Source organism: Bacillus sp. SM2101 (assembly GCF_018588585.1).
GTDB lineage: Bacteria > Bacillota > Bacilli > Bacillales > SM2101 > Nanhaiella > Nanhaiella sioensis.
Genome location: NZ_JAEUFG010000006.1, coordinates 175,248 through 232,918, shown reverse-complemented (window position 1 = coordinate 232,918; position 57,671 = coordinate 175,248). Strand labels below are relative to the sequence as shown.

At 34.3% G+C, this 57,671-nt stretch carries 47 protein-coding genes and 1 other annotated feature; of the genes, 35 read left to right on the top strand and 12 right to left on the bottom strand.

What is annotated here, in order from left to right; translation table 11 throughout:
* Window positions 1–230: 230 nt before the first annotated feature.
* Window positions 231–509 carry a YtzH-like family protein gene (locus JM172_RS08115; protein ID WP_214481673.1) on the bottom strand — a complete coding sequence of 93 codons (279 nt, stop codon included), beginning with the start codon at window positions 507–509 and terminating at the stop codon, window positions 231–233.
* Window positions 510–701: 192 nt separating this feature from the next.
* Here JM172_RS08115 and trmB point away from each other — a divergent pair, with 192 nt between their 5' ends.
* Together trmB and JM172_RS08105 are read left to right on the top strand one after the other, a co-directional pair.
* Complete coding sequence (gene trmB / locus JM172_RS08110) at window positions 702–1,340, top strand: tRNA (guanosine(46)-N7)-methyltransferase TrmB (RefSeq protein WP_214481672.1); 639 nt, start codon at window positions 702–704, stop codon at window positions 1,338–1,340.
* An 89-nt stretch (window positions 1,341–1,429) separates the two neighbouring features.
* Window positions 1,430–2,272, top strand: coding sequence for a YtnP family quorum-quenching lactonase (locus JM172_RS08105; protein ID WP_214481671.1), 843 nt, complete (start codon window positions 1,430–1,432; stop codon window positions 2,270–2,272).
* A gap of 287 nt (window positions 2,273–2,559) precedes the next feature.
* Here the strand turns inward: JM172_RS08105 and JM172_RS08100 are convergent, their stop codons facing one another.
* On the bottom strand, window positions 2,560–2,862 hold the full coding sequence (locus JM172_RS08100) for a PepSY domain-containing protein (RefSeq protein ID WP_214481670.1): 303 nt from the start codon (window positions 2,860–2,862) through the stop codon (window positions 2,560–2,562).
* A gap of 607 nt (window positions 2,863–3,469) precedes the next feature.
* Here JM172_RS08100 and JM172_RS08095 point away from each other — a divergent pair.
* From JM172_RS08095 to murC, 7 genes are all read left to right on the top strand, one after another.
* On the top strand, window positions 3,470–4,546 hold the full coding sequence (locus JM172_RS08095; protein WP_214481669.1) for a M42 family metallopeptidase: 1,077 nt from the start codon (window positions 3,470–3,472) through the stop codon (window positions 4,544–4,546).
* Window positions 4,547–4,750: 204 nt separating this feature from the next.
* Window positions 4,751–5,260: a hypothetical protein gene (locus JM172_RS08090; RefSeq protein ID WP_214481668.1), complete on the top strand. Its 510-nt coding sequence runs from the start codon at window positions 4,751–4,753 to the stop codon at window positions 5,258–5,260.
* A gap of 415 nt (window positions 5,261–5,675) precedes the next feature.
* Window positions 5,676–5,987 carry a thioredoxin family protein gene (locus JM172_RS08085; protein WP_214481667.1) on the top strand — a complete coding sequence of 104 codons (312 nt, stop codon included), beginning with the start codon at window positions 5,676–5,678 and terminating at the stop codon, window positions 5,985–5,987.
* 66 nt (window positions 5,988–6,053) lie between these two features.
* Entirely contained in the window at window positions 6,054–6,851 is a 798-nt protein-coding gene (locus tag JM172_RS08080; RefSeq protein ID WP_214481698.1) for a DUF1444 domain-containing protein, read from the top strand.
* Window positions 6,852–6,971: 120 nt separating this feature from the next.
* A complete protein-coding gene (locus JM172_RS08075) occupies window positions 6,972–9,338 on the top strand; it encodes a DNA translocase FtsK (RefSeq protein WP_483297247.1) in 2,367 nt (788 codons plus the stop codon).
* A gap of 95 nt (window positions 9,339–9,433) precedes the next feature.
* On the top strand, window positions 9,434–10,534 hold the full coding sequence (locus tag JM172_RS08070; protein ID WP_214481665.1) for a nicotinate phosphoribosyltransferase: 1,101 nt from the start codon (window positions 9,434–9,436) through the stop codon (window positions 10,532–10,534).
* Window positions 10,535–10,913: 379 nt separating this feature from the next.
* Entirely contained in the window at window positions 10,914–12,212 is a 1,299-nt protein-coding gene (gene murC, locus JM172_RS08065) for a UDP-N-acetylmuramate--L-alanine ligase (RefSeq protein ID WP_214481664.1), read from the top strand.
* 264 nt (window positions 12,213–12,476) lie between these two features.
* Here the strand turns inward: murC and JM172_RS08060 are convergent, their stop codons facing one another.
* Window positions 12,477–13,592 carry an aminopeptidase gene (locus tag JM172_RS08060; protein WP_214481663.1) on the bottom strand — a complete coding sequence of 372 codons (1,116 nt, stop codon included), beginning with the start codon at window positions 13,590–13,592 and terminating at the stop codon, window positions 12,477–12,479.
* A gap of 292 nt (window positions 13,593–13,884) precedes the next feature.
* On the opposite strand from JM172_RS08060, the gene JM172_RS08055 reads away from it, so the two are divergent.
* The 3 genes from JM172_RS08055 (at window position 13,885) to ytxJ (ending at window position 15,439) form a co-directional block, all read left to right on the top strand.
* Window positions 13,885–14,298: a DUF948 domain-containing protein gene (locus JM172_RS08055; protein ID WP_214481662.1), complete on the top strand. Its 414-nt coding sequence runs from the start codon at window positions 13,885–13,887 to the stop codon at window positions 14,296–14,298.
* Window positions 14,299–14,420: 122 nt separating this feature from the next.
* Complete coding sequence (locus JM172_RS08050; protein WP_214481661.1) at window positions 14,421–14,891, top strand: YtxH domain-containing protein; 471 nt, start codon at window positions 14,421–14,423, stop codon at window positions 14,889–14,891.
* Between the two features lie 221 nt (window positions 14,892–15,112).
* A complete protein-coding gene (ytxJ, locus tag JM172_RS08045; protein WP_214481660.1) occupies window positions 15,113–15,439 on the top strand; it encodes a bacillithiol system redox-active protein YtxJ in 327 nt (108 codons plus the stop codon).
* 116 nt (window positions 15,440–15,555) lie between these two features.
* Here the strand turns inward: ytxJ and JM172_RS08040 are convergent, their stop codons facing one another.
* Window positions 15,556–17,721, bottom strand: a complete 2,166-nt coding sequence (locus JM172_RS08040; protein ID WP_214481659.1) for a cell division protein FtsA — start codon at window positions 17,719–17,721, stop codon at window positions 15,556–15,558.
* Window positions 17,722–17,999: 278 nt separating this feature from the next.
* On the opposite strand from JM172_RS08040, the gene JM172_RS08035 reads away from it, so the two are divergent.
* From JM172_RS08035 to motS, 4 genes are all read left to right on the top strand, one after another.
* Complete coding sequence (locus tag JM172_RS08035; protein WP_214481658.1) at window positions 18,000–19,076, top strand: bifunctional 3-deoxy-7-phosphoheptulonate synthase/chorismate mutase; 1,077 nt, start codon at window positions 18,000–18,002, stop codon at window positions 19,074–19,076.
* Window positions 19,077–19,626: 550 nt separating this feature from the next.
* Entirely contained in the window at window positions 19,627–20,625 is a 999-nt protein-coding gene (gene ccpA / locus JM172_RS08030; protein WP_214481657.1) for a catabolite control protein A, read from the top strand.
* A 61-nt stretch (window positions 20,626–20,686) separates the two neighbouring features.
* Window positions 20,687–21,505, top strand: coding sequence for a flagellar motor protein MotP (motP, locus tag JM172_RS08025; RefSeq protein ID WP_214481656.1), 819 nt, complete (start codon window positions 20,687–20,689; stop codon window positions 21,503–21,505).
* A complete protein-coding gene (motS, locus tag JM172_RS08020; protein WP_214481655.1) occupies window positions 21,495–22,232 on the top strand; it encodes a flagellar motor protein MotS in 738 nt (245 codons plus the stop codon). Before motP ends, motS begins: the two co-directional genes overlap by 11 nt.
* Before the next feature lie 129 nt (window positions 22,233–22,361).
* Here the strand turns inward: motS and JM172_RS08015 are convergent, their stop codons facing one another.
* From JM172_RS08015 to JM172_RS08005, 3 genes are read right to left on the bottom strand one after another with little or no spacing between them, the layout of a single operon-like run.
* Window positions 22,362–23,537, bottom strand: a complete 1,176-nt coding sequence (locus JM172_RS08015; RefSeq protein ID WP_214481654.1) for an acetoin utilization protein AcuC — start codon at window positions 23,535–23,537, stop codon at window positions 22,362–22,364.
* The gene (locus JM172_RS08010; RefSeq protein WP_214481653.1) at window positions 23,534–24,181 is read right to left on the bottom strand and encodes an acetoin utilization AcuB family protein; all 648 of its coding nucleotides are present in this window, start codon (window positions 24,179–24,181) and stop codon (window positions 23,534–23,536) included. Before JM172_RS08010 ends, JM172_RS08015 begins: the two co-directional genes overlap by 4 nt.
* 41 nt (window positions 24,182–24,222) lie before the next feature.
* A complete protein-coding gene (locus JM172_RS08005; RefSeq protein ID WP_214481652.1) occupies window positions 24,223–24,855 on the bottom strand; it encodes a GNAT family N-acetyltransferase in 633 nt (210 codons plus the stop codon).
* Between the two features lie 215 nt (window positions 24,856–25,070).
* Here JM172_RS08005 and acsA point away from each other — a divergent pair, with 215 nt between their 5' ends.
* Window positions 25,071–26,789 carry an acetate--CoA ligase gene (gene acsA, locus JM172_RS08000; RefSeq protein WP_214481651.1) on the top strand — a complete coding sequence of 573 codons (1,719 nt, stop codon included), beginning with the start codon at window positions 25,071–25,073 and terminating at the stop codon, window positions 26,787–26,789.
* Between the two features lie 201 nt (window positions 26,790–26,990).
* On the opposite strand, the gene JM172_RS07995 is transcribed toward acsA, so the two are convergent.
* Entirely contained in the window at window positions 26,991–30,071 is a 3,081-nt protein-coding gene (locus JM172_RS07995; protein WP_214481650.1) for a transglycosylase domain-containing protein, read from the bottom strand.
* A gap of 611 nt (window positions 30,072–30,682) precedes the next feature.
* Window positions 30,683–30,935, top strand: a binding site (T-box leader).
* A gap of 211 nt (window positions 30,936–31,146) precedes the next feature.
* Here JM172_RS07995 and tyrS point away from each other — a divergent pair.
* Window positions 31,147–32,409, top strand: coding sequence for a tyrosine--tRNA ligase (gene tyrS, locus JM172_RS07990; RefSeq protein ID WP_214481649.1), 1,263 nt, complete (start codon window positions 31,147–31,149; stop codon window positions 32,407–32,409).
* A gap of 938 nt (window positions 32,410–33,347) precedes the next feature.
* Window positions 33,348–33,971 carry a histidine phosphatase family protein gene (locus JM172_RS07985; RefSeq protein WP_214481648.1) on the top strand — a complete coding sequence of 208 codons (624 nt, stop codon included), beginning with the start codon at window positions 33,348–33,350 and terminating at the stop codon, window positions 33,969–33,971.
* 114 nt (window positions 33,972–34,085) lie between these two features.
* Here JM172_RS07985 and rpsD read toward each other — a convergent pair whose 3' ends face one another.
* Window positions 34,086–34,688: a 30S ribosomal protein S4 gene (gene rpsD, locus JM172_RS07980; RefSeq protein ID WP_214481647.1), complete on the bottom strand. Its 603-nt coding sequence runs from the start codon at window positions 34,686–34,688 to the stop codon at window positions 34,086–34,088.
* 407 nt (window positions 34,689–35,095) lie between these two features.
* Here rpsD and JM172_RS07975 point away from each other — a divergent pair, with 407 nt between their 5' ends.
* Both JM172_RS07975 and megL read left to right on the top strand, forming a co-directional pair.
* Window positions 35,096–36,964, top strand: coding sequence for a sensor domain-containing diguanylate cyclase (locus JM172_RS07975; RefSeq protein ID WP_214481646.1), 1,869 nt, complete (start codon window positions 35,096–35,098; stop codon window positions 36,962–36,964).
* Between the two features lie 304 nt (window positions 36,965–37,268).
* The gene (megL, locus tag JM172_RS07970; protein ID WP_214481645.1) at window positions 37,269–38,456 is read left to right on the top strand and encodes a methionine gamma-lyase; all 1,188 of its coding nucleotides are present in this window, start codon (window positions 37,269–37,271) and stop codon (window positions 38,454–38,456) included.
* A 223-nt stretch (window positions 38,457–38,679) separates the two neighbouring features.
* Here megL and JM172_RS07965 read toward each other — a convergent pair whose 3' ends face one another.
* Window positions 38,680–39,171 carry a GAF domain-containing protein gene (locus JM172_RS07965; protein WP_214481644.1) on the bottom strand — a complete coding sequence of 164 codons (492 nt, stop codon included), beginning with the start codon at window positions 39,169–39,171 and terminating at the stop codon, window positions 38,680–38,682.
* Between the two features lie 451 nt (window positions 39,172–39,622).
* Here JM172_RS07965 and refZ point away from each other — a divergent pair, with 451 nt between their 5' ends.
* Window positions 39,623–40,252 carry a forespore capture DNA-binding protein RefZ gene (refZ, locus tag JM172_RS07960; RefSeq protein ID WP_214481643.1) on the top strand — a complete coding sequence of 210 codons (630 nt, stop codon included), beginning with the start codon at window positions 39,623–39,625 and terminating at the stop codon, window positions 40,250–40,252.
* On the opposite strand, the gene hisJ is transcribed toward refZ, so the two are convergent.
* Window positions 40,249–41,070 carry a histidinol-phosphatase HisJ gene (gene hisJ, locus JM172_RS07955; RefSeq protein WP_214481642.1) on the bottom strand — a complete coding sequence of 274 codons (822 nt, stop codon included), beginning with the start codon at window positions 41,068–41,070 and terminating at the stop codon, window positions 40,249–40,251. The two genes, refZ and hisJ, sit on opposite strands and share 4 nt — an antisense overlap.
* Before the next feature lie 345 nt (window positions 41,071–41,415).
* Between hisJ and ezrA the strand changes: the two genes are divergently transcribed.
* The 6 genes from ezrA (at window position 41,416) to JM172_RS07925 (ending at window position 49,907) form a co-directional block, all read left to right on the top strand.
* Window positions 41,416–43,107, top strand: a complete 1,692-nt coding sequence (ezrA, locus tag JM172_RS07950; protein ID WP_214481641.1) for a septation ring formation regulator EzrA — start codon at window positions 41,416–41,418, stop codon at window positions 43,105–43,107.
* Window positions 43,108–43,416: 309 nt separating this feature from the next.
* Window positions 43,417–44,556: a cysteine desulfurase family protein gene (locus JM172_RS07945; RefSeq protein WP_214481640.1), complete on the top strand. Its 1,140-nt coding sequence runs from the start codon at window positions 43,417–43,419 to the stop codon at window positions 44,554–44,556.
* Window positions 44,557–44,681: 125 nt separating this feature from the next.
* The gene (thiI, locus tag JM172_RS07940; RefSeq protein ID WP_214481639.1) at window positions 44,682–45,893 is read left to right on the top strand and encodes a tRNA uracil 4-sulfurtransferase ThiI; all 1,212 of its coding nucleotides are present in this window, start codon (window positions 44,682–44,684) and stop codon (window positions 45,891–45,893) included.
* A 259-nt stretch (window positions 45,894–46,152) separates the two neighbouring features.
* Window positions 46,153–46,359 (top strand): alpha/beta-type small acid-soluble spore protein, encoded by a 207-nt coding sequence (locus JM172_RS07935; protein ID WP_214481638.1) that lies wholly within the window; start codon window positions 46,153–46,155, stop codon window positions 46,357–46,359.
* A gap of 216 nt (window positions 46,360–46,575) precedes the next feature.
* Window positions 46,576–48,174, top strand: a complete 1,599-nt coding sequence (gene mbcS, locus JM172_RS07930) for an acyl-CoA synthetase MbcS (RefSeq protein WP_214481637.1) — start codon at window positions 46,576–46,578, stop codon at window positions 48,172–48,174.
* Between the two features lie 131 nt (window positions 48,175–48,305).
* Window positions 48,306–49,907 (top strand): amidohydrolase, encoded by a 1,602-nt coding sequence (locus tag JM172_RS07925; RefSeq protein WP_214481636.1) that lies wholly within the window; start codon window positions 48,306–48,308, stop codon window positions 49,905–49,907.
* A 118-nt stretch (window positions 49,908–50,025) separates the two neighbouring features.
* On the opposite strand, the gene JM172_RS07920 is transcribed toward JM172_RS07925, so the two are convergent.
* Complete coding sequence (locus JM172_RS07920) at window positions 50,026–50,826, bottom strand: NAD kinase (RefSeq protein WP_214481635.1); 801 nt, start codon at window positions 50,824–50,826, stop codon at window positions 50,026–50,028.
* 170 nt (window positions 50,827–50,996) lie between these two features.
* Here JM172_RS07920 and sppA point away from each other — a divergent pair, with 170 nt between their 5' ends.
* The 7 genes from sppA to JM172_RS07885 all read left to right on the top strand — a co-directional run bounded on the left by sppA (window position 50,997) and on the right by JM172_RS07885 (window position 57,648).
* Entirely contained in the window at window positions 50,997–52,010 is a 1,014-nt protein-coding gene (gene sppA / locus JM172_RS07915; RefSeq protein ID WP_214481634.1) for a signal peptide peptidase SppA, read from the top strand.
* An 11-nt stretch (window positions 52,011–52,021) separates the two neighbouring features.
* Complete coding sequence (locus JM172_RS07910) at window positions 52,022–52,597, top strand: RDD family protein (protein WP_214481633.1); 576 nt, start codon at window positions 52,022–52,024, stop codon at window positions 52,595–52,597.
* Between the two features lie 107 nt (window positions 52,598–52,704).
* On the top strand, window positions 52,705–53,400 hold the full coding sequence (locus JM172_RS07905; RefSeq protein WP_250886574.1) for a DUF2953 domain-containing protein: 696 nt from the start codon (window positions 52,705–52,707) through the stop codon (window positions 53,398–53,400).
* A gap of 18 nt (window positions 53,401–53,418) precedes the next feature.
* Window positions 53,419–53,901, top strand: coding sequence for a GerW family sporulation protein (gene ytfJ / locus JM172_RS07900; protein WP_214481631.1), 483 nt, complete (start codon window positions 53,419–53,421; stop codon window positions 53,899–53,901).
* A gap of 737 nt (window positions 53,902–54,638) precedes the next feature.
* Window positions 54,639–55,139, top strand: coding sequence for a thiol peroxidase (tpx, locus tag JM172_RS07895; protein ID WP_214481630.1), 501 nt, complete (start codon window positions 54,639–54,641; stop codon window positions 55,137–55,139).
* A 193-nt stretch (window positions 55,140–55,332) separates the two neighbouring features.
* Window positions 55,333–56,316 (top strand): class I SAM-dependent methyltransferase, encoded by a 984-nt coding sequence (locus JM172_RS07890; RefSeq protein WP_214481629.1) that lies wholly within the window; start codon window positions 55,333–55,335, stop codon window positions 56,314–56,316.
* Window positions 56,317–56,457: 141 nt separating this feature from the next.
* Window positions 56,458–57,648, top strand: a complete 1,191-nt coding sequence (locus JM172_RS07885; protein WP_214481628.1) for an acetate kinase — start codon at window positions 56,458–56,460, stop codon at window positions 57,646–57,648.
* Window positions 57,649–57,671: the final 23 nt, after the last annotated feature.

Below are 57,671 nucleotides of genomic sequence, written 5' to 3'. Positions count from 1 at the left end.
GTTACTAATAATAGACAGTTTAAAGAGGTTGATAAAAATGCCACCAACGCTAGATGTATACTTGCTTATATCTAAGGGCAAAAAGCTACAATTAATGTGAAAACAGAATAGTAACAAATGACTTTAATCAGTTCTCATCTTTTGAACAAGACAAGATGTAATGAACGCAGGGTTGTACGTGTTTATTCATTTGTACGAAAAGGAACAATCAATGCAACAAGAGCAATGGTTTATGTTAATTGTGTAATATCATCAACCCATTGAGACAACTCTTCTCGATGTGTAGAAATATGATTTTCTAAATTATGGCTGTTCTTTCCGCTTTGACTGTAACTATATATGTTCTCGAATGTGTCATTCAATTTTAATTGACTGTTTGTGTTATTCATTAACGATTTAACAAGACGTTCTACTTGTTCACATTCTGAAACTGTTCCACAGCAATCGGATAGATGGTTTTCTAATATATCTTTTAATAAATTTATTTGATGATTTTGGTCTAGAGGCATTATGACACATCCTTTATGTGATTTTGAAAATGATTTATTGTTAGTGTTAATGATATATGCAAGATCTTCATTATCTGAGAGGGATATAAACCTTCAATAGTAGGATAAAGCTAATGACAATGAATGATTAAAACCACGCTTTTCTTAAAGTATGTAATAAGACAGTTTTTATTCAATATGGAGGGAATTATCATGCGTTTACGTAATAAACCTTGGGCAAAAGAACACCTATTTCAATATCCTCAATTTGCAATACAACACCCTGAGAATAATCGAGGGAAATGGCATGAGGTTTTTGGAAATAAGAATCCAATTCATATTGAAGTAGGAACAGGAAAAGGAAATTTTATTACAGAAATGGCGAAGGAACATCCACATATAAATTATATCGGGATTGAGGTCTATGAAAGTGTAATCGTGTCAGCACTTGATAAGCTAATTGAGGCTGATCTTCCTAATGTTAAAATAATTAATGCAAATGCAGTTGATTTAGCAGAGCTTTTTGCTAAGGGTGATATTGAAAGAGTTTATTTGAACTTCTCTGACCCATGGCCAAAAAATCGACATGAGAAACGTAGGTTAACATACCAGTCATTTCTACAATTATATGAGAATTTATTAGTTGACGGTGGAGAAATTCATTTTAAAACAGATAATCAGTCATTATTCGAGTACTCATTAATGAGCTTTTCAAAATATGGCTTGCAGTTAACTTATGTTAGTTTGGACCTTCACAAAAGTGATTTTGAAGGCAATATTATGACTGAATATGAACAAAAGTTTTCAGCTAAAGGACAAAGGATTTACCGGTGTGAAGTGAAATATTTATGAAATAAGAGAGATAGACACATATGAGAACTCATATGTGTCTATTTTTGCTCTAAGTGTTAAAATGTATTAAATAGGAGAGGTGGGATAATATGGAGCAATTACGTCTTGGAAATTTTACATTAACATGGTTAAATGGTGGGGTAACTCATCTGGATGGTGGAGCTATGTTTGGTGTAGTACCAAGGCCTCTTTGGTCAAAGAAATACGCCGTAAATGACTTCAATCAAATTGAACTAAGGACTGATCCGATTTTAATACAATATGAACATAAAAACTACTTAATAGAGTCTGGGATCGGGAACAATAAATTAACGAGTAAACAATTACGTAATTTTGGAGTAATTGAAGAGTCGTCAATAGATCAATCCTTAGCAAAGCTAAATTTAACAACAGCCGACATTGATTTTGTATTAATGACACATATGCATTTTGATCATGCCTGTGGATTAACAAAGTGGGAAAACGATAAGCTTATGCCTACATTTCCAAATGCACAAATAATTACATCTGAGGTTGAATGGCATGAAATGAAGCATCCTAATATACGTTCAAAAAACACATATTGGGAAGACAATTGGGTACCCATTGAAACACAGATTAGAACATTTACTGATGAAATTGAACTCGTCAAAGGTTTGAAGATGATTCATACTGGTGGTCATAGTGATGGCCATTCAATTATTGTCATCGAAGAGGGAGACGAAATGTTAATACATATGGCAGACTTAATGCCAACACATGCACACCAAAACCCATTATGGGTAATGGCATACGATGACTATCCAATGAATTCTATTGAGCAAAAGCAGGAATGGATGCAGCATGGAATGAAAATGGGAGCATGGTATAGCTTTTACCATGATGCATTATATCGAGCGATAAAATGGGATGAAGTGGGAGAGGTTATTTCTACAATTAAAAGAGAGAAATGAGTAAGGTCACATATTCCCAATCACCTTTGAGTTAATTGAACTTTTTAATAGGATCTTAACGGAAACTACATGTCCCTTATTTACAAAATTACAACAGCAGGTTATATGTGTAGCCATCTTTTTATAGAAGTAAAGATGCGACAAAACTCAAGCTATGTACGTTGTAATTGTACTTACAGTAAATGAAAATAACAAGCTTATGCGAGCACTGCTATCTAAAATAGCGAGTTTCACCATTTCTATTCACTATAGTATAGGAAATGGTGAAACTGAACTATGTACGTTAGTTAAACTACTTCTAATATGGTACCTGTTTGTGCATCAACAATAAATGTATATTGTGTGCTTTGCCCATCCTCATTTCTACTAATACCGCCCTCATATACTCTGTAATTAATATGATCCTTTTTTATACTCTTTGGGGACATATTGATCCAAGACCCATTAATACTACCATTTTCCTTAAAGGCATCTTTCACTATTTTTAGCGCTTTTTCAGGTGATAATAAAGTGTTTGACATCGAATTTTGAACAACATATGCTCCTGCTAGTCCAATACCAATTCCAAGGATAAACTTTTTCCAACCCATCTAAAATCTCTCCTTTGCAAATAAAAGTAGTGTCATTTCTTTTAAGCAATATTTAGACGATTATACTATTTTTTAGAAACGATATTTCTCTCTTTTAGATAATTCTACTAATATGTGTAATTTTAATCAAATGAAGGATATACAGTGTTTGTTGTGGGTGAGCAAGGGTCTATCACTTTTATTATTGTCCAGCACCAGTGCCAATCCCCTCTAGTCGTTTCACTAATTCACCCGAAGGCAAAAAGCGCCTTTATGTGAATTAGTTCCAACGCTTGTTAGGGATGAGTAAGGCACTTCCGTATTTATTTAAGTATACAAAACTGTTTGCTTAATTGTAAGGATTTTGAAGTGAAAAAGGTTGAAGTGGAAACAATATAAAAAATTCGCTACAATGAACGATGTACAAACTAAATATAATGTTGCAATGTTTTCGTCTGAATTATTCGAAGAGAGTATACTTGGTGTACGTTTGACAAGAAATCTATTAATGATTTAGTAACCCCTGATTTTTGACGAATGAAGAGTGAGATATTATGCATTAGCACATTTAATACAATTTAAGAACTTCAACGACAAAAGAAATAGCACTAAAGAGAGGAAAATGAAAATGAATAAAGACACACTAGATTTGTTTAAAACTTTAACGGAATTGCCAGGAGCACCTGGGAATGAGCATGCAGTTCGTAATTTTATGCGACAAGAAATTGAAAAATATTCAGATGAGATTGTGCAAGATGGACTCGGTAGTATTTTTGGTGTTAGAAGAGGGGATAAGAATGGTCCAACTATAATGGTAGCGGGACATATGGACGAAGTAGGCTTTATGGTAACCCAAATTACTTCTAGTGGACTTATTCGTTTTCAAACACTAGGTGGTTGGTGGAGTCAAGTGTTACTTGCACAACGTGTCCAGATAATTACTGACAATGGTCCAGTTATTGGTGTAATTAGCTCAATTTCACCACATTTGTTGGAAGAGGAACAAAGAAACAAACCAATGAAAATTAAGGATATGCTAATCGATATTGGTGCAGACAACAGAGAGGATGCTTTGAAAATTGGAATTAGACCAGGTCAACAGATAGTGCCTTTCTCTCCATTCACACCTATGGCAAATAGTAAAAAGATACTGGCTAAGGCATGGGATAATCGGTATGGATGTGGACTTTCGATTGAATTATTAAAGGAGCTAAAAGGTGAACAATTACCTAATGTTCTTTATTCAGGAGCAACTGTACAAGAAGAGGTAGGATTAAGAGGTGCACAAACAGCAGCAAATATGATAAAACCAGACCTCTTTTTTGCTTTAGATGCCAGTGCTGCCAATGATACTACAGGGGATAAAAGTGCTTTTGGGCATCTTGGACAGGGAGCACTTCTCAGAATATTTGATCGCTCTATGATCACACATCGTGGTATGCGAGAATTTGTTTTAGATACAGCAGAATCAAATAACATTCCTTATCAATTTTTTGTTATGCCTACAGGTGGTACAGATGCAGGGAGAGTCCACATGTCTAATAACGGTGTACCTTCAGCTGTAATTGGTATATGTTCACGCTATATTCATACTCACGGTTCGATTATTCATGTCGATGATTATGCTGCAGCCAAAGAGCTAATCGTAACATTAGTAAAAGCGTGTGATCAAACAACGGTTGACACAATACGTAATAATAGCTAGGAAAGATATTTTCTCCAATAGGACTTTTCTATGATTATTACAAAATTAGTAAAGCTTTTGTCATACTCAACAATAGAAAGTTATGATAGTATATAGGGTATGGTTTAGGTATTTTGTCTGATAGAGAATGACCTATGTAGAAGAACAATAGAATTCATTTTTTTGCCAATCATCTTGTTTTTCAAAGGAGGAGAAAAAAATCATATGAAAAAAATATTTAGTGTACTTTTCATAAGTATCCTTTCTCTTGTGCTATTTGGTTGCAATGCTTCAATAGAAGAAGAAATTACACAAACAAAAGATCAAATGACAACATTGTCTCAAAGTGAACCTTCAGAACCAAATAAGAGTAATGAACAATTTTCCTATTTTTTGCCGGATAATATGACGATAGAAGATGATGAATCGTTAAATAATATTGTATTTATCGAAGGTAAACAGCATTATATATTATTTGTTAATCCTCAAGAGGACGTAAAAAGTAAGGTATTGTATGAGGATATTAAGAAATCTAATGGTGACAACATAATTGATGAGACAATAGAAAGTGATGAGGATTTTACCTATACTGTAGTGAATCAAACAGAAGATAAATCGTATGAAGTAACTGTTGGAGTTGGGGGAGTTAAAATGACGACCGTTACTAAAGCGAATGCTATCTCTGAGAGTGCTGAAAAAATGTTGAATATTGTAAAATCAGTATCTGTTAAATAGTTTTTTTCTGAAAAGTGGGGAATTCGAAATGGCAGCTGTCATTAGAATTCCTTTTTTGTTAGTCTCCTATTTTTATTAAATTGGACAGGATGATGAGTTTTACGTGAGCTCATAATTGTAAGGGGAGAAAAAGTTCCACGTTAAATCAAGGTAATAACCAATGGCTGTTTTCGCATTGATTGTTGCTTTTCTTTCTAAGGTATAAGCACATATTCATATAGCAGTTAAACTTTTTATGTTATCTCATACGAGCACAAGGTAAGAAGAGCTTCATTGGTTTAAAACTACGTTTTTTTAGGCTAAATAAGTCCGCTTTGTTTTTCTTAAGTACTGTTTACTTGTATGAGATTAATTAGTTTGGTATGATCCGAATTAAGAAAATGAAATGATGAAACATAGGGGGCATGAATTTATTATGCAAAAGTTAGAAAGTGTACAGCAGTACAATGAGGTTATTCAAAATGATAAAGTGATTCTCATGTTTTCAGCAGACTGGTGTCCTGATTGTAGAGTAATTGAACCTGTTCTTCCAGAAATTATGGAAAAATATAATACTTACTCATTTTATTATGTAGATCGGGATAAGTTTGTAGATTTATGTGTGGAATTAAATATATTTGGTATTCCTAGCTTTCTTGCATTTCACAATGGTGAAGAAGTTGGTCGGTTTGTAAGTAAAGATAGAAAAACAAAAGAAGAGATTGAGCAGTTTATTAATGAATTGTAAATAAATCTTTATAACCTGAACACATGAGATTATAAGAGAGAAGGGCGAGGTGGGATAAAGTTGAAGATGGACAGTAACAAAATGAGAAATAAGCTTACTGAAAGATTATCCCGTCCCAATTGGAACATAGTTTACGATCGCGAAAAGGATAATCTACGTATAGAAGATGTAAAAACTAAAAAAGGGCTAACTCTTTCATTACCTGGAATTATATCAAAATGGGAAAATGAGAAAGAAAAGGCGATCGATGAGGTTGTTTATTATATCGAGGAATCGCTAACAGTTATGAATGAGCAGCTACATTTAGAAGGGAAAGAAAAGAATATTTTCCCGGTCATTCGCTCAACATCTTTTCCAATGAAATCAAATGAAGATTCTAAATTAGTATTTGATGATCATACTGCGGAAACAAGAATCTTTTATGCACTCGATTTAGGAAAGACATATCGGTTAATAGATGAAAAAATGTTAGATCAAGAAAATTGGAATATTGATCAAGTAAGAGAAATTGCAAGATTTAATGTGCGATCCTTAGACGTCCCAGTTAAAGAAGATCAAGTTGCTAATAATATTTATTATTTTATTAATTCTAATGATGGTTATGATGCGAGCAGGATATTAAACGAGCGGCTTTTACAAACATTTGACGATAAAATAGAAGGAACGATGGTCGTTGCAGTACCACATCAAGATGTATTAATAATAGCAGATGTTAGAAATGAAACTGGGTATGATGTACTAGCTCAAATGACAATGAGCTTTTTCTCTAACGGGAGAGTCCCTATCACTGCACTTTCTTTTTTATATGAACAAGGAGATTTAGAACCGATATTTATTTTAGGGAAAAATAAGCGACAACATTAAATTTGTCAAAGATAGATCTGATTTTTAGTCACTAGTCCAACTAGTGGCTTTTCTTATTTACTCCTTCGTTGTACACTAATAATAAGTGAGAGTAGAAAGTTAGTAATGAAAGAGTGATTTATGATGAATTGGATAAAAAAATTTTTCCAGCCTGATGAAGAGGAAATTGCTAACGAACATAATAGTAATGAAGAACTAACAAATGTCCGATACAATAGCAAAATCGAAGCTAAAATGACATATAAGTATCCAAAAGGAAAATTTCGTTTTCCAGTCATCCCTGATGAGGAAGTTAGGTCATCTGCAAAAACTCCATCACCAACACCTGTACAAGAGGAAACAAATATTAAACATCAAACGAGCAAAATGTCTCGTAAAGTTACGATCCAAAAAGAAATTAAAAAAACGCCCTTTCGTCCAACAGAAGTGGCTTCACCAATTTACGGTTATGCTCCTCGGGAGGACCAAGAAGTTGTAGAGATTGAAATACCGGCCACTAAAGTTGAAGAGGTGCTATCTTCTGAGGATATGATTACAAGTATTACAAGTAATCTTGAAATAAAACCTGAACCGATTAATGTGCTCTCAGATGCAGACATTGCAAGTGATGAAAAAGATGAGCAGGTAAATCAAGATTCCGAGTCTAGAATTACTGATATGAGTTCGAGCGATAACAACAATGTACAAGAAGAACAAGTGGATAATGAAGTTCAAGATATTCAAACGACTAATCATCATTCAAATGACGAGACAAGCAGTCGTTTTCAGCCTAAGAAAAGAAGTCGAATCCCCTTTAATGTTATCATGCTCAAACAGGATAAGAAGAAGCTTAAAAGCGATAACAATAAAACAGATAACAATAGAACAGATAACAATAGAACAGATAACAATAAAACAGATAACAATAGAACAGATAACAATAGAACAGATAACAATAGAACAGATAACAATAGAACAGATAACAATAGAACAGATAACAATAGAACAGATAACAATAGAACAGATAACAATAGAACAGATAACAATAGAACAGATAACAATAAAACAGATAAAAAAAATGGGTCATACCTTTTTCCACAAATCTCTTTATTACATAATCCACCTGAACAACAAACGGAAAATAGCGAATGGCTCAACCAACAGCGAGAGTTATTAGATCATACGTTAGCTAATTTTAAAGTAGGAGCTAGTGTTGTAAATGTGACACAAGGACCATCGGTTACTAGGTTTGAAGTTCACCCGCAGCCGGGTGTTAAAGTAAATAAAATAACGAATTTAGCAGATGATATCAAATTAAGTTTGTCTGCGAAGGATATTCGTATCGAAGCACCAATACCAGGGAAAAATACTATTGGTATAGAAGTGCCCAACATAAAAAGTAAACCGGTGTATCTACGCCAAATAATAAAAAGCAAGCAGTTTACAGAGCAATCTTCAGCATTAACAGTTGCACTCGGATTGGATATTTCTGGAGCTCCGATTGTTACTGATTTAAATAAAATGCCTCATGGTCTTATTGCTGGAGCAACTGGCTCAGGAAAAAGTGTTTGCATCAATGCGATGTTAATTAGTTTACTTTATAATGCAGCACCACATGAAGTAAAATTATTATTAATTGATCCAAAGATGGTTGAATTAGCGCCGTATAATCATATCCCGCATTTAGTTAGTCCTGTTATTACCGATGTAAAGGCAGCGACAGCAGCATTAAAGTGGGCGGTAGAGGAAATGGAGCGTCGATATGAATTATTTGCTCATAGCGGTGTAAGGGACATTACTAGATATAACGAATTGGTTAAAAATAAACGAGAAGCAAGTGGAGAATTACCTTATCTAGTAATTATTATCGATGAATTAGCTGATTTAATGATGGTATCACCAGGTGATGTTGAAGAAGCGATTTGTCGTATCGCTCAAAAAGCAAGAGCATGTGGGATTCATTTAATAGTCGCAACTCAACGTCCTTCAGTTGATGTAATTACTGGCTTAATTAAAGCAAACATACCTACTAGAATCGCGTTTTCTGTATCGTCTCAAGTTGATTCTCGAACAATTATTGACACGAGTGGAGCGGAAAAGCTATTAGGTAAAGGTGATATGTTATTTTTAGAAAACGGTTCATCAAAGACATTACGTGTTCAAGGAAATTTTGTATCTGATGATGAAATTGAGCAAATAGTTGGCCATGTGAAAAATCAAATGAAACCTTCTTACATTTTTGAAGAAGAAGAGCTGTTAAAAACAAGTGTTGTTAACGACAACAGTGATGATTTATTTTTACCAGCTTGTGAGTATGTAGTTGAACATGGTGGTGCTTCTACTTCAGCATTACAACGGAGCTTTCGAATTGGCTATAATCGTGCTGCCCGTTTGATCGATATGATGGAGGAACAAGGAATAATTTCAGAGGCAAAAGGAACAAAGCCGCGTGATGTTCTAATTACAAGAGAAGAGCTTAGCTTGTTACAAGAAACTAGTACATCCTAAAAAGAAATGGTATTCTGAATAATATAAACTAGTAGCAATAGCTTATGTTTGCGTATTATGATACATATTAGAATGATATAAGGAGTTCCTTAGGTATGAAAGAAATAGAATTAAAGTTACAAGGGAAAATTAGCAGGCTTACTAATCAGACATTTAAGTTTGACGAACGTGTAAAAGACGGATGGTTTTCGGCTGTTTATTTTTTGAAAACAAAAGAAATCATTGAAAAGTTTAAGCCCGATAATATTGTTACGATGCAGTTCTTTCAGAAAAATCATGCAGTTTTATGTGGTACGGATGAAGTGATTGCACTATTAAATACTTTTGTTGATAATCCAAAAGAACTAGAAGTTTATTCTTTGAAGGACGGTGACAAAATTAGTCCTTTTGAAACGGTGTTAACCGTAACTGGTCCGTATCAAAGTTTTGGTTATTTAGAGGGAATTATTGATGGCATATTAGCACGAAGAACATCAGTTGCTACTAATGTATATAACGTTGTAAAAGCAGCGGGATTATCTGGTATACAAAAGCCAATTATATTTATGGGTGATCGTGATGATCATTTTACACAGCAAGCGGGGGATGGATACGCAGCTTATATAGGTGGTTCCACTGCACAAGCTACTCATGCGATGAATGAGTGGTGGGGTAAAAAAGGTATGGGAACGATGCCACATGCTCTTATCCAGTTATTTGATGGTGACATTGTTGCAGCGACGAAAGCATATCATGATGTTTTTCAAGAAGAAGAGCTTATAGTATTGGTCGATTATAATAATGACAGTATAGTTGATGCTCTAAAAGTTGCTAGAGAGTTCGGAGAAAAACTGAAAGCTGTTCGAGTTGATACATCAAGAACGATGATTGACCAATATTTTGTTAGACATCCTGAAGTCCTTGGTACGTTTGATCCAAGGGGAGTAAACCCTCCACTTATCTTTGCCTTAAGGGAAGCACTTGATCGAGAAGGATTTGATCATGTGAAAATAGTTGTAAGTGGTGGATTTAATGAAAAGAGAATTACTGAATTTGAAAAACAAAATGTACCAGTGGATATATATGGTGTCGGGAGCAGTTTATTAAAAATCCATATTGGTTTTACAGGAGACAATGTTTTACTGGATGGAGTTCCCCAAGCTAAAGTAGGACGACGTTTTAGACCGAATGAAAGACTTGAAAAGGTTGAACTATAATAACAAAGACCCTTTTCAAATAGGTGTTGTTTTTCGTTTTTATAAAAAAACGAAAGTATCAATCTGATTTTTTTTATATTTTTTCAATAGCAGTAGACGATTATTTAAAACGACTTTACTATTTTAATTTAGTAACATAGCATCCAAGTTTTAGTAAAGAGCCTAATAACACTTACTTTTTTAGAACAATTCTACTTTAACTGAAGATGGTTTTATAACTGTAAGTATCTGTATTACAAATTACATGGTTTTCATCTACAATCAATGGTATAATGTTCAAATATGAAATCATTGAGGTTTAATGTTTTCAAAGGTTAGCAAATCTAGATAAGTGTCATATACTGTCTTACAGATATACGAAAAGTTGGAGGTTCTTCATATGACAGTTTACCATTTTGTCGGTATTAAAGGTACTGGAATGAGTCCGCTAGCTCAAATACTTCATGATATGAATTACGAGGTTCAAGGCTCTGATATTGATAAGCGTTTATTTACACAACAAGGACTTGAAGAAAGAAGAATACCATTTTTTTCTTTTGATAAGGAAAATATTAAGCCAGATCATACTGTAATTGCTGGTAATGCTTTTCCTGATACACATGAAGAATTAGATGCAGCGAATAAATTAGGCGTACCAGTCATAAGATATCACCGTTTTTTAGGTGATTTTATGCAGAAATTTACTAGTGTTGCAATTACAGGATCTCATGGAAAAACATCTACAACTGGACTTTTATCTCATGTAATGAGAGGCGCACATCCTACTTCATTTTTAATTGGTGATGGTACTGGAAAGGGAGTAGAAAACAGTAGATATTTTATAGTGGAAGCGTGTGAATATCGACGCCATTTCCTTTCTTATTATCCTGATTACGCAATCATGACAAATGTTGATTTTGATCATCCTGATTATTTCTCAAATGTGGATGATGTATTTGATGCATTTCAAGAATTAGCATTACAAGTTCAAAAAGGAATCATTGCGTGTGGTGATGATGAACATTTACAAAAAATTCAAGCTAAAGTACCAGTATTGTACTATGGCTTGAATGATGATAATGATTTTCAAGCTAGAAATGTAGAAAAAAGTTCTGATGGAACCACGTTTGATGTATTTGTTAGAAATACTTTTTTCTCATCTTTTAAGATACCTACTTTTGGTGATCATAATGTATTAAATGCCCTTTCAGTCATTGCTTTATGTCATTATGAAAATATTGATTTAGCCGTTATTAAAGAGCAACTTCAAACATTTGAGGGTGTGAAAAGAAGGTTCAGTGAAAAGAGAATAGGTAATCAGGTATTGATCGATGATTATGCACATCATCCGACAGAAGTGAAAGCAACGGTAGAGTCAGCAAGGCAAAAATATCCTGACAGAGAAATTGTCGCTGTGTTTCAACCGCATACGTATACTAGAACCAAAACTTTCTTAGATGAATTTGCTACTAGCTTACAACTTGCTGACCAAGTATATTTGTGCGATATTTTTGGATCAGCCCGTGAAAACCAAGGTAAGCTTTCTATCTTTGATTTACAAGCAAAGATAGATGGGAGCATGTTAATAAATGAGAAAGAAATTGAACGATTGAAGCGTCATGAAAATAGTGTGCTGTTATTTATGGGTGCAGGTGATATTCAAAAGTTTGAAGAAGCATATGAAAAGACAATTAAATAAACACGCATACAAATTAGAGCTTGTGGCATAGCGTCTCTTATATACGATGGCTGTACGTAAAAACACATCGTTCTCTTCAAGAAATATTAAATTTTACAGTAGCAGCCTAAATAAATGACCAAGCAATTTACTAATATATACACATACACTAAACGCTCAGAGCTTATGCTCTGAGCGTTTTTAACGGTTAGTGTAATACGTTTTTCTTTTAAATTAATGGTGAAGCTTGCAGAAGTATCCAAGGTAATTTTGCTTTGTTATTGTTTATTTTAGATTTTCTGGATTTAATGCTTCAAGTTCTGGGATAACGAAACGACCGTCCTTACGAATGAGGACATCATCGAAATATATTTCTCCACCTCCATATTCAGGGCGTTGGATCATGACCATATCCCAATGAATATTTGAGCTGTTCCCATTATATGCTTCATCGTAACATTGCCCAGGAGTAAAGTGGAAGCTACCATCTATTTTTTCATCAAATAAGATATCTTGCATTGGATGTTGGATGTATGGATTTACACCAATTGCAAATTCACCTACATATCTAGCACCTTCATCAGTATCAAAAATTTTATTTATTCGTTCATTATCATTAGAGGTTGCCTCGATTATTTTGCCATCTTTAAATGTAAGCTTTACATTTTCATATGTAAAACCTTGGTATGGAGATGGGGTATTATAAGTAATTGTTCCGTTTACCGATTCCCGTACAGGGGCAGTATAAACTTCACCATCAGGAATATTTCTGAGGCCAGCACATTTAACTGCTGGAATATTGTTAATAGAGAAAGTTAAATCAGTTTCTACACCCGTTATTCGAACCTTGTCAGTTTTATTCATTAAATCGACTAAGCTATTCATGGCAACGGCCATTTTACCATAATCTAAATTACAAACATTAAAATAGAAATCCTCAAACGATTCAGTGCTCATTTTCGCTAATTGAGCCATTGAAGAGGTTGGATAACGCAATACAACCCACTTTGTTTTTGGTACACGTATTTCTCGATGTACTTTATTTAGTATTGTGTTTCCGTATACTTTCATATTTTCATCAGGGACGTCCGATAATTCATTAATGTTATTACCTGAGCGAAGGCCAATATAAGCATCCATATCTTTCATCACGTTTGCTTCATAGTCAGCTATTATATTATAGTGCTCATCTTCTGCTCCCATTAATAATGCACGGTCAACTTGTTGATCCTTTAATGAAACAAATGGTTGACCACCTGCAGCATATGCTTCTTTAACTAATGCTACAACAAGCTCTTTTTCCAGTCCAAAATTCTCTATTAGAACCTTTTCACCCTTTTGTAAACTAACGGAATAGTTTATTAAATTTTTAGCCAATGTGTTAATTCTTGGATCCTTCATGATAAATTCCTCCAAATTGTTTTAAGAATTGTGAAGCAACATTGTTTAACTCAAAACCTTATATAAAGTATATACATAATGTTACTAACAGATTAATACAATTAATTGATCTTGAGCTATCCTATATTATTGTAACCGAAAATATTTGTTTTGTATTACTGAAATACTACGAGTATCAATTTAATAAATACAAAAATGTAACTTTATACATTTTTAGAGAGGAACATAATAGACATACGTCGAATTTAAAAGATAATTAGGTTATTATAGCTGAAAAGGAGGTAACGTTAGGTTGATGTGGATAGTTTATATTAGTGTAGCTATTGTAGCTGTTGCTTTTGTTGTACTAGTATTTTTTTTAGCAAAGACATTAGTTTCATTACAACTTACGTTAAAAAGTGTCGCACATACTCTGTCTTCACTAGAAAAACAAGTGGAGGGAGTTACATCAGAAACAACTGATTTATTAAAGAAAACAAACATTCTCGCTGAAGATATTCAAAAAAAATCCGAAAAGTTAAATTCAGTTGTAGATGCTGTTAATGATGTGGGTACGTCTGTACATCGATTTAATAAGTCAGTACAAGAGGTTTCTACATCAGTAGTGAATCAATTAGAAGATAATCAAGAGAAAGTAACTCAAGTAGTTCAATGGGGAAGTGCAGCAATTGACTTATGGAATAAGTGGAAAAGTAAATCTAAGTAAGTCATTAAAGCAAATTAGCTTCAGTGGTTTGTAAAAGTCTACTCCGCTTGAAGAAGCATGATACTTTGTGGGGGAGCTTGAATATACATTTTGAATACATTAATGAAGGAGGAGATAATACGATGAGCAAAGATGGGATCAATACAAAAGATTTTCTGATTGGTGCTTTAGTCGGTGGTATTGTAGGAGCTTGTACTACTCTATTCTTAACACCTAAATCAGGAAAAGAATTAAGAAGTGATATTAATGAACAAGCAGTAATTGTTAAGGATAAAACTGGTCAAATTAAAAATACAGTCATGGAAAAAGGTTCATCGATTGCAGGTTCAGCGAAGGATAAAACAGCAGGGTTCAGAAAAACAGTTGCTCAACAATCTTCTAACATCGTAACTAAAATGAAAGAAATGAAAAGAAATGGCGATTCTGACATACCAACTACTATAACAACTGAGAAAGAGGAACCAACACTAGCTAAACAAAAAAATGAATATATTACCATTGGACAAAATGATATTGATATTCAAAAAAAGCTCCAAGAAACTGAAAAAGCTATTGAGGATATGGAAAGTTCAATTCAATTGAGTAATAAGTAGTGGAGTGTTATGATTACTTCACTACCTATTTTTTTGGGAAGAATTTCAGAGATAACTAAGGAGATTGCTCATTTCTTGTTGTCTAGATTCAGCACCTATGCCCTTGTGAGTCGCAATAGATTTGGATGAAGGTACTGTATAAGTTCAAGAGAAAGAAAGTCATGGCATGCTGGGATTAGATAGAAGAACAATTGCGATTTTTAAGGTTAGGGGGATTTATATTGGCTAAAGTAAAAATATCATCTAAGGAACAATTTGAAAAGCTTATTAATGAGCATTCAAAGTTTTTAGTAATGAAACACAGCTTAACATGTCCGATTAGCAGTTCAGCTTTTAAGGAATTTGAAAAATATAATAATGAAAATGAAGAGCTTCAAATATTGTATTTATATGTACAGGAATCAAGAGCTCTTTCAAATTTTATAGCTGAAAAATATAGTACTAAACATGAATCTCCACAAGTTTTACTAGTGAAGGATGGCAAGGTCATTTGGCATGCATCTCACTGGAACATCACTTACGATACATTAAAAAAGCAGGTAGGATAAAGGAGTGGGAGGATCATCCTCCCACTCCTTAACGTTTGGCTGTTTTCGCATAAATTGTTATTTTTCATACTGTTTCTAATTAGATAGCAATATAGCTTATGAGAAGAGCCTTATGCTTACACATATGTGTTTTTATCCTGAAAGACGATTCGTAGCTCATCTCCTGGCTCTATAATATCTTTAAACGATACTTCTTCATTGTTTCTAAGTAATGCGTAACCGCCATGCGCATTGTCAGGTAAATTAAATTCTATATGTGAAAATATGTCTTGAAAGATAAATGGCTCAACGGTTTTGCTTTCTATTTCAATGTGATCGCCGCTATATAAAATATCGGCTTCATTCAGTTTCGTTCCATTTTTATAAATCTCATTTATACTTTTTGTTAATAATATTTGCTTATGATTAAACTGAATTGGAATCGTTTGAGATAACATAATTCCCTTTAATTCAGCGAAGTCTTTAACAGTTAATGTAGATTTAGAGAAATTAAAAACAATATTATCATTATTTGCAAAGCTAGATGTTGGAGGCACTTTCACACCATTACGAGTTATGTATCCAGACATAGAGGGAATTTTTGTCTCTTGTTTATTAATCACTAAGGAATATGTAAGCAACTCAGAGTGCATATTTTCATTTTGTATAAAATTTAGTAACCCTTTAATATTAGAAGGAAATTCACAATGAATGCTATCATGATCAATAACGAAACTATCTGCATTCACCTCTTGCTTGTTTTTAAAAAATCTTGCAACAATTTTATGCTTTTGTCCATTAATCGTGATGTGTGCTGTAGGTATTTGATCAATAATATCTTTGATTTGTACTCGAGCTGGACTTCCATCGCGGCCTTTTTCAATCGTAATATGGTCACCTTGTTGAATTAAATCATCGAGTGAGCACGGTTCATTGTTTTTTAATAACATTGGTGGAAGACCATAATTTCCTGGCAAAGTAACTTTTTGTCCATTTAATGTAATAATGCTTGCCATACCAGGCTTGCCGTACAGTTTATTCATTTCTATGCCCGCTGATAGTAAACAATCACCAACAGTTAGTTTTTTTATATCAAATAGTCTAATAGAATTGTCATTTACTGTCACGCTTAAATACTGAACAGGCGTTTGTTTAGCTGCAATTCCTATTCCAATAGGAGTGACTAGTTCAGGCCCTTTATGAATATTTTCAGATAAAATTAGTCTTTGAATTGCATCAATGCCACGAATCGCGACTCGATTGTCTGGTAGCTCTAGGTATGAAGCAATTCGTTTTGGCAATTCAGGTGTTAAGCTACCGCCACCTACTAGCATCACTGCTTTTGGAGGTTTATGCTGATTTAATGTTAGTATTTCACTTACTATGGAGGATGCCAGCTTGTCTATGGAGGAAGAAATTTGTTTAATAACCTCATGTTTCGGAACCTCTGTCTCAAATCCTAAAATATCTGTAATTGTAATGGTCCCTTGCGTAAATAGCTCTCGTTTTGCTTTTTCAGCGAGTGGAAAATCTAGTAAGTAGCCATCGCTTATAGCTTCTGTAATTTCATCACCTGCAATTGGTACCATCCCGTAAGAAACAACTGTTCCAGCATCAGTAATCGCAATATCTGAAGTACCTGCACCTATATCAACTAAAGCTACATTTAATCGACGCATTGTTTGGGGTATCAGTACATTAATGGCAGCGATCGGTTCCAGTGTGAGAGCTTCCATTTCTAAATTAGAGCGCTGTAATGATGATATAAGAGATTCGACAACGACTCTAGGCAAAAATGTGGCAATTATTTCAACAGAAGCAGTTTCACCTTGTTGGTCAATTAAATTGCCAATTTCTTCATCATCTAGCTTATAGCATATGACAGAATATCCTACACAATAATAATGATAGCTTTTATCTTCCTTATTATTTGACGCTAAGTTTATTTGGGCCTGCTGAACAGCGCTTAATTCAAAATGCAGTACGTCTTGTTTTGTCATGATCGGCTTTCCTGAAATGGGCATAGTAACTAGACCACGTTCAGTTTTTAATGCTCTCCCTGCTGCAGCTACACATACTTTAGCTAATTTCCCATGTCTACTTTCTAGTTCTGTTTTTATTTCTGTTATTACTTTTGAGACAGCCAATACATCATGAATTTGCCCATCAAGCATTGCTCTTTCAGAATGTTCTTTTGTTACAATATCAACAATTTCAAAATTGTTATCTTTTTCCTTAACTATTATGCCGTTGACAGATCTTGTTCCTATATCTAATGCAAAAATCGTAGGTAGTAAGGTCAAAGCTTCTCACCTTCTTCACAATTAATCAAAATACTTTAACACTTAAAAGCGTTTAAATATTAAAGTTTTTTAGTGACAACACAATTGAATTCGTATATAATAAACTCTAATTACATGAAATGTACCACACTTTCCACATCTAATAAAGTAATCTGAGCATAATATATTTGCTATATCATTATTAAGATGAGGAATCAAACTTATAATTTGTCATTCAAAAAGGGGAACCAAAGTTCTTGATTTGAATACACTTTATCATAGTCGAAAGGATGAAAGAGATGAGTAATAAACAATTAGACGAGCTAAGGTTAAAAGTAGAAGAGATTAACATGCAATTATTGAAGTTAATAAATGAACGTGCATCACTTGTACAAGAAATAGGAAAAGTGAAAGAAGCACAAGGTGTTAATCGTTTTGATCCTGTTAGAGAACGAAAAATGTTGGATTTAATTAATGAACAAAATGATGGGCCATTTGAGACTTCAACATTGCAACATATTTTTAAAGAAATATTTAAGGCAGGGCTGGAACTACAAAAAGATGATCACCGTAAAGCATTATTAGTTTCTAGAAAGAAAAAACCAGAAGACACAATTATTGATATAAAAGGTGAACAAATTGGTGATGGAAATCATCACTTTGTAATGGGGCCGTGTGCAGTTGAAAGCTATGAACAAGTTGCATCAGTAGCAAACGAAATTAAGAAGCATGGATTAAAGCTTCTACGTGGAGGAGCGTTTAAGCCACGAACATCACCATATGACTTCCAAGGTTTAGGTGTAGAAGGATTGAAAATACTTAAACAAGTTGCAGATGAATATGATTTAGCAGTTATTAGTGAAATTGTTAATCCAGCTGATGTTGAGAAAGCAGTGGATTATATTGATGTTATACAAATTGGCGCAAGAAATATGCAGAACTTTGATTTACTCAAAGCTGCAGGGGCAGTGAATAAACCAGTATTACTGAAGCGTGGTTTAGCAGCTACTATAGATGAGTTTATCAACGCTGCAGAATATATTATTTCTCAAGGCAATGGACAAATTATTCTTTGTGAACGTGGTATTCGTACTTATGAAAGAGCAACAAGAAACACATTAGATATATCAGCGGTACCAATCTTAAAGAAAGAGACACACCTTCCAGTATTTGTTGATGTTACACACTCTACTGGTCGTAGAGACTTGTTATTACCTGCCGCTAAAGCAGCGTTAGCAATTGGGGCAGATGGTGTAATGGCAGAGGTTCATCCAGATCCAGCTGTAGCACTTTCTGATTCAGCACAACAAATGGATTTCAATCAATTTAACGATTTTATCAATGAAATTAAATCAGCTAGCACTGTTAAAGCTTAATTAATAGCTCTTTTTGCTTTATACTGTTACTGTTTTAATAAAAATTTATAAAAGCGTGATGTGACACCAGTTACAACGGTTTTTAGTGTACAGATGTTACGAAATATAGCTATATTTGTGTTGAATATGTATTACTCCTGCTACGGCAGGAGTTTTTTTTGTGAAAATAATTTGTATATTGATTGCGGTCTATTTCATAGTATCGTATGATATGTTACATATAACTTAAGAAATGTCACCTACATAATATTTATAATTAAATCTCTGTTCAAAAACTTTGCAGCTATATTTATATATTAACAATGAACATGAAGATGGGTTTTTGTCCGAAACCGTTAAAGTGATAGTAGAAAAGATGCACGAATGTTAGTTTTTTACACCTTAGTATGAATAGTAAGGATTGATGTGAAAATAGCCCTTATTAAGGTCATTTGTGAAACTCTATACAATACTAAAACAATTCTTGCTTATTAATATAAGTAGTGGTTCTGTTAAATATAAAATTTAAGCAAATAATAGCATAAAGAAAAATAATTAGGAGCTGATAATGATGAATGTTACTATATATGATGTTGCACGTGAGGCTAATGTATCAATGGCAACTGTTTCAAGGGTTGTAAATGGGAACCCAAATGTAAAACCAGCGACGAGGAAAAAAGTATTAGAGACAATTGAACAACTTGGATATCGACCAAATGCAGTGGCACGTGGTTTAGCGAGTAAAAAAACTACAACTGTCGGTGTGATCATTCCTGATATATCAAGTATCTTCTACGCTGAGCTAGCGAGAGGTATAGAAGATATAGCAACAATGTATAAATATAACATTATTTTAAGCAACTCCGATCAAAATAAAGAAAAAGAGCTTCATTTAATTAATACCATGCTTGGAAAACAAGTCGATGGAATCGTTTATATGAGTGGGAATATTACAAAAGATCATGTTGAACAATTTAAAAAATCACAAGTACCAGTAGTTTTAGCAGCATCTATTGAAGAAGAAAATATTATCCCTTCTGTTAACATTGATTATGAACAAGCTGCATTTGATGCGACAACTAGCTTTATTAATAATGGCCATAAAAAAATTGCATACGTCAGTGGCCCACTTGATAATCAAATTAGTAGTATAAAGAAGCTAGAAGGATATAAAAAAGCTCTTTCAGAAGCTGGGCTACAATATGTAGATGAATATGTTCTTGAAGGTGATTATACTTATGATTCAGGGATTGAGGCTTACAAAAAGATAGAGGAGATGCCAAATAAACCAACGGCTGTTTTTGCTGGGAATGATGAAATGGCTTTAGGTGTCATTCATGGGGCGCAAGATCATGGCACAGTGATTCCTAAAGATATGGAAGTGATTGGCTTTGATAATACAAGGCTATCTTTTATGGTGCGACCACAATTGACGACAGTTGTTCAACCTATGTATGATATCGGTGCAGTAGCAATGCGGTTGTTAACAAAATATATGAATAAAGAGAAGGTAGAGGATAGCGTCGTAGTACTTCCTCATAGAATTGAGTTTCGTCATTCAACAAATTAAAAATCCTGTCGATATATAGAATAGAGAGGTTGGATTCTATATATGCACAGGGAGAGAAATTATGAAAAAAAAATTCGATTTACTAACACCTAGTGGATTAGTTCTTGCAGTAGCTATGTTTTTATTCGGTATAATATCAAATAGTGGATCGACAGGATTATCCTCATTTATCCATTTCCCATCAATGTATATTGTTTTGGGTGGTTTAACCGCTGGGTTGTTAACAAGTTTTCCCTTAAAAGACATTAAACTTTTATTTAAGGTGTTAAAAGAAGCATTTAGTCAAAATGAACAGGAGCTACAAGGATTAATTAATACATTTGTCAATTTATCTGATAGGGCGAGAAGGGAAGGTTTACTTGCATTAGAAGCTGAAATTGAAAATGTTAACGATCCGTTTATTAAAAAAGGTGTCCTATTAGCTGTAGATGGTATAGAACCTGATGTTATTAATGATATTATGGATGCTGAAATTTCTGCAATGGAAGAAAGACATCGGAAGGGAAGAAGTATTCTTGAAAGGGCTGGAGAACTAGCACCTGCCTGGGGAATGATTGGTACCTTAACAGGATTAGTATTAATGCTCAAAAATTTGAATGATCCAACGACTTTAGGTCCCAATATGGCAATTGCTTTAATAACTACATTGTACGGCTCATTACTCGCTAATATAGTTTTCATTCCATTAGCATCAAAACTTGCTTTGAAAACAGAAAAAGAAGTATTTTTGAAGCAAATTATCATTGAAGGGGTGATTGGGGTTCAATCTGGTCAAAACCCTAAAATTTTGGAAGAAAAGCTCAGTGCCTTTTTATCTTATAAGGAGCGAGTGGGCATCGAAGATGAGGAGGTAGAGGAGGCAGCTCAAAATGAGAGATAGGAAAAGAGTGCATACTGCAAGAAAAAAAGGTGCACCTGCTTGGATGGTTACTTTTTCTGACCTTATAACTTTAATTCTTGTTTTTTTCATATTAATGTTTTCAATGTCGCAAATTGATATTGTTAAGTTTAAAGCTGTTGCTAATTCATTTAAAACGAACCATATTTTAGACTTTGATCCATCTCCTATCCCCTTCGATCCATTATCAGCAGAAGATATACATTTGAAAGAGGGTAGTGGGGAGACCACTATTTCAGATCCATTAAATGAATTAGTTGTAGAAATACAACTATTCCTCGAAGAGAATGGTCTTGAAGATGTCATTGTAGCTAATCGTTATGAGCGTGGAGTTGTTTTAGTTTTACAAGAAAAGGTTTTATTTAACACTGCGGAAGCAATTATTCAGCCATCCGCTTATCCATTTTTAGATAAGGTTGGAAATTTATTAGGTGACATGTCAAATCTAGTTAAAGTGGAAGGGCATACAGATAATCGTCCAATTGAAACTTTTAGATACCCATCAAATTGGGAATTATCTACAGCTCGGGCTAGCAGTGTTATTCGTTATTTAATAGAAGAGCATCAGCTAGATGATATCCGCTTTGAAGCTGTCGGATTTAGTGATACTAGACCCGTTGCTCCTAACTCTAATCCAGAAAATTGGGAGAAAAATCGAAGAGTTGAAATAGTCATTTCTGATCCAGAATACATTGAACAAACTAATTAATTTTTAACTCTCGAACATGCCTTAACGCTTGTAGTAGAAAAAGCTTCTTTTAAGCATATTAAATGAAATGTTATTAGGACATAAAATTAAAAAATGGCTTATAAATCATTTTGATTTATAAGCTATTTTTTATATAGAATTCCGTTGTTGTTTATTTTCTCTAATGATTTGAAGCGCTTTCATGACTGTGTGCAAGTTTTTCTCAGAAATTTCATTTCTACGCGGTATAGGAGAGTAAAGGTCTGCTGGATCATCCCATTTTAACGGTAGTTGTACTGGAGAAGCGTCTTGCCATGCTTTGATCCATTCCTCAGGTATATCAGAAATATTATGTGATTTTTCAATCATCTCAATCCAAATTAAGGACCATGCCCTAGGAACAACACGCCATATATCATAACCCCCTCCACCTACTGCGATCCATCTACCACTACAATACTTATGAGCAATTTCATGAGCTAGCTTTGGAATTTCTCGATATATTTTCATCGTCGAAGAAAGGTGTGTAAGTGGGTCATAATAATGAGAGTCGGCACCATTTTGAGTTATAATGACGTCTGGTTTAAAATAGTCTGCAATTTCTAAAAAAGATTGTTTATAAGCATGCAACCAAGAGTCATCTTCGGTGAAAGCATCAACTGGGATATTAAATGAATACCCATAACCTTTCCCATGTCCTCTTTCATTTACATGTCCTGTACCAGGGAATAAATATCGTCCAGTTTCATGTATGGATAAGGTACATACTTCAGGGTCATCATAAAATGTCCATTGTACTCCATCCCCATGATGAGCATCTGTATCGACATACATTACTCGTACCCCATATTTTTCTTGCATATATTTAATGGCTACAGAGCTATCATTATAAATGCAAAAGCCAGATGCCTTTCCTCTAAAACCATGGTGTAATCCTCCTCCAAGGCTTAGTGCATGTGTAGCCTTTCCTGTTAACACATGGTCTACAGCCGTTAACGTACCGCCTACTAACAGAGCACTTGCTGTATGCATATCTTTAAAAATGGGGGTATCTTCGGTGCCAATTCCATATGCTTGAGCTTTTTCCGCTGAAAGTTGACCTTTGCCAGCTAATTTAACTGCTTGTATATAGTTTGGGTCATGAATAAGCGTCAGTTCCTCATCTGTTGCAATTCTAGGAGGGATAATTTGATTATCATCGAGTAAATGAAGCTTTCTAAGGAGGTCATAAGTTAATTTCACCCTCAATTGATTAAAAGGATGGTCATCACTAAATTTGTATAATTGAAATTGGTCCGAATAAATAAAGACTGAGTTTCCGCTCATAAAGAAATACCTGGTTGAGTTGGCCATAAGACTGTATAACCTTCATTTTTCAATTCATTTACGATTTTCAGTGGGTTCATCGTTTGGACACGAAAAACGAGTATTTTATAGCTCTCATCTACATCTGGATATACTAGGACACTATTGATGTTTATATTTCGGTCTTTAAAAATTGAGGCAATATCGCTTAGCATGCCGGTTTTGTTACTAGCTTTAATTTCAATGTGTGAACTAGGTTGGTGTGCACCAGTAAGTTGTACAAGGGTATGAAGGACGTCTGTTTCTGTAACTATACCTACCAATTTATTATTATTTGTTAACGGCATACAACCGATCCGATGCTCATAAAATACAGCAGCCACTTCCTCAACAAAATCTAACGGGTGACCAGTAATAACGTCAGTTTTCATAATGTTCTTTATTGGCTGTTTAAGTATGTGCTTATTATCATTGTTAAGTTCCAAAATAGAAGGGCTTGCATCACGTAAGTCACGATCTGAGATAACCCCAATTATGTGATGGCTTTTATCTACAATAGGGATATGTCTAATATCTTTTTTGTGCAACGTGATAATAGCAGTTTCAATCGTATCATTTGGAAAGAGTGTTGTTACATCTGTTTTCATTATTTGTTCAACTATCATTGTACTTCCCCCTTCAAGCTGTATTTCAATTTAAAGGCTATCTAATACATAAATCTATTCATAAATCTTAATCGATCGAATTTTTGTATGGATTCATTATCAACTCTTGTTCCTATTCTAGCCATTAAACAGTTCGCTGGATGAGAACTTATTTCTGGATCATCGGTGGCATACCATTCCAGACCGCCAGCATTCATCATTTTCTCCATTACCTTCCTATACTCCCAAACATTAAGTCCTGTACCTTTTAAATCCCAGTGCCAGTAGTATTCGGTCGTAATAATAATGTAGTCATTCATTACATCATCCATCATTGATACATTAATAAGGTTTTTGCCGACTGATGAACCTCGGAATTTAGGAATCACTTCTATTGCCCCGAGTTCAATTAAATTTTCCATGTTGCCTTCAGACCAGCGTTCTAGAGGGTCAGGGTATAAGAAAGTAACATATCCAACTATGGTATGTTGGTGTCTTGCGATAATAATTCTACCTTCAGGCAAATCTGCTATCCCTATTAATGCCTTATGTTGTTGATCTGGTTGGCGAAATGCTATAAGATCGTGATGAAAATCGTAGCTTGATAGTTTAGCAGATGAAATGGGTCCTTCTAAAATTAAGTTTCCCTGTGGTGTTTTTAATTCTTTTGCATTATAAGTTTTTTTATGTTCCATTAGGTCACCACCTTATTACATGTTTTATTCTATTATACATAATATTAGTAATATATAATTACTCTCAGTGCATTTTTTTCATCTTCATTTTTGTGGCAATTCGTTAACAATGTATTGTAGAACTACAAATGATATTTTAATATTTTTAAAATTGAGAACAGTATGTATTTATAATATAATATTCTTTGAAGAGATTTACAAAGGGGGAATTGTAAATGAAGGTGGAATCGTTAGCTGTTACGAAAGGGGATTACAATTTAACAGACTACGAAGAAATTTATAGTCAGTTTAATTGGTCCGATGTGGAAAATAACTTTTCTTGGTCAAAAACAGGTAGAGTGAATATGGCATATGAGGCGATTGATCGTCATGCATATACCTTTAGGAAAAATAAAATTGCATTATATTATCAAGATTCTGTTCGAAAAGAGAAATATACATTTAAGGAAATGAGTGAATTCTCTAACCGAGCAGGGAATGTACTTAAGCAAGCAGCTGATGTTGAAAAAGGTGATCGTGTTTTTGTGTTTATGCCTCGTTCTCCCGAATTATATTTTATTATTCTAGGGGCAATAAAACTAGGAGCAATTGTCGGTCCGTTATTTGAAGCTTTTATGGAAGGGGCAGTACGTGATAGGTTAGAAGATAGTGAGGCAAAAGTGTTAGTAACGACTCCTGAGTTATTAGATAGAGTTCCAGTTAATGAGCTTCCAGCATTAAAGCATATCGTTTTAGTTGGTGATGGCTTAGAAGATGATGAAAGGTTTATTAATTATTATAAAGAAATGGAAAGCGCTAGTGACCGTTTAAGTATTGAATGGGTCGATAGATCAGATGGACTTATTATTCATTATACTTCAGGCTCAACAGGTAAACCAAAAGGAGTATTGCACGTCCATAATGCTATGATTCAGCACTATCAAACAGCAAAGTGGGTATTGGACTTAAAAGAAGATGATGTTTATTGGTGTACTGCTGACCCTGGATGGGTTACAGGGACTGCGTATGGTATTTTTGCTCCATGGCTTGTGGGTGCTGCAAATGTAGTTATTGGAGGAAGATTTAGCCCAGCTACATGGTATGAAGCGATTGAACAGTTCGGTGTTACTATTTGGTATAGTGCTCCAACTGCATTTAGAATGTTAATGGGTGCTGGAGATGATTTAGTAAAGCAAAATGATTTGAGCACCCTTAGACATATTTTAAGTGTAGGTGAACCATTAAATCCTGAAGTCATACGTTGGGGTGTTAAAGTATTCAATAATCGTATTCATGATACATGGTGGATGACTGAAACAGGTGCCCAATTAATATGTAATTATCCATGTATGGAAATAAGGCCCGGTTCAATGGGGAAACCTATTCCAGGAATTAAGGCTGCGATTGTTGATGATCAAGGAAATGAATTACCACCAAACCGGATGGGGAATTTGGCTATACAAAAAGGATGGCCATCGATGATGTATACGATTTGGAATAATCAACAAAAATATGAGTCATACTTTATGCCAGGTGATTGGTATGTATCAGGGGACTCAGCTTATATGGATGAAGAGGGGTATTTTTGGTTCCAAGGTAGGATAGATGATGTGATTATGACTTCTGGTGAAAGAGTTGGGCCTTTTGAAGTTGAAAGTAAGCTTGTTGAACATCCAGCAATAGCAGAAGCTGGGGTGATAGGAAAACCTGACCCAGTACGTGGAGAAATTATTAAAGCATTCGTTGCACTTAGACATGGCTACGATGTTACTGATGAATTAAAGGAAGAAATCAGGCTTTTCGTGAAAAAAGGTCTGTCAGCTCATGCAGCTCCACGTGAAATTGAGTTTTGTGAAAAGTTACCTAAAACAAGAAGTGGAAAAATTATGCGTAGAGTGTTAAAAGCCTGGGAATTAGATTTACCTACGGGTGATTTATCAACTATGGAAGATTAGTTGCAGGTATAAACGATGTTTTTCGTATTAAGAACGAAACAAATATTTAATAGGTAGCATCTTATACCTCTAACTATTAATAGTTCTTATATATGAAAATATGATATTTTTAATAAAGGGTTAAAAAAAGAAGGTCGCTCAGTATTAACTTTTGAGCAACCTTCTTTTTAATAGACCCTTAAATTGTTGTAAACCTTACTATTAAGGATTTGATGGGTCTGTAGGTGTACTTGGATCTTCTGGTTCAGTTATATCACCGGGTTGATCGTTTCCTGGATCATTCTCACCGTCACTAGGTTGATCGTTGTCCTCATCACCAGGGTCCTCACCGTCACCAGGTTGATCGTTATCCTCATCTCCAGGGTTCTCACCGTCACCAGGTTGATCATTATCGTTATCACCTGTGTCAGGATCGTCGCCCTCGCCAGGTTGATCATTATCATCGTTACCAGGATCATCCTCACCGTCACCAGGTTGGTCATTGTCCCCGTTGTTAGGGTCTTCATTATCATCAGGTTCTTCCTGCCAATCACCATTAATGACTTTATTAGACTCAGCAGATTCTCTTCCAAATATATCGACCGCAGTCACATAATAAGCACTATCAGTATTACCTACTGTAAACCCTAAATCTTCGCCAACAGGTACGATACCTATTTCAGAAACATTCTCCCCATAATTGGATATTTCGTACACTCGATACCCAATAACAGTTTGTTGATAATGAGCAGGCCATGAGATGGAGTTTCCATTTAGTTTAACACCGCCCATTGTATCAGGTACCTCTCCCGTATCTTCTAATTCCTCTAATTCTGGAAAAATAATATTGCTCCATTTTTCACTATTTGGAATGAGTTGCTTAGCTACTTTTATATCGGTAATGCCAATTTCTTCAAGGAATGCTTCAGTAAACATAAATCCTTCATTAGTAAATTCTTCAGGGGTCGTTTCTAAAGCTCGATATATTTTTTCACCAATTTCAACATAATTAGCTTTTTCTAAGCTATTGTCCTCTTTTGTAGGTACATATTTTGCGTTAAAAAGATCTGTTTCAATAAGCCCAGCCTCTTCACATGCTTTTGAAGGCAATAGACCTGATGCAGCACAATAAGAACGACTAATGATTCCACCAGGCATTTTAAACCTTTCTTCAGGAGCAACTAGTTCAGGTTTAATAGCATAAGCGGCATTCATTAAATCTGCCCACAAGTATATGTTTCTTTGTCCATATGTTGGCCCTGACGTCGTTTTTACTGACTTTGGTGTGTCATACCCATTCCAAACTCCAAAGGTTACATTTGGATTTGTTGCAACAAACCATGCATCTTTAAAATCTTGTGCTGTACCAGTTTTACCTGCCCAATCTGACTTAAAATCAAGTCTGCCCGGGAGTGATGCAGCTGTTCCACTGCTAATGACATCTCTCATCATGTCAATCATTAAGTAAGATGTTTGTGGGCTAAATACTTCGACAGGCTCACTTTCATGCTCATAAATTATCTCACCGTCATTTGTTTCAATTCGTTCAATCATATAAGCATCGACAAATTGACCATCATTTCCAAAGGTAGCATATGCATTAACATTCTCTTCAACAGTGACACCATATGTTAATCCACCGATTGCCATTGACAAATTATAATGATCACCTTCAGTTAAGTTTGTATAACCCATTTTTTCTAAATAAGACACAGGATTTTGGTCAATGATAGACATATATGATCTAACAGCTGGTATATTATACGATTTCTGCAAAGCATATCGAACAGAAGTCAGACCGTGTGTTCTACCATCATAGTTCCCTGGCGAATAAGTCTTTCCACCAGCTGGAACTTTTAATTCGACATCAGCTAATACTGAACCAGGCTGAACTTTTCCTAACTCCATTGCAGGACCGTAAGCTAATAAAGGCTTCATTGTAGAACCGTTTGAACGTGGTGCATTGGTAGCATGGTTCAGCTGTTCTCGATCATGGTCGCGTCCACCAACAAAGCTGATGATTTTACCAGTTGTATTTTCAATTAGTACAGCTCCAGCTTCAATAGGCTCCATTACTTGAACCATTTCCCCAGTTTCAGGATCTTCTTTTTCTTCTGGCTTGTCAGGTGCGAAATATTCAAAGTTTTGAACTACAGTTTGCATTTCATCATAGATTTCTTTATCAATTGTCGTATGGATTTTATAGCCATTTTGTCGTAAGTTTTTACTCGCACGATTTATATAATCGTTATATAGATCGTCGTTTTCCGCTAAATCGGTCACTTCGTACCCGTCGTTTTCAGCTAATATTTCGGCTAATATTTCCTCTGCACGATCCTCAATCTCAAAAGTAAGCCAAGGGTAATTATCTATTGGAGATGGCTTAGGTGGTGCAAAATCTGCTGTTATATCATAATTTAATGCAGATTCATATTCTTCCTTCGTAATAAACTCAGCTTGCAGCATACGGCTAAGTACAGTGTGCATTCTATTCATAGATGATTCTAAATTCTCTTTTATCTCACCTTTATTTGTAAATGGTGTATAGCTAAAGCTTTGAAATAAACCAGCAATAAATGCGCTTTGAGGTATGTTTAAATCTCTCGCATCAACATCAAAAATACCTTGAGCAGCTGTTTGGATACCAGCAATGTTCCTACCTGAAGAATTTCTTCCGAGAGTAGAAACATTTAAGTAAGCTTCAAGAATTTCATCTTTGTCAAAAGATTGTTCAAGTCGCAGAGCAAGTAACATTTCCTTTGCCTTACGTTCGAATGATACTTCGTTTGAAAGTATTTGGTTTTTAATTAACTGTTGGGTAAGCGTACTACCACCAGTTCTTACAGATGAATTTGTAACTTCTTGGAAAAGGGCACGCATGATTGCTTTTGGAACAATTCCACTATGATCCCAAAAAAACTCATCTTCTGTTGCAACGACTGCATTTATTAGGTGCTGAGAAACATCATCTATACTAACTTCTTCACGATCAAGGTCGGAACGAAGCTTACCTAAATAAACATTATCATCAAAATATAATTCAGTCGTTTCTTCATAATTATAAATGTCTTTTTTCATACTATCATAAGAGCGGATTGGTTCATCCTTTACTAACGACGCGAAGTAGCCAGCACCAACACCACCAGCAAAAAAGAATCCGATTAATCCAATAATAATAAAGAGTAAGGTGATGTTCCAAAACACACCGTAGGTAATTCTTGCACCTTTAACAGCATCTTTGCTACTGAACATCTTTTGTACTTTTTGTAATCGATCTTGCCAATTAGATCTATTATCACTCATATTCAATATTTCCCCCCTGGGTACAATCAACTAAAAATCTCTATCTAATTTATAATTTTTAATCATTGAAGTTTTATTAAAAAGCTGCTTTCGCATGGGTTGTTTCTTTTCGTACTAAGAGTTAAATACATATTCATTTAGTTTTCGTGGCATTTTTTCTACTTTGAAATTTTTAGTAACAATAGCAGCAAAGTTTACGAAAAGAGCCTATTAAAAAGCCCTCTCCCAAAAGTTTGTAGTTATTGTTTAGCAACAAATTAATTTCATTCAGTTATTATTTTGTTGTAGAAAAAGTTGCATTGTATGCTAGTTTTCTATGTATTTATTCCTTTGCCACAATAAACAACGATCATTTGGAAAACCACTTTATAAAAAGACAAAATCATTACAATTATAGCATAAGTCATTTTCCTTGTTCTAAAATATTTTTGTTTCCATATTTTAAATGTAAATTGTATGATATGGCTTAAGGCCAATGAATAAAAATCATTTTTCGTATGGAAGATTTGAACTTACAAATCGTTAAATTTGTAAAGCTTAATTCAAAATGATTAAATGTGTTCTTGACATTTATGATGCTAATATGATAAAAATATTCTTAACTCAAATACATGAATGCAATGATAGGAATTAGTAGTGAAATATCTCCCTGTAAACATGGTTGTTAGGTCAATTTAACAACTTCACTTAGAGAGCTGGTGTTTGGTGGGAACCAGTACAAAGATATGCATGAATTACCTCCTAGAGCATCTTTTGCGAACGGTTAGTTGACTAAGTAGCAAAGGACGGTTTTACCGTTATCTTTTTAAGCCGGAGGATATATTCCTCAAGTAGGGTGGTACCGCGAATACACTCGTCCCTTCATTTTTAGGGGCGAGTTTTTTATTTGTCTAGCTTAAGGCTTCGTCGGCTTTAGATCATTAGCCGATCTACAAAAATGTTAACAAGTAACCTTCTTGTTAGGTTGTCTTATGCGAGTCTTGGGAGTTGACCCGATTACAACATTATCCACAGGACGTTGGCAATAATGAGGCCCCTTGCGTTGTTCTAATTTAACGAAAAGGAGATGATCTGTATGAATCTAATAGAGGATTTGCAGTTCAGAGGATTAATTAATCAAATTACTGATGAAGATGGGTTGGAAAAGCTTTTAAATGAGGAGGCAGTAAAATTATATAGTGGATTTGATCCGACAGCAGATAGCTTACACATTGGTCATTTATTACCAATATTGGTTTTAAAGAGGTTTCAATTAGCTGGCCATCAACCAATTGCACTTGTCGGTGGAGGAACAGGGTTAATTGGTGACCCAAGTGGTAGAAGTAGTGAGAGGTCATTAAATACAGAAGATGTAGTCATTGAATGGTCGAATCGTATAAAGCAACAGCTGTCTCGTTTTCTAGATTTTGATAATGGTGAAAATAAAGCCCTTTTAGCAAATAATTTTGATTGGATTGGCAAGCTAGATGTTGTTACATTTTTGCGAGATGTAGGTAAAAATTTTGGGATCAATTATATGCTTGCAAAAGATTCCGTTCAATCAAGAATTGAGTCGGGGATTTCATTTACAGAATTCAGCTATATGATATTACAATCATTAGACTTTTTACATTTATATAAAGAACAAAATTGTAAAGTACAAATTGGTGGTAGTGACCAATGGGGAAATATTACTGCAGGCTTAGAATTAATTAGAAAATCTTCTGATGAAGAGGAAAAAGCATTTGGATTAACGATACCACTCGTCACGAAAGCAGACGGTACAAAATTCGGCAAAACTGCTGGTGGAGCCGTATGGTTGGATAAGGAAAAAACATCTCCATACGAGTTTTATCAGTTCTTTATTAATTCTGATGACAGAGATGTAATCAATTTTCTTAAGTATTTTACATTCTTATCTAAGGATGAAATTGAGCAATTAGAGCAAGAATTACGTGACGCACCTGAACAAAGAACGGCTCATAAAGCGCTTGCTCAAGAAGTCACCAAGTTAGTTCATGGAGAAGAGGCATTAAATCAGGCAATTAAAATATCTAATTCACTATTCAATGGAGAGATTTCGGCACTGACAGCTGAAGAAATTAAACAAGGATTTAAAGATGTCCCTTCATACAATTTTGAAGGTGAAGATGAAATAGGTTTAGTTGATTTGCTAGTTACTAGCAAGGTTTCCACATCAAAGCGTCAAGCAAGAGAAGATATAAAAAATGGAGCTATATATATTAATGGTGAACGAACTCAAGAAATTGATCGTGTCATAACTAACACGGATAGAATCGAAGGCCAATTCACTGTTATTCGCCGAGGTAAGAAAAAATACTTCCTAATCAAGTATTAATAGCAAAGCGCAGCTGACATGGTGCTCATTTATTAATTAACATAATAAAAACCCTAGAAAATCATTTCTAGGGTTTTTGCTCTTATTAACGAGAGTAGAAATCAATACAATTAAAAAGCCTATTAACACTAATATTTTTGAGAAAACCTAGTTAGAGGTTTAAAGCCTGCTCAAAAGCTTGAACAGATTCTTATTCTATGTCCTTGAAAGAATGACTATAAATGTCCAAAATCATTTGTGGAGTGTTACCTAAACGGGCAGGCATACTTTCACAGGAATTCTCTGACTAATTAAAATTGTTGCATGAGAATGTCTTAAACATGTGGTGTTATCTTTTTTTTGCCAGTTTTTTTATAATTCGTTTAATAAAGTATTTGTTGGTGCGGTAAATGAGTAGATTTCTTAATTGATGGAAGATAAAGACAAAATCATTCTTCCGAGAGATAACTTTGTTTCTTTACATCATTTTGATAAACCTTCAATAGGTTAACTATCTTATCATCAATTAAGGTGGTTCGGAGTTAGAACTCCTTTATTATCACGAGTTGGGTGTATCCATACTTTTCAAAAGGCTGATTTGAATTATGGTTGAGTTATATTAGGAGAGGAAATTGATTGTGACCATGCTGGCGAAGAAAATGGAAGCTATGATCTAAGTAAAGCAAATATTATTGTTATCTCTCAAATCTTGCTCAACATGCAAAGTGGAGGCAGTATACTAGGTATGCAGACGACATTAAAAAGGTTCTTTATGGACCTTATGATGGAAAATCCATTTATAGAGAGGTAAGAAGTTTTTGATAGTGAATTAAGGCTAATTAATGAGCTCAATATGTATCGTATATTGATGTAATTATTAAACATTAATAAACATCAAAAAATCAAAAAAATAAGTATCAGCTGGGTGTTAAATTACCACTGTAAGGTAGGGGATAAAAATGGAGATATTAATAATAAGACATGGTGAATCAGAAGCAGATATTCTTAATGTACATGAAGGAAGAGCTGATTTCTCATTAACACAAAAAGGAACAATTCAAGCGAAATCTTTAGCTTCACATTTAGTTGAAAATTTTGGGGAATTTGATGCAATTTGGACAAGCACATTAAAAAGGGCTTCTGAAACAGCAAAGATTTTGGGAGCGAAATTAAAATGTAATATTACTTATAGTGACGGCCTTAGAGAGAGGAACAATGGAATTTTAGCTGGGCAGCCTATTACAAAAGAAAACATGAATTCTCACTATGACTTAAAACCATTTGAGAGTATTCTAGAAGGAGAAACAGATATAGAGTTTAGAGCAAGAGCAGAAACTATCCTATTAAAAATATTAGATGAACATAAAGATTCTAACAGAATTATTATATTGTCACATGGTGGTATGATTGAAAAATTGATACATGTTTTATTAAAATTACCTCCTGTTCCTAATTGTTTTATTCATACTCAAGATACAGGAGTACATTTAATTGAGTATAACTCATCTAATATTGTAATAAAATATTTTAATAATACAGATCATTTGAGTCAATTAGCTTCCCAAAAAATCTCCTCCAAATAACTTGAGAAGAATACATTATTCTACAAAGTAAAAAACAAAAACAAAAAACCCTAGAAACTTTGATAAACCAAGGTTTCTAGGGTTTTTACCATCGCTAGATATAAAGCGATTTAATTAACGAGAGTAGAACTCAACGATTAATGATTCGTTAATTTCAGCTGGTAATTCAGAACGTTCAGGTAAACGAGTGAATGTACCTTCTAGGTTATCAGCATTGAAGTTTACGTACTCAGGTACGAAGTTTGTAGCTTCAATAGCTTCTTTAATAATGTCAAGATTACGAGATTTCTCACGTACAGAAATCGTTTGACCAGGTTTAACTTTATATGAAGGAATGTCTAATCGACCTCCATCAACGATAATATGACCATGGTTAACTAATTGACGTGCTTGACGACGAGTACGAGCTAATCCTAAGCGATATACTAAGTTATCAAGACGAGATTCTAAAAGAACCATAAAGTTTTCACCATGTTTACCAGCCATTTTACCAGCTGCATCAAACAAGTTACGGAATTGACGTTCGTTTACACCGTACATGTGACGAAGCTTCTGTTTTTCTTGTAACTGTAAACCATATTCAGAAAGTTTTTTACGTTGACCTGGGCCATGTTGACCTGGTGCATAAGGGCGTTTCTCTAATTCTTTTCCCGTTCCACTTAGTGAAATTCCAAGACGACGAGATAATTTCCATGCTGGACCTGTATAACGAGCCATGATGACTCCTCCTTCAATGTTTTTATTTTGTATAAAATAAAAACAGACGTAATGTATTTCATTCAGCCCATTTTGTTTTTCATGTATCCTCGCTCTAGCAGCAGAGAGTTACACGATACACCTCCAATAGAGAGGAACAAACTGAGAACCCAATGTACATCACATAAGCTGCGATATTTTACACAACGAACATTATATGTTTTTTCTTCATGAAAGTCAAGAAGGTTATAATAAGAAAGTACATATACAGAAAATGATCAGGATAAAAGTAGTGTTATGGGACAAATTGACTATAAAATTTGAAAAAAATTAGGAAAAATTAATGGTTTTAAGATATAATATTGATAAGACAGAATTATTTAAACTTTCCATATATATGAACCAAACCTTAATAAACGGGTGATAAAATGGAACTAGTGGAAGAGCAAATATATACACGTATTAAAGCAGAGTTATTCGATCTGTTATTAATTGATGACAATCATAGTAATTATTATCATATACCATCGGAGTTAACCTACCTTATTAAAACTAATTTACAAGCGTTAGAAGTTAGTTTGTTTTTATATAACCACGAAATCGATCATTTTTTTCTAGAAGCTTCAACTATGACAAGTGTTGTTGAAGAGCTAGATCAGTTCTTCATTTCATCTGCAAAAATTTTACCGCATCTTCTCAATAAGACTATTATAAGACAGCCGCTAGTTGTACTTGATCAATTAGGAGATTCTTCTGTGACGATCCCTTTTAAAACTTTAATAGAAGAAAATGGTTTTTTATTAATAAAACAGAGTAACGTCAATGAGTATAGCAATCAATTTTTACAGAAGATAGGAAGAGAGTGCGAAAAATTTGTTAACCAAGTGAGGAAGTTCACAAATATTACTAATGAGGAAAAACGCTATGAGCAACTGAATCAAATAACAGCAAAGTTTCATTCCTCCATGTCAATCGACAGCGTTTTAGAGGAAATAATTGAGACACTTGAAGATATTTTTCCATCATTTACACATCATTTACTTCTTTCACATGACAACAACAATCAGAATCACATGCAAATTAGAGATTTGAATTATGATGATAACCATATTCATGAGCTCGCAATGAAAGCATATGTCAATGGTGAAGTGTTTTTTGAACAGAAGGAAAAACAATCGATCTTGTATGCTCCTCTTAGGGGTAAGCAAGGTGTGTACGGAGTGTTACAAATTACAGCACATAATAGTATCGCTTTTCCTAAACGGGAAGTAGATTTTATTATATTGCTAGCAAATACTGCAGGTAGCGCGATAGAGAATGCACAATTATATCAACAGTCGAAACGATTGATTGTTGATTTACAGCTAATAAATGCAACTTCACATACGTTAAATTCTAACCTTCGTTTAAGAGAAATAATGGCATTTATGACAGACCAAATGATAAATTCGTTCAATGCACAAGAAGTGGTTTTTGTGTTAATTGACGATAACAACGAGCTTACGGTATTACCAGGAAGTACAAGCTTTTTTGAAACTAAGGATAGTGAGGAATATATCCACTTTATCCATAAAAAAATAAAAGAAGAAATGGATTCGCTCTTTATAGGAGAGCTTCAAACTGATCATATAGTGAATGCTATTTACCGATCTTTAATGTCAGTACCAATGGTACATAGTGATAAATTAAAAGGGTTTGCACTTATTTTACATAAACAACCACATCATTTTACCTTTGAATATTTTAAATTAATGCAATCGTTAATTCATCATTCTACGTTGGCATTTTCTAATTCTATGTTAAGAGAAGAATTGGAAAAGCTAGTTATTACTGACCATTTAACGAAGCTTTATTCAAGGAAATATCTAGATGAAAAGATTTTGTATTCATTAAGTGAAGATCCCCAAGGAACGCTATTACTTATTGATATCGACAATTTCAAAGAGGTCAATGACACATATGGTCATCAAGTAGGAGATGATATTCTTATTCAAGTGGCCGACATTATTAAAATGCATATACGAGAGAAAGACATAGGTGCGAGGTGGGGTGGAGAAGAATTTGCTATTTACCTCCCAAGGGTAGATTGTAAAATTGGTAAGGAAGTTGCTAAACGTCTAATAAAAAAGATTGAAAATGGTACAAATCCAAAAATTACGATTTCATGTGGGCTGTCTTATTGGGGAAATGACTATAAAAACAGTTTAAACGATTTGATCTTTCATGCAGATAAAGCGCTGTATAAAGCGAAAGGTTCAGGAAAAAATCAACTTGTCACTTATAATGTTGAGAACTGAAGAAAGTGCTTATACAGGTGCTCCGATGGATAATCATGTTTTTTCCGAGCTGCTCTTTTCGTAAACTTTGTTGATGAACATTTATTGGATTTCGTTGTTATTAAGATGTAAAGATACACGAACTCTAATTGGATAAGAGGTAATCTTTTAGAACGAAAACAATAATTTATGCGATACAGCAAGGAGAAAAATTGGAGCTCCTTTTTTTTATTACCAAAAGAAAACGCTTTCATTTTTGTCCGCTTTTTCATATGATATAGGAGGTTGTATTAATAACCTATACAATTAAGGGGGGCATACGGAGATGAAAGATCATAAGTATCGAAATATTGAGACCTTAGTTATACACGGTGGGTATGAATCAAGTGAACATTTAGGCAGTCTAACGCCTCCATTGTTTCAGTCTTCCACATTTACTTTTGAAACTGCACAACAAGGAGAGAGAAGATTTGCTGGGGAAGAAGACGGCTATATATACTCCAGATTAAGCAATCCAACAGTGAAAATTTTAGAAGAACGTATTGCTACTTTAGAACATGGAGAGGCAGGATTAGCATTTGGCTCAGGAATGGCAGCAGTATCTGCTGTTTTGTTAGCAATGACCAAATCAGGAGATCATATCGTTTGTTCACAAGGACTATATGGTTGTACGTTTGGTTTATTACAGCTTATTGACGAAAAATATGGAATTACACATGATTTCTGTTCTATGGAAACAGAGGATAAATTAAAAAAAGAAATTAGACCGAATACTGCTTGCATATACATTGAAACACCCATTAATCCCACTATGAAGCTGATTGATATAGAAATGGTTGTTAAGGTTGCGAAGGAATATGACATACCAGTAATCGTTGACAATACGTTTAGTTCACCATATTTACAACAACCCCTTAAATTAGGTTGTGATGTGGTTGTTCATAGTGCAACAAAATATATTGGTGGACATGGTGATGTCATTGCTGGCTTAATAGTTGGAAAAAAAGACTTCATAGACACAGTTGCAAAAACAACACAAAAAGATATTGGGGGTGTAATTTCTCCTTTTGATGCTTGGTTATTATTACGCGGATTAAAAACATTACCTGTCAGAATGGATCGTCACTGTTCAAATGCGGAGCAAATTGCTCAACAATTACAAGAACATCCAAAAGTCGAACAAGTTTTTTATCCAGGAGATAGTTCTAGCAATCAGTTCAACATAATGCAGAAGCAAATGAAAAAACCAGGAGGCTTAATTTCGTTTACGATAAAAGGAGATAAGGTAGAAGCACAATCTTTATTAAATAAACTTAAGTTAATTAAGATCGCTGTTAGTCTAGGCGATGCAGAAACTCTAATTCAACATCCCGCAACTATGACACACTCAGTTATTCCAGAATCTGCTCGGTTAAAAATGGGCATTCATGACAATTTATTAAGATTATCTTTAGGACTGGAAGCTTGTGAAGATATATGGTCAGATTTAAGTCAGGCTTTGGATCAAATATAAGGACTTTTTTCGTAAACTTTGTTGCTAAGCAGTTTTCGTTTTAAAAGAGCAAAGATACCACAACCTCTAGTGTTATGTGTGTATATCTTAGTGTAAAAAAACAATCAATGCGAAAACAAACAATATGAAAAGAGCAGTTTTTATCAGTAAAATGGGCGTCGAAAGTGAAGGGCAGGACGCCCATTTTACTATTGATATGAATCATTTAGTCCTAGATGGTTTGCTACATAGCGAAGGCTTCTTCTAATTTGCGAGTAAATTTTTCTAGGAATTTTTCATCCTGTTCATTAAAGCGATTTTTAATTGGACTATCAATATCTAGCACTCCAATCACTTTGTTGTTTTTTACTAATGGTATAACTATTTCTGATTGTGTTACTGCATCACAGGCAATGTGCCCTGGGAATTGATGCACATCAGCAACTCTAATAGTTTTGTTTTGTTTTGCAGCTGTCCCACATACTCCTTTACCGAAAGGAATTCTGACACATGCAGGTAAACCCTGAAACGGCCCTAAAACTAGTTCGTCATGTGGATGATCTGTTAAATAAAAACCTACCCAGTTAATATTATCCAAAAACTGATTTAGCAACGCTGCTGCATTAGCTAAATTGGCTATATCGTTCTTTTCGCCCTCTATAAGAGCATGAAGCTGCTTAATTACGAGCTCATAATTCTCTTCTTTATTTTCCTTATACTTCTTCACTTCAAACATATAAATCCCCCTATCTAAAATAAGTAACTAAAAATTATCGTGATTATTTAGGGCTCATTCGTAAACTTTGTTGGTTTATACAAAATTGCTAAAATATAGAGTATAGATGGCCCGAAACAATCGTTGTATTCGTGTGTTTTTATTAATACGAGAAAACATACGAAAACAGCTTTATATAAATCGACATGTACCGTGTTGGTGGACACGATTCACCATTTATTTTGCTCCTTCTTGCTCTAGGACTTACCAACATTTTCGCAAAGAAACTTATTATAAATAAGAAATGGTAAGTTCATATTGAATGAGCCTAGATTCAAGGTTTTACTAATCATATCAAAAAACGTTGATTTATGCATGAGTTTGTCGATAGAAATAGGAAGGTTTCAATAAAGATCTAAAGAATATATTATATTAACTATTTTCTTAGGGGTGATAACATATGACAACCACTATGAAAACAAAACAAAAAATTATAAATGCAGCCATTGAGTTATTTAATGTTAATGGCTATACAGGCACATCGGTTAGAGATATAGCTAATAGGGCGAAGGTAAATGTTGCAAATATTTCTTATTATTTCGTTAGTAAAGAAGGATTGTTAGAATACCTAGTATCAAATTTTTTTGAAGGTTATTTTTTAGTAATAGAAAATGTGCTTCGTTCATCAGAGAAAACATCTGCAAAGGAAATATTGAAACAATTTGTTCTCGAAACGTTAATCTACCAAAAGCAACATCATCTATTAACAAGATTTGTCTGCAGAGAAATTACTCTAGAAACAACCTTGATTAGGGAAGTTATGACCACTTACTTAACGAAGGAAAAATACTATTTGATTGCATTATTTGAAAAAGGCATAAAAGATGGCGAGTTTAGGGATATTTCAATCCCCTACACGATTATTCAATTAAAAGGCTTTCTTAGTACACCATATCTACAGAGTCAATACATTTCTGAAGTTCTCCACATTATTCCTACTGAGGAGTATTTTTTAAACCAATATATGAAGCAAATTGAAGTTTGGTTAGAAGGTATGGTATACATGCCAATCACTGAAGAGCGATCATTAACAGCGATTTAAATACTAGTAGGGTTTTTGAGATAATCCTTACAAATGATGTGAGAATAACCTTGACCTAAGTCCTTTACACTATGAGCATCAGACCCATATACTAGAGGAATTCCTTGCTTTATTGCTTCTAGTATTATCCAATCTGAAGGGTATGCTTCCTTGCATAAAGGTTTATTTACTCCTGCTCCATTGTAATCAAGCTGCATTTTTTCCTTTTTCACCATGGATAGAAGCTCTACTATTTCGTCTGAGAAAGTCAATTTACATGGAAATTTTTTTTGGAATTTTTTCACGAGGGTGATATGTCCAATTCTTTTTGGTTTATGTTCCCCTAAATCTGCAATAACAGACTGATACACAGTCTCATAATATTGTTGATATACCTTTTCTATTGAACCAATTTTTTGAATAATTGTGTGGAACATTTCCGGACTATAATCTATACAATGGTATGCTCCATTGTTCAGTAAAAAATGGACAGATAGAATAGAATCATCTAATACAGCTCCATATGTATTTAGGAATTCTTTCGTTTCTGATTCGAACCCTTGAATATAGTCAACTTCTAAACCAATATTAATTTTAATTTCACTTTTATACTTCTCTTTTAAGGTTGAAATAGTTGCTATGTATTCTTCAAGCTGTGAAGGTTTCATAGCGCTATCTTGTTGTGGAGTAGGGTCCTCAAATCCCACTGGTAAAGGTGCATGTTCAGTAAAAGATATTTCTGATAAGTTTAGGCTAAGCGCCCTATTTATATATTGTTCAATTGAATGATCTGTACCATGTGGACAATAAGGTGTGTGGACGTGACCGTCACTTTTCATAGCAATTCTCCTTTCGACAAATGTAAAACTTTCATGACCAAACTAGGGGATGATTATGGAGCTTAAACTTTTAATATTTATTCTAAAAAAAAACGGGAAAAAATGCTAATTTTTATAAAAATTTTTAAATTATTGCTCAAAAAATGTCGTTTACATGTTATCATAAAAACATTGATATGTAGAGTGCTAGCTCATATTCACGAACAAAACCGAGTGATTAATTTGAACGACAGCATTCTTGCCTACTACCTTTATATCGTACGTCTATGTTCAAAGTGTCAACCATTTTGAACTTCTTGTTTACATAGTTGAATGGCAGAGAACGATAGCGCAAGGGAGCTAATTATGGATATATTATTATATGGAATAATTTCAATCATTCTTATTACAATTATTTTTAGTATATATATGAGAAAAAAGATGTATAAAGAAATTGATCGATTAGATGCTATAAAAATAGAAATTATGAATCGTCCTGTTACTGATGAAATGTCTAAGGTGAAAGATCTTCATATGACTGGACAAACAGAAGAGCTTTTTGAACGTTGGCGTAAAGAGTGGGATGAAATTATTACATTGCACTTGCCAAATGTAGAAGAATTATTGTTTGACGCAGAAGAATATACAGACAAATACAGATTTAATAAATCAAAGGAAGTTTTACTGAAAATTGATCAATTGATAAAAGACGTAGAAGACAATATTGCTACAATCTTAAAAGAGCTGGAAGAATTAGTAGGCAGTGAAGAGCAAAATAGATTAGACGTAGAAGAGTTTAGAACTATCTTTAAGAATATAAAAAAGGATTTACTAGCAAGACGCCACTTATATGGTAAGGCGGAAACAAATTTAGAAAATCAATTAGATGAACTAGAAAAAGAATTTTTACATTTTGATGAAACTACTGCTAATGGAGATTATTTAGAGGCAAAAGAGGCTTTAATAGATTTAAGTAATAATCTTCAAGAAATGCAAAGTAAGATGGAACAATTACCTCAATTATTAACAGAATGTCAAGGGACGATACCTAACCAACTTGAAGAAATTCATAGTGGATACCTTGAGATGAGTGAACAGGGGTACAAATTAGATCATATACCAGTTGAGATTGAAGTTGAACGAATACGAACACAACTTAGTAAGTATATAGATTTAATAGAAAAAACAGAAATACATGATGTTTCAAAAGGGCTAGAAGAAACTAAAGAAAATATTGAGACACTATATGATCTTTTAGAGAAAGAAGTATTGGCTCATCATTTTATCAATCATAATCAACATAACGTAAGTGAACTAATACGTTCTCTAAAAGAAGAGACAAATGAGACACGAGAAGAAACATTGTTTGTTCAACAATTATATCATCTAGATGAAGAAGAAATTGCAAAGTACCATAATATAGAAAATCAAATCGGTCAGCTTCAAAAACGATATACAGCAATTGTAAATAAAAAAGATGAAGAACAATTGGCCTATACAATTGTCAGAGAAGAACTTGAGAGTTGTTTAGAAGGAATCAACGATTTAACAGAGCAACATGAACAATTTAAAGAGATGCTTCAAAATTTACGTAAAGATGAACTATTTGCAAGAGAAAAAACAACTGAGATGAAGAAGCAGCTCATGGAACTAAAAAGAAAAGTTCAAAAGAGTAATATTCCGGGTATTCCCGCTTCATACCAAGCTGTATTAAGTGAGACTAGAAATGCGCTTGAACAGGTCTTTTTAAAACTTGAAGAAAAACCTCTAGATATGGTTGCTATTAATCAGTTGCTTGCAAAAGCAGTTGAGCAGGTAAATGCATCCTCCACAATGACAGATGAAATGATTGAGCAAGCTTACTTAGTTGAAAAGTTAATACAGTATGGGAATCGGTATAGAAGTAAAAATAAGAAGCTTGCTGAACAACTGAAAGAGTCTGAAGTATCATTTAGAAGTTATGATTACTCATTATCACTTGAACAAGCAGCTACTGCTATTGAAGAAATAGAGCCAGGTGCTTTAAGTAAAATAGAGGAAATGTTAGAGGATAAATAAGTCATTTTTCTGTTAAGTTGATTAAGCTGGATATGTTATTTTATAGGCTTTTTTCATAACCTTTGTTGCTATACTTCACAAAATATAAGCAGGAAAGATTTTATAGCCTTTAGAGAAGAAAAGGTGCCATGTGCTTTATTTCCTAGTAAAAAAAAACGACAATCACTGTGATAACAGCCACTTTATAAGATATACCTTTTAATTAAGGTATATCTTTTTTATGTGATTAAATTATCGATTTTATGGGAATTTAAATGAAAATATGATATTATAGATAGTTGCAAAATGACACTAATCGGGGGACTTATTGTGATATATTTAGATAATAGTGCTACAACAAATCCATATGAGGATGTCATTGATTCACTAGTTACTGTGTCTCGTAAATTTTATGGGAACCCTTCTTCATTACATAAGCTTGGTGGTGAAGCAGAGCGTCTATTGACACACTCACGAGAAACAACAGCAAAGCTATTAAATGTTAAACCAAATGAAATTACATTTAATTCAGGTGGTACGGAGGGAAATAATCATGCAATAAAAGGTATTGCATTTGCTAACCGTAATCGAGGAAAACACATTATTACAACGACTATAGAACATCCTTCCGTTACGGAAGCATGTAAGCAACTTGAGGAAATTGGATATGATGTTACTTATTTACCTGTAAATTCAAATGGAATGGTACAAATAGAAGATGTTAAAAAGGCAATCAGAGATGATACAATCCTTGTATCTATCATACATGTGAACAATGAGGTTGGCTCAGTTCAGCCGATTGCGGAATTTGGGAAATTATTAAAAGCTTATCCAAAAATTATATTTCATGTAGACCATGTACAAGGGTTAGGGAAAGTGCCGCTAGATTTTAAAAAAAATTTTATTGATTTATGTTCAATGTCTGGGCATAAATTCCATGGCTTAAAAGGTAACGGAATTCTTTATATTCGAGAAGGAGTTACTGTATCCCCACTACTTGCTGGGGGCTCTCAGGAGTACAATAATCGTTCAGGAACGGAAAATGTAGCTGGGATCGTAGCAATGACAAAAGCACTACGCCTTACATTAGAAAATTATCAAATGAAAATTAAAGATCTGGTAAAAATAAAAGATGCATATATGGATGAGTTAAGTAAATTACCATTTATTACACTTAATACATCTACTAAAAGCTCCGCACCACATATTATTAATATGACAATACATGGAATAAAGCCGGAAGTGTTTGTCCACTCATTAGAAGAGGAACAAATTTATTTGTCAACAACATCAGCATGCTCTTCAAAGAAAAGGGTGGCAAGTAAAACATTGTTAGCAATGGGAAAAAATGAGCAAGAAGCTGAAAGTGCAATTCGTATCAGTTTATCCTATAATAATTCCATACATGAAGTACCTAAAGTATTAACTGCTATTCAAAAATCGGCTAAAAAATTAAGGCTCTTTGCGTAAATTTAGTAGTTTATGGTTACTTAATAGATCGTACTTTCTCCGTCTGTTATCGTAGTACAGAAATAACAAACAATTTTTAGAGTAACAACAGTCCAAATTAAAGATAGTAATGAGGTAATGACAACATGCAATATGAACATATATTAATTCGTTATGGCGAATTATCAACAAAAAAACGTAATAGAAATTATTTTGTAAATCGTCTAAAGAAAAATATAAAGGGCAAGTTAAGAGAGTTTGAAAACATCGAGATTGAAAAACAGCGTGATAGAATGTATATCAAATTAAATGATGAACCTTACGAGAAAATTATTGAAAAACTATCATCAATTTTTGGGATTCATTCATTCAGCCTAGCGATCAAAACCTTAAGTGATATCGAAAAAATTAAAGAAGGGGCTCTTGAGGCAATTAAGGAGTTAGACCCTGAAGGAAAAACATTTAAGGTAACTGCAAAAAGAGCAAATAAACAATTTCCTCTCAATTCAAATGAATTAAATTATGAAATTGGTAGTCATATTTTGCGAAATATCCAAGATTTAACGGTAAATGTACATGAGCCAGATATTAATTTACGTGTAGAAGTTCGTCATAATGCAACATATATCACCTTTAAAGATATAAGCGGTGCCGGAGGGTTTCCAGTGGGTACTAGTGGTAAGGCAATGCTCATGTTGTCAGGTGGAATTGATAGCCCAGTTGCTGGATACTTAGCGATGAAACGAGGACTAGAAGTAGAAGCAGTACATTTCTATAGCCCGCCTTTTACGAGTGAACGCTCAAAACAAAAGGTCATTGATTTAGCTAAGAAGCTAACTGATTATACAGATTCAATTAAGCTTCATATTGTCCCATTTACAAATATTCAACAAGTTATTCAACAAAAAATACCTGATAATTATACGATGACTTCAACGAGACGTTTAATGCTACAAATCACTGATCAATTGAGGCAAAAGAATGATGCCTTAGCAATTATTAATGGTGAAAGCCTTGGTCAAGTGGCATCTCAAACACTCGAAAGTATGTATACGATTAATGAAGTTACATCAACGCCAATCATCAGACCATTAGTAACGATGGATAAATTAGAAATTATAGATATATCTAAGCAAATTGATACTCATGATATATCAATACGTCCTTATGAGGATTGTTGTACGATATTTACACCAACCTCACCTAAAACGAAACCAAAGCGTGATAAAATAAATCATTTTGAGAGTTTTGTCGATTTTGATTCATTAATTAGCGAGGCGGTTTCAGGTACTGAAACTATTGTTATAAGAAATGATAAAGAATTGACAAACGAGGAAAATATTGAAAGTTTATTTTAATTAGCTGTAGAGTCCACTCAGTTGTAAACTAAATAGAGCATAAAGGCTATAATGGCTTTTATGTTCTAGGTTTCCTATATATTTCAGTAGAGAAGCCGTCTATTTGCTATCGTCAAAAAATCCTTCAAGACACCTCTGTCCAGCGATTTTCAGCGCTATTAACCTATGCCCCTTTGCAAATTTTGAACAATTACCAACATTTACGTGAATTATGCCTATTGTTTTAACACACTCTATTATCACAAGGAGGTGATAACACATGGCATACAACAGTTCAAATCAATTAGTAGTTCCTGGTGTACAGCAAGCTCTTGATCAAATGAAGTACGAAATCGCTTCTGAATTTGGAGTGAACCTAGGGCCTGACACTACTTCTCGTGCAAACGGTTCTGTCGGTGGAGAAATAACGAAGCGCCTTGTACAAATGGCTGAGCAGCAAATAGGTGGAGGCTACCAACAACAATAAATAAATATTATGGCTACAAAGAGCGGGATCATATCCCGCTCTTTTTTATTATTTATTTTTGAGCTTATAATTTTTAGCATACGAAGACAATAGGAGACTATATAGTGTGATATAGTACTTCGCTGTTTTTATAATTTACTACACTATTACAAAAAAATTGATAATTTAGTATAATATGAAATATTAAGATAATTTTTTTGAATGGAGGAGTTGTTCATGAATCGACAAGATTTAATTGCGCCAGATATTTATAATTTATCTGAAGAAGTAGAACGCTTTTCAAGTAATAGTTCAAGAATTGCCTTAAAATACGAAAGTGAGCTAGGTGTCAAAAGAGAGATTACATATGGTAGCTTAATGAAGGAAGCAAATAAAATAGGGAATGCATTATTAAATGATGGGTTTCAACAAGGTGATAAGGTGCTCGTGCTCATACCAAGAATGATTGAGGCATATAGTATTTATTTAGGTGCAATTAAAGCGGGATTAGTTGTTATCCCCTGTTCAGAAATGCTTCGAACTAAAGACTTACAGTATCGTATTCAACATGGAGAAGTGAAAGGTATCATATGCTACCATCCTTTTGTCGAGCAATTTGAAGAAGTCAAAAATATTGAAACAATAACTAAGTATATTGTTGGAAAAGAAGATAAAGCTGGATGGAAAAATCTTAGGGAAAAATGTAAAGGTAGCAGTGATAAATTAGTGACTGCACAAACTAACCGAGATGATATTGTTTTTTTATCATATACGTCAGGAACAACTGGAAACCCAAAAGGGGTTGTCCATACACATGGATGGGGATATGCTCATTTGAAAACAGCAGCATCGAGCTGGTTAAGCATTAGAGATAACGACACAGTTTGGGCAACTGCGGGTCCTGGATGGCAGAAATGGATTTGGAGTCCTTTTCTTTCAACACTAGGAACTGGTGCTACTGGAATAGTTTATGATGGGAAATTTGAACCTAAAAAATATTTACAGCTGTTAAGTGATTATGAAGTAAATGTATTATGTTGTACCCCAACAGAATATCGTCTTATGGCGAAAGTAGATAACATTGGTGATTACAAACTTCCATCTTTACATAGTGCGGTCTCAGCTGGGGAACCTCTGAATCGTGAAGTGATTAAGACGTTTAATAAATATTTTCATGTTGACGTTCGGGACGGATACGGGCAAACAGAGAATACTTTATTAGTAGGGGTCATGAAAGGAATGGAAATTAAACCAGGTTCTATGGGGAAACCGACGCCAGGTAATACAATTGAAATCATTAACGATTTAGGAGAGCCATGTGATATTGGAGAAGTTGGTGATATTGCAGTTCATGTTGAAACCCCAGCATTATTTAAACATTATTATAAAGATCCAGAAAGAACCGCTAAGCAATTTCGTGGAGAATACTATATCACAGGAGATAAGGCGAAGAAAGATAAAGATGGATATTATTGGTTTGAGGGGAGGAGTGATGATATTATTATAAGTTCTGGTTACACCATTGGTCCGTTTGAAGTTGAAGATGCTTTAGTCAAACATCCGTCCGTAAAAGAATGTGCTGTAGTTGGTAGCCCAGATGATGTTCGCGGGTTAATCGTTAAAGCATTTATAGTTCTGCGTGAGGGGTTATCTGAACATAATGAAGAGCTTATTAAACAACTACAAGATCATGTCAAAGATCTAACAGCTCCTTACAAATATCCTCGGAAAATAGAATTTGTTGAAGACTTGCCAAAAACAACATCAGGAAAAATTCGTCGTATAGAATTACGAAATCAAGAACTTCGGAAAGAGAGGTCTTTCAAACAAAAATAAAGGCTATATTTCTCTCCTTCAAATGTTTTGATAAAATAAATGTCAAGAAGGAAATATAGATAGGGCAGTTCCAAGATGTAAATTACAAGTCTATCAGAACTGCTCTACGATCGATATTGGGAGAGGTAAAAATGGGTACACTTTGGTTTGGCGGAACAATTTATACGATGTGCAACGAAAATGATAAAGCAGAAGCAGTATATGTGGAAGAAGGTATGATTAAAGATATCGGTTCCGAAGAGCAGTTGCGGAAAGAATATGGTGAGTATATTACTAAAAATGTTGACCTTCAAAATACCGTTATGTTTCCAGGCTTTGTAGATAGTCATATACATCTAATAGGACTTGGAGAAAAATTGTTAACAATGGATTTATCTTCAAAAACTACTTCAGATGATATAAGAACAACATTGAAAGAATATGTGAAATCATACAATAGTGGTGATTGGGTCATTGCAGAAGGTTGGAATGAAAATAATCTTAAAGATAAAAAAATTTTCAACCGATTTGATCTAGATGAGATTTCACCGAACAATCCGATGGTTTTAAAACGCATTTGTCATCATGCAGCAATTGTTAACTCAAAAGCACTTCAGTTAGCAGGAATAACAGCAGAAACAACGGATCCTAAAGGTGGCGTAATTGTTCGGAATGATAAAGGTGAGCCAACAGGGTATTTGTTAGACAAGGCGGTTGATCTTGTGACGAAAGCTATCCCCGCAGTAACAACAGACTACTTGAACAAGGCATTGGCAACATCGATTGATCATTGTTTTTCATTAGGTCTAGTTGGTGCACATACTGAAGATTTGAATTATTATAATAGTTTTTCACAAACGTATGAAACATTTCTTCATGTCATTAATGGACAAAGCAAAAAATTCAGGGCAAATTTATTAGTTCATCATGAAGTAATTGATGACATGATTCAAAGGGAATTAAATGATAGTAGCAACGAAGAATTCATCAAATTTGGTGCGATGAAAATTTTTGCTGATGGCGCATTAGGTGGTCGAACTGCTCTATTATCTGAACCATATCATGATCAATCAAGCACGTCAGGAATTGCAATTCATTCTCAAGATGAATTAAAGGAGCTCGTTAAAAAAGCAAGGTTGTATAATATGCCGGTGGCTATCCATGTTATTGGAGATTTAGCATTTGAGTATGCAATTTCTGCAATTGAAGCATACCCACCACCTAAAGGAGAAAGGGATCGGTTGATTCACGCACAAATTCTTCGTAAAGAATTAATAGAGAGAGCAAAGCACCTTTCAGTCATTTTGGATATACAGCCAACATTTGTAATGTCGGATTTCCCTTGGGTTATCGATAGGCTAGGTGAAGACAGAATGCAATATAGCTATGCTTGGCGAACTCTGATAGATGAAGGATTTCATTGTGCTGGAGGGTCCGATGCACCGATAGAAAGTGCAAATCCTCTACTTGGAATTTATGCTGCTATTATGAGGAAGTCCCCTTCTGATAAACATGAAGGCTATTATCAAGATGAAAAACTAACACCGTTTGAGGCTGTTTGTCTTTATACACGTGGCAGTGCTTACGCAGTGAAAATGGAACAAACACATGGAAAAATAACGCCCGGGTTTGTAGCTGATTTTACAATATTAGATAGAGATATTTTACAAATTGATCCGGAAGATATTCCGTTAACAAATGTTGTGATGACCGTTGTTGATAATAATATTGTCTATAAAAGTGACACAAACTGAGAAGCTAGGAATTGTTCAAAGATTAAGAGCCTGTTTAGAAATGAATCAAAACAGGCTTTTTTTATTATATTGTTATTTAAGGCATAATCCTACTGTATGAATTGAGGCTAAAAACCAATTACAAAAATCTCCTTTTAACCTTCTCCCAAAAAGAATTGTCTCGTAATTTTACAGTTTTTATTTTTTTGTCACTAAGCTGAATTTCAATTTTATTTACATGGCGTATGCTAACCGCTTCATTATCCATACCGATAGTTGGAAAATCATTTCCATCTTGAACTACCTTAAGCGTAAGCTTACGTGCACCACTTAAAATAAACGATGAACCTAATGTTCTATAGCGGTTATTATTCAATGAGGCAATCTCACTTACTTGCATACATGGAAGTAGTGGGTCTACAACGGCTCCATTAACAGATTTATTATATGCCGTACTGCCTGTAGGTGTAGCTATAACCATGCCATCACCACGGAAAGTTTCAAAATGAAGGTCATCTATATGTACATCAATGACAAACGTTTTAATAATGGTTGAACGAATTGAACATTCATTCAAACATTGGAACGAGGTCATATCATCTACAGATACATTAATCGTAGGATATTTTCTTACTTCCACTTCTTCATTTTTTAATGCTTCTATCATTTTATCGGTATCATCTATGTGGAAATCACAATATAAACTAAGAGAGCCTGTGTTGGAAATTCCAGCGTACAAACAATCCTCCTGGAAGCCAGTCTTTCTTACTGCTTGAAGGAATGTCCCATCTCCACCTATACTTACAATTATATTTGCATCTTTGTAGTCATTTACGATTTTAAATCCGTATTGTTCAGCTATTGTGTATAATGATTCTACTTGTTTGTCGAGGACTGGATCACTTTTATAAAACAAAAAGATGTTACGGCGATTAAACATAAATCATACCTCCTACTAAGTATCAAGACAGAATATTGTTTCCAAGTATTCACTATTTTGCTAAAAAATCTGCTACAATTGATTATTGTGTATATAGTGTATCATTTTTATGAAACTAAATGTATGACAAAATAGGAAATGATACTGTGATTAAGAAGGAGTGAATGTTTATGAGTTTAAAAAGATGGGCGGCACTAGGAATAGCTGTATTACTTTTCGTTATTTCAGTTTTAGTTAATACAGTAAGTTCAATTGCTTTTTCTGGTATTGGTGATATATCTGAGGAAATTTTTACAACAGACAAGGAATTTGATGAAAAAGTAATTGAAGAGGGGAAGAGCCCTTTATCAAAAATCCTTGTTTTAGAAGTAAATGGCGCGATTCAAGACACTACGAATGTAACATCAATCTTTGAATCAGTGGGGTATAATCATCGACGATTTTTAAGTATGATAGACAGTGCTAAAGAAGATAATGCCATCAAAGCGATTTTACTTCGTGTGAACTCACCTGGTGGAGGAGTTGTTGAAAGCGCTGAAATACATAAGAAATTAACAGAATACAGAGAAGAAACGGGTAAACCAGTCTATGTATCGATGGGAAGTATGGCAGCATCAGGTGGATATTATATTTCAGCATTGGCAGATAAAATCATTGCGAGTCCTGAAACTTTAACAGGCTCGTTAGGTGTTATCATGCAGGGGGTTAATTACGCTGGCTTAGCTGAGAAATATGGAGTAGAGTTTGTGACAATCAAAAGTGGTCAATTTAAAGATATTATGAGCCCTTCAAGAGAGATGACAGAAGAAGAGCGAAACATACTGCAATCTATGCTTAATAATTCGTACGATGGCTTCGTTAAGGTGATATCGGAGGGAAGAAACATTCCAGAAGATACAGTACGAGAAATTGCTGATGGGCGCATTTATGACGGAAGGCAAGCAAAAGAGCTAAATCTCATTGATGAATTCGGATATTATGATGATGCTCTAGATATATTAAAAGAAGACATGGACCTTAAAAATGCACAAGTAATTAAGTATGAAGAAAACTTAGGGTTGAATTGGTCAATATTTGAGATAACAGCAAATAAATTTATGAATAAAGAAATTGAAATGGCTGGACTAATGAAAATGTTATCTCAACCAAATTCCCCAAGACCTATGTATTTATATGCGGAATAGGGGGGATTTATATGGAAACAAAGAATAATGGAACCGAAAACAAGGAAATTAGTCCTGCAGAAACAAAAGCTGTTTTAGAAGGTCATAATGACAATATAGTTCATAATGGAACTGTTCATTCTCATCATCAAGAACATGATAATGTTGACATTTCTAATAAACAACAAGCACTGCATTATAACGCAGGATTTTGGATGAGATTTTGGTCATATTTATTTGATCTAGCTGTCATAGGAAGTATTAATCGCATCATTATATATCCGTTGTTCCGTTTGCTTGATTTACCACTAAAGGACAGTGGGATGTTTGCAGCAATTTCAATTGCAACTGCGTGTACCTTCTACTTATATTTCGTTTTAATGACAAAGTACTTTCATAAAACACTTGGAAAAATGGTGTTTGGTCTACGTGTCATTAACATAAAAGGCGATCAGTTAACTTGGTCTACTATCCTGTTTAGAGAGTTTATTGGTAGGTTTATTTCAAAGTTTTTTATGATTGGCTATATTTTAGTAGCATTTTTACCGAAAAAACAAGGTTTACATGACATATTTGCTGATACGACTGTAGTTCATGAAAGAAAATAACATACGAATTTTCATTTTAAAACCTATGAAGGCTAGTGTCTTCATAGGTTTATTTTATTTGGTGAAGGTGATAATAGGTTAGTAGAAGGGAGGAGTATATGTTGGTAATGATAACTATCATAGCAAGCTCTGTTGTTGTCATCCTATGTTTGCTCTTCATGAAGGTTACTGTTCGTGTACTTCTACTACATGAAAAGGACAATGATCAAATTAAGATTCAACTAAGAACTTTGTTTGGGATCATACGCTATACGTACAATGTGCCATTTATAAAAGTAGATAAGAAAGATGCTAATCTTGTCGTGGGACAAAACAAATCGTCAAAAAATGTAGGCGAAGAACAAACTGACAATAAAGATGTTGAACACATTTCAGTAAATGATGTTATTGAAGGGATACAAAACGCAAAGGAGCTTATAGAACATATTGTTGGGTTTCACCAAATTATCAGAAATTTTTTTAAAAAAGTTCACGTAACGAAGTTTGAATGGCAAACTCAATTAGGTGCTCGTGATGCAGCTATGACAGCTATACTTTCTGGACTTGCATGGGGTGTAAAAGGAGGAGTTATTGGTTTGGTTAGCAATAATATGAAACTTGATACGAACCCTTATATAGAGATAGCTCCTTCCTATCAAAAACCTAGTTCGCATACAAAATTAAAGTGTATGTTATACTTTCGAATCGGGTATGCTATTTTAGGAGGAATAAGGTTATTGAAATTATGGAAAGGGGGACGGCCACATTTTAGGCATGGTCACCCTCCATTACATAAAAATAAAAAAATGAAAGAATCGATATAAACTATAGGAGGTGTTAATATGTCTGATCACCCTATACAAGGTTTAATGACCACTGCTATGGAGAATTTAAAAGAGATGATTGACGTAAATACGATAATTGGAGATCCTGTTGAAACACCTGATGGTAGTGTGATCTTAACTGTTTCAAAAGTAGGGTTTGGGTTTGCAGCAGGAGGAAGTGAATTTTATATAGAAGAACGGAGTGGTCAACAACAAGGTCAACAAGGGCAAAATTCTAAGAAACATCCCTTTGGCGGTGGAAGTGGAGGAGGAGTTTCGATTACTCCTATTGCTTTTTTAATTGTTAATCCTTCAGGAGTAAAGCTGTTGCACCTTGATGAAAATACACATTTGTATGAAAGAATATTAGAATTAGCTCCACAGGCAGTAGAAAAAATACAACAAATGTTTTCGAAAAATGATCAAAATGGTGAACGGGAGATAAAAGGAAATAAAGCAAAAGATCACCAAGATATGCCAAAGCAAGATTTTGATATATGAGCTAAAGTAAAATTCCTTTAATTAAATCATTTGGTCTTGGTTGTTATTTTTGCAACAGCAAATCAGGTTTCATCCGATTGTCATCGCGTTATTAATGTAAAGATACCACAAAACAATGGTTGTATATTTGTTTATATTTTAATATGAAAACAAATTTACGAAAAACATCGACATAGTTGTTATGGGAACACGGGTAGATAAAGTACAACGTAACTTGTCCCTTATCTATCCGTTAATGTACGAACTAATAGGAAAAAATTAGTACTATTGCAGGCAGTGGAAATTTAAACTGTGAGCATTCATAAACACAATTTTCTTACCCTCTTTATCTGCCCTTTAGTATCATCAATTATTCGGCTACGTTAATTTTTACTACGGTATTAGTGGACCCTCCACCTGTATAAACATATTCCAATTCACGTACTTTATTATCGATTAGCAAAGTTGCATAAAAACCATAGGCTGTTTTCGAATTGATTGTTGTTTCTCGTACTAGGAGCGCAACTAGAGTTCCTTTTCTAAAACAGAGAAGAAGAGGTGGCTAATAAAGTTTCTAATTATGGAGAGTGAATCCACTCACTAGTATTAACACGTAAGCTAGGTTTTTTCTTTGCAATCTATAATAAGAAAAGTTATGATTATCACTATACATACTAAAAATATTAGATTGTTTAAAGATTTAGGAGAAAAATAGTTGTTCAAGAAACTTGAACATACACTAATAAGGGGGAATTAATATGGCAAATATCACGTTTAAAGGTAATCCAGTTACATTACTAGGTAATGAGGTTAAGGTTGGTGACAAGGCTCCGGATTATACGGTGTTAGCAAATGATTTGTCGCCTGTGACGTTAGCTAATTCTAAAGGTTCAGTTCGCCTAATCAGTGTTGTCCCTTCAGTTGATACTGGGGTATGTGATGCGCAAACTAGACGTTTTAATGAAGAGGTAGCTAGCCTAGATAATGTCCAAGTGTTAACAGTAAGTGTAGACTTACCTTTTGCTCAAAAGCGTTGGTGTGGAGCAAGCGGTATAGATAACGTCGTTACTTTATCTGACCATCGTGATCTATCATTTGGTGAAGCATACGGAGTTGTGATTAAAGAACTTCGTCTATTAGCACGTGCCGTATTCGTCATTGATAGCAATGATAATATCACGTACGTAGAGTATGTTTCAGAAGGTACGAACCATCCAAACTACGAAGCAGCAATCGAAGCAGTAAAGGCCGCAAAGTAACAAGCAAAGCGAAGCCGACTTGAATTGCCCTGACAAGTACTAACGAACGATAATACGCTGCATATGCTAAAAGACCTCGATGTTGAGGTCTTTTTCCTTCTTTTTTGATCGGATTAAATTAATATAATTATTTTCTGTATAGGAGAATATTAAATTTCAATTAGTATACATTTACATTTAGGAGGTTTTTAATTTGTCAACCAATATCGAACAAATCTTTTCAGTAATAGACAGTACAGCTAATCTATTGCAGGAGGACCTAGCATGCTCATATTTAGAAGCAGTGGCTGAAACAGGTGAAAACATATTTCATGAAACAATTTTACAGGAAGAACTTAGTGAACTTTCAAAGAAAAGATTAAATAAAGAGTACGAAAAGCTCATTGTACAAAAATATTCAAATGAGGAAATCAGAAAAGCATACCAGCTTGCAGCTTTAAAGGGGATGCGGGAATCGACACAGCCAAATCATCAAATGACACCAGATTCAGTTGGGGTTTTCGTAAGTTATCTTGTTTCTAAATTCATGAGAAACTATGAATCCTTCAAAGTTGTTGACCCTGCTGTAGGGACAGGAAATTTACTTACGACTGTTCTAAACCATACTTCCGATAAACAAATAACGAGTTTCGGTGTAGATGTGGATGATTTATTAATTAAGCTTGCATATGTGAATGCTAACCTTCAGCAGCACCCAATTCAATTTTTTAATCAAGATAGTTTAGAGCCATTATTAATTGATCCTGTTGATCTTGTTGTATGTGATTTGCCAATTGGATACTATCCAAACGATGTTGTGGCCGATGGGTATGAATTGAAGTCACCGGAAGGACATTCTTATGCACATCATTTATTTATTGAACAATGCATGAACTATACGAAAGAGGGAGGGTATTTGTTCTTTCTTGTACCCAATAACCTTTTTGAAAGTGAGCTAGCACCCTCATTACATAAGTATTTAAAAGAAACGAGTATAATTCAAGGGTTATTACAGTTGCCTTTATCTTTGTTTCAACATGAGAAGCATGCAAAAAGTATTTTTATTTTACAGAAAAAGGGGGCAGAAGTTAAGGTGCCAAAGCAGGCACTGTTAGTTGACCTCCCTAGTTTTTCCAAGAAAGAGGCAATCCAAGGAATTATTCAAAGAATTGATAGTTGGATTAAAGTAGAAAAATAATAAAATAAAATCAGAAAATAAAGAAATTATGACGAAAACGGTACCATTTTTACATTAATATTGCATTGTAATAAAGTGAGTGGTTAAATGATAGAGGCGGATATGAAATTGTGTCGATTTTTAAAGGAGCTGTGAAATAACATGTCTAAAGTTATTGCTATAAATGCAGGTAGTTCTTCTCTTAAATTTCAATTATTTGAAATGCCGAGTGAAGAGGTTGTTACAAAGGGGATTGTAGAACGAATTGGATTTGACGATGCAATTTTTAATATAACAGTTAATGGTGAGAAACAAACAGAAGTTAGCCCTATCGCTGATCATTCAGTTGCGGTTAAGATGCTTCTTGATAAGCTGACATCATTAAACATTATTCAATCATTAGATGAGATTGAGGGCATCGGTCATCGTGTCGTTCACGGTGGTGAAAAATTCAATGACTCTGTATTAATTACTGACGATGTAATTAAGGATATCGAAGAGTTATCTGAATTAGCACCATTGCATAATCCAGCAAACCTTACTGGTGTAAAAGCATTTAAGGAAGTACTACCTAATGTACCGTCTATCGCTGTGTTTGATACCGCATTTCATCAAACGATGCCGGATCAATCATTTCTATATAGTTTGCCATATCATTATTATAGTGAATATGGAATTCGTAAATATGGATTCCATGGTACCTCACATAAATATGTTTCAGAACGTGCAGCAGAACTTTTAGGACGTCCGTTGGAACAGCTACGTCTTATATCATGTCACTTAGGTAATGGTGCAAGTATAGCTGCAATCGAAGGTGGTAAATCAATTGATACCTCAATGGGCTTCACTCCACTCGCAGGTGTGGCTATGGGTACACGTTCAGGTGATATTGATCCTGCGTTGATTCCGTTTATTATGGAGAAGACGGGGAAAACTGCCGATGAAGTACTAGATGTATTAAATAAACGCAGTGGAATGCTTGGTGTATCTGGTTTCTCAAGTGATTTACGTGATATTGAGCAAGAAGCTGAACAAGGAAATGAACGTGCCGAATTAGCTTTACAAGTATTTGCAGATAGAATTCATAAGTATATAGGCTCATATGCATCTAAAATGTATGGTGTAGACGCGATTATATTCACTGCAGGTATTGGTGAAAATAGTGACGTTATACGTACTCGTGTGTTAAAAGGACTTGAGTTTATGGGAGTATACTGGGATCCGTCACTTAATAAAGTTCGTGGTAAAGAAGCGTTTATTAATTATCCGCATTCACCTGTTAAGGTTATTGTCATACCGACGGATGAAGAAGTTATGATTGCTCGTGATGTTGTGAAAATTGCATTACACTAATAAAGTTATCATTCAATAAATGA

Excerpts from the sequence above, each read along its gene's own strand:
- thiI (WP_214481639.1), top strand. The coding sequence starts at position 44,682 with ATGCAATATGAACATATATTAATTCGTTATGGCGAATTATCAACAAAA.
- tyrS (WP_214481649.1), top strand. The coding sequence starts at position 31,147 with ATGAATCTAATAGAGGATTTGCAGTTCAGAGGATTAATTAATCAAATT.
- JM172_RS07920 (WP_214481635.1), bottom strand. The coding sequence starts at position 50,826 with ATGTTTAATCGCCGTAACATCTTTTTGTTTTATAAAAGTGATCCAGTC.
- tpx (WP_214481630.1), top strand. The coding sequence starts at position 54,639 with ATGGCAAATATCACGTTTAAAGGTAATCCAGTTACATTACTAGGTAAT.
- JM172_RS08085 (WP_214481667.1), top strand. The coding sequence starts at position 5,676 with ATGCAAAAGTTAGAAAGTGTACAGCAGTACAATGAGGTTATTCAAAAT.
- JM172_RS08090 (WP_214481668.1), top strand. The coding sequence starts at position 4,751 with ATGAAAAAAATATTTAGTGTACTTTTCATAAGTATCCTTTCTCTTGTG.
- JM172_RS07925 (WP_214481636.1), top strand. The coding sequence starts at position 48,306 with ATGGGTACACTTTGGTTTGGCGGAACAATTTATACGATGTGCAACGAA.
- JM172_RS08060 (WP_214481663.1), bottom strand. The coding sequence starts at position 13,592 with ATGAAGGATCCAAGAATTAACACATTGGCTAAAAATTTAATAAACTAT.
- acsA (WP_214481651.1), top strand. The coding sequence starts at position 25,071 with ATGAAGGTGGAATCGTTAGCTGTTACGAAAGGGGATTACAATTTAACA.
- JM172_RS07975 (WP_214481646.1), top strand. The coding sequence starts at position 35,096 with ATGGAACTAGTGGAAGAGCAAATATATACACGTATTAAAGCAGAGTTA.
- sppA (WP_214481634.1), top strand. The coding sequence starts at position 50,997 with ATGAGTTTAAAAAGATGGGCGGCACTAGGAATAGCTGTATTACTTTTC.
- JM172_RS08050 (WP_214481661.1), top strand. The coding sequence starts at position 14,421 with ATGAGCAAAGATGGGATCAATACAAAAGATTTTCTGATTGGTGCTTTA.
- JM172_RS07905 (WP_250886574.1), top strand. The coding sequence starts at position 52,705 with ATGATAACTATCATAGCAAGCTCTGTTGTTGTCATCCTATGTTTGCTC.
- JM172_RS08115 (WP_214481673.1), bottom strand. The coding sequence starts at position 509 with ATGCCTCTAGACCAAAATCATCAAATAAATTTATTAAAAGATATATTA.
- rpsD (WP_214481647.1), bottom strand. The coding sequence starts at position 34,688 with ATGGCTCGTTATACAGGTCCAGCATGGAAATTATCTCGTCGTCTTGGA.
- JM172_RS07995 (WP_214481650.1), bottom strand. The coding sequence starts at position 30,071 with ATGAGTGATAATAGATCTAATTGGCAAGATCGATTACAAAAAGTACAA.
- ccpA (WP_214481657.1), top strand. The coding sequence starts at position 19,627 with ATGAATGTTACTATATATGATGTTGCACGTGAGGCTAATGTATCAATG.
- ytfJ (WP_214481631.1), top strand. The coding sequence starts at position 53,419 with ATGTCTGATCACCCTATACAAGGTTTAATGACCACTGCTATGGAGAAT.
- megL (WP_214481645.1), top strand. The coding sequence starts at position 37,269 with ATGAAAGATCATAAGTATCGAAATATTGAGACCTTAGTTATACACGGT.
- JM172_RS08075 (WP_483297247.1), top strand. The coding sequence starts at position 6,972 with ATGATGAATTGGATAAAAAAATTTTTCCAGCCTGATGAAGAGGAAATT.
- JM172_RS08010 (WP_214481653.1), bottom strand. The coding sequence starts at position 24,181 with ATGATAGTTGAACAAATAATGAAAACAGATGTAACAACACTCTTTCCA.
- JM172_RS07965 (WP_214481644.1), bottom strand. The coding sequence starts at position 39,171 with ATGTTTGAAGTGAAGAAGTATAAGGAAAATAAAGAAGAGAATTATGAG.
- JM172_RS08035 (WP_214481658.1), top strand. The coding sequence starts at position 18,000 with ATGAGTAATAAACAATTAGACGAGCTAAGGTTAAAAGTAGAAGAGATT.
- motP (WP_214481656.1), top strand. The coding sequence starts at position 20,687 with ATGAAAAAAAAATTCGATTTACTAACACCTAGTGGATTAGTTCTTGCA.
- JM172_RS07910 (WP_214481633.1), top strand. The coding sequence starts at position 52,022 with ATGGAAACAAAGAATAATGGAACCGAAAACAAGGAAATTAGTCCTGCA.
- hisJ (WP_214481642.1), bottom strand. The coding sequence starts at position 41,070 with ATGAAAAGTGACGGTCACGTCCACACACCTTATTGTCCACATGGTACA.
- mbcS (WP_214481637.1), top strand. The coding sequence starts at position 46,576 with ATGAATCGACAAGATTTAATTGCGCCAGATATTTATAATTTATCTGAA.
- JM172_RS08005 (WP_214481652.1), bottom strand. The coding sequence starts at position 24,855 with ATGGAACATAAAAAAACTTATAATGCAAAAGAATTAAAAACACCACAG.
- JM172_RS08100 (WP_214481670.1), bottom strand. The coding sequence starts at position 2,862 with ATGGGTTGGAAAAAGTTTATCCTTGGAATTGGTATTGGACTAGCAGGA.
- JM172_RS08015 (WP_214481654.1), bottom strand. The coding sequence starts at position 23,537 with ATGAGCGGAAACTCAGTCTTTATTTATTCGGACCAATTTCAATTATAC.
- JM172_RS07885 (WP_214481628.1), top strand. The coding sequence starts at position 56,458 with ATGTCTAAAGTTATTGCTATAAATGCAGGTAGTTCTTCTCTTAAATTT.
- JM172_RS07985 (WP_214481648.1), top strand. The coding sequence starts at position 33,348 with ATGGAGATATTAATAATAAGACATGGTGAATCAGAAGCAGATATTCTT.
- JM172_RS08070 (WP_214481665.1), top strand. The coding sequence starts at position 9,434 with ATGAAAGAAATAGAATTAAAGTTACAAGGGAAAATTAGCAGGCTTACT.
- JM172_RS08080 (WP_214481698.1), top strand. The coding sequence starts at position 6,054 with ATGGACAGTAACAAAATGAGAAATAAGCTTACTGAAAGATTATCCCGT.
- JM172_RS07935 (WP_214481638.1), top strand. The coding sequence starts at position 46,153 with ATGGCATACAACAGTTCAAATCAATTAGTAGTTCCTGGTGTACAGCAA.
- motS (WP_214481655.1), top strand. The coding sequence starts at position 21,495 with ATGAGAGATAGGAAAAGAGTGCATACTGCAAGAAAAAAAGGTGCACCT.
- ezrA (WP_214481641.1), top strand. The coding sequence starts at position 41,416 with ATGGATATATTATTATATGGAATAATTTCAATCATTCTTATTACAATT.
- JM172_RS08105 (WP_214481671.1), top strand. The coding sequence starts at position 1,430 with ATGGAGCAATTACGTCTTGGAAATTTTACATTAACATGGTTAAATGGT.
- murC (WP_214481664.1), top strand. The coding sequence starts at position 10,914 with ATGACAGTTTACCATTTTGTCGGTATTAAAGGTACTGGAATGAGTCCG.
- JM172_RS08095 (WP_214481669.1), top strand. The coding sequence starts at position 3,470 with ATGAATAAAGACACACTAGATTTGTTTAAAACTTTAACGGAATTGCCA.
- trmB (WP_214481672.1), top strand. The coding sequence starts at position 702 with ATGCGTTTACGTAATAAACCTTGGGCAAAAGAACACCTATTTCAATAT.
- refZ (WP_214481643.1), top strand. The coding sequence starts at position 39,623 with ATGAAAACAAAACAAAAAATTATAAATGCAGCCATTGAGTTATTTAAT.